At 36.5% G+C, this 57,671-nt stretch carries 58 protein-coding genes, 1 other RNA gene and 1 pseudogene (1 of these 60 running past the window's edge); 36 read left to right on the top strand and 24 right to left on the bottom strand.

The genetic code is table 11. The annotated features are described in order from the left end of the window. On the bottom strand, positions 1-1,497 hold the 5' portion of the coding sequence (locus Q0X66_RS13090) for a tetratricopeptide repeat protein (RefSeq protein ID WP_297707090.1). It extends 183 nt beyond the left edge of the window; 1,497 of the gene's 1,680 nt are visible here — the first part of the coding sequence; its start codon is at positions 1,495-1,497; its stop codon lies beyond the left edge, outside the window. Positions 1,498-1,986: 489 nt separating this feature from the next. Between Q0X66_RS13090 and Q0X66_RS13085 the strand changes: the two genes are divergently transcribed. After that, complete coding sequence (locus Q0X66_RS13085; RefSeq protein ID WP_297707089.1) at positions 1,987-2,595, top strand: trimeric intracellular cation channel family protein; 609 nt, start codon at positions 1,987-1,989, stop codon at positions 2,593-2,595. Here Q0X66_RS13085 and Q0X66_RS13080 read toward each other — a convergent pair whose 3' ends face one another. Further along, positions 2,596-3,315: a peptidylprolyl isomerase gene (locus Q0X66_RS13080; RefSeq protein ID WP_297707087.1), complete on the bottom strand. Its 720-nt coding sequence runs from the start codon at positions 3,313-3,315 to the stop codon at positions 2,596-2,598. On the opposite strand from Q0X66_RS13080, the gene Q0X66_RS13075 reads away from it, so the two are divergent. Then, entirely contained in the window at positions 3,314-3,955 is a 642-nt protein-coding gene (locus Q0X66_RS13075) for a CoA pyrophosphatase (RefSeq protein ID WP_297707086.1), read from the top strand. The genes Q0X66_RS13080 and Q0X66_RS13075 overlap by 2 nt on opposite strands. A 25-nt stretch (positions 3,956-3,980) precedes the next feature. After that, the gene (locus Q0X66_RS13070) at positions 3,981-4,784 is read left to right on the top strand and encodes a 1-acyl-sn-glycerol-3-phosphate acyltransferase (protein ID WP_297707085.1); all 804 of its coding nucleotides are present in this window, start codon (positions 3,981-3,983) and stop codon (positions 4,782-4,784) included. On the opposite strand, the gene Q0X66_RS13065 is transcribed toward Q0X66_RS13070, so the two are convergent. The 3 genes from Q0X66_RS13065 to Q0X66_RS13055 form a co-directional block, all read right to left on the bottom strand. Continuing rightward, entirely contained in the window at positions 4,781-5,425 is a 645-nt protein-coding gene (locus Q0X66_RS13065) for a hypothetical protein (RefSeq protein ID WP_297707084.1), read from the bottom strand. The two genes, Q0X66_RS13070 and Q0X66_RS13065, sit on opposite strands and share 4 nt — an antisense overlap. Before the next feature lie 4 nt (positions 5,426-5,429). Then, positions 5,430-5,924 carry a sigma-70 family RNA polymerase sigma factor gene (locus Q0X66_RS13060; RefSeq protein WP_297707081.1) on the bottom strand — a complete coding sequence of 165 codons (495 nt, stop codon included), beginning with the start codon at positions 5,922-5,924 and terminating at the stop codon, positions 5,430-5,432. 156 nt (positions 5,925-6,080) lie between these two features. Further along, positions 6,081-6,980 (bottom strand): site-specific tyrosine recombinase, encoded by a 900-nt coding sequence (locus Q0X66_RS13055; RefSeq protein ID WP_297707080.1) that lies wholly within the window; start codon positions 6,978-6,980, stop codon positions 6,081-6,083. Positions 6,981-7,186: 206 nt separating this feature from the next. Between Q0X66_RS13055 and aroQ the strand changes: the two genes are divergently transcribed. After that, positions 7,187-7,600: a type II 3-dehydroquinate dehydratase gene (aroQ, locus tag Q0X66_RS13050; RefSeq protein WP_297707079.1), complete on the top strand. Its 414-nt coding sequence runs from the start codon at positions 7,187-7,189 to the stop codon at positions 7,598-7,600. Here the strand turns inward: aroQ and Q0X66_RS13045 are convergent. The 5 genes from Q0X66_RS13045 to Q0X66_RS13025 form a co-directional block, all read right to left on the bottom strand. Continuing rightward, complete coding sequence (locus Q0X66_RS13045; protein ID WP_297707107.1) at positions 7,595-7,882, bottom strand: DUF3817 domain-containing protein; 288 nt, start codon at positions 7,880-7,882, stop codon at positions 7,595-7,597. The genes aroQ and Q0X66_RS13045 overlap by 6 nt on opposite strands. A 23-nt stretch (positions 7,883-7,905) precedes the next feature. Then, positions 7,906-9,297, bottom strand: a complete 1,392-nt coding sequence (gene lpdA / locus Q0X66_RS13040) for a dihydrolipoyl dehydrogenase (RefSeq protein ID WP_297707077.1) — start codon at positions 9,295-9,297, stop codon at positions 7,906-7,908. 150 nt (positions 9,298-9,447) lie between these two features. Continuing rightward, positions 9,448-9,912: a DUF1572 family protein gene (locus Q0X66_RS13035; RefSeq protein ID WP_366938700.1), complete on the bottom strand. Its 465-nt coding sequence runs from the start codon at positions 9,910-9,912 to the stop codon at positions 9,448-9,450. Between the two features lie 54 nt (positions 9,913-9,966). Continuing rightward, entirely contained in the window at positions 9,967-10,467 is a 501-nt protein-coding gene (msrB, locus tag Q0X66_RS13030; RefSeq protein WP_297707075.1) for a peptide-methionine (R)-S-oxide reductase MsrB, read from the bottom strand. A gap of 133 nt (positions 10,468-10,600) precedes the next feature. Beyond that, positions 10,601-11,155 (bottom strand): collagen-like protein, encoded by a 555-nt coding sequence (locus Q0X66_RS13025; protein WP_297707073.1) that lies wholly within the window; start codon positions 11,153-11,155, stop codon positions 10,601-10,603. Positions 11,156-11,379: 224 nt separating this feature from the next. On the opposite strand from Q0X66_RS13025, the gene Q0X66_RS13020 reads away from it, so the two are divergent. The 6 genes from Q0X66_RS13020 to Q0X66_RS12995 all read left to right on the top strand — a co-directional run bounded on the left by Q0X66_RS13020 (position 11,380) and on the right by Q0X66_RS12995 (position 21,509). Then, complete coding sequence (locus tag Q0X66_RS13020; protein WP_366938699.1) at positions 11,380-13,203, top strand: maltotransferase domain-containing protein; 1,824 nt, start codon at positions 11,380-11,382, stop codon at positions 13,201-13,203. A gap of 2 nt (positions 13,204-13,205) precedes the next feature. Further along, positions 13,206-14,840 (top strand): trehalose synthase, encoded by a 1,635-nt coding sequence (locus tag Q0X66_RS13015; protein WP_297707071.1) that lies wholly within the window; start codon positions 13,206-13,208, stop codon positions 14,838-14,840. A gap of 10 nt (positions 14,841-14,850) precedes the next feature. Beyond that, positions 14,851-16,746, top strand: coding sequence for a 1,4-alpha-glucan branching protein GlgB (glgB, locus tag Q0X66_RS13010; protein WP_297707069.1), 1,896 nt, complete (start codon positions 14,851-14,853; stop codon positions 16,744-16,746). A gap of 100 nt (positions 16,747-16,846) precedes the next feature. Next, positions 16,847-19,246 (top strand): glycoside hydrolase family 31 protein, encoded by a 2,400-nt coding sequence (locus tag Q0X66_RS13005; RefSeq protein WP_297707067.1) that lies wholly within the window; start codon positions 16,847-16,849, stop codon positions 19,244-19,246. A gap of 34 nt (positions 19,247-19,280) precedes the next feature. Next, on the top strand, positions 19,281-20,096 hold the full coding sequence (locus tag Q0X66_RS13000; RefSeq protein WP_297707065.1) for a M48 family metallopeptidase: 816 nt from the start codon (positions 19,281-19,283) through the stop codon (positions 20,094-20,096). A 72-nt stretch (positions 20,097-20,168) separates the two neighbouring features. Continuing rightward, on the top strand, positions 20,169-21,509 hold the full coding sequence (locus tag Q0X66_RS12995) for an MFS transporter (RefSeq protein WP_297707063.1): 1,341 nt from the start codon (positions 20,169-20,171) through the stop codon (positions 21,507-21,509). 25 nt (positions 21,510-21,534) lie between these two features. Here Q0X66_RS12995 and Q0X66_RS12990 read toward each other — a convergent pair whose 3' ends face one another. The 4 genes from Q0X66_RS12990 to Q0X66_RS12975 are packed head-to-tail and all read right to left on the bottom strand — an operon-like array spanning position 21,535 to position 24,488. Further along, a complete protein-coding gene (locus Q0X66_RS12990; protein ID WP_297707061.1) occupies positions 21,535-22,257 on the bottom strand; it encodes a head GIN domain-containing protein in 723 nt (240 codons plus the stop codon). Positions 22,258-22,301: 44 nt separating this feature from the next. Continuing rightward, complete coding sequence (locus tag Q0X66_RS12985; RefSeq protein ID WP_297707059.1) at positions 22,302-23,393, bottom strand: hypothetical protein; 1,092 nt, start codon at positions 23,391-23,393, stop codon at positions 22,302-22,304. Further along, on the bottom strand, positions 23,374-23,934 hold the full coding sequence (locus tag Q0X66_RS12980; RefSeq protein ID WP_297707057.1) for a hypothetical protein: 561 nt from the start codon (positions 23,932-23,934) through the stop codon (positions 23,374-23,376). The genes Q0X66_RS12985 and Q0X66_RS12980 overlap by 20 nt, the downstream gene beginning before the upstream one ends. Positions 23,935-23,936: 2 nt before the next feature. Then, complete coding sequence (locus tag Q0X66_RS12975; protein ID WP_297707055.1) at positions 23,937-24,488, bottom strand: RNA polymerase sigma factor; 552 nt, start codon at positions 24,486-24,488, stop codon at positions 23,937-23,939. A gap of 217 nt (positions 24,489-24,705) precedes the next feature. On the opposite strand from Q0X66_RS12975, the gene lon reads away from it, so the two are divergent. Next, the gene (lon, locus tag Q0X66_RS12970; RefSeq protein WP_297707052.1) at positions 24,706-27,156 is read left to right on the top strand and encodes an endopeptidase La; all 2,451 of its coding nucleotides are present in this window, start codon (positions 24,706-24,708) and stop codon (positions 27,154-27,156) included. Positions 27,157-27,254: 98 nt separating this feature from the next. After that, a complete protein-coding gene (cmk, locus tag Q0X66_RS12965) occupies positions 27,255-27,959 on the top strand; it encodes a (d)CMP kinase (protein ID WP_297707050.1) in 705 nt (234 codons plus the stop codon). A gap of 30 nt (positions 27,960-27,989) precedes the next feature. Here the strand turns inward: cmk and Q0X66_RS12960 are convergent, their stop codons facing one another. After that, on the bottom strand, positions 27,990-28,370 hold the full coding sequence (locus tag Q0X66_RS12960) for a LysM peptidoglycan-binding domain-containing protein (RefSeq protein ID WP_297707048.1): 381 nt from the start codon (positions 28,368-28,370) through the stop codon (positions 27,990-27,992). A gap of 261 nt (positions 28,371-28,631) precedes the next feature. On the opposite strand from Q0X66_RS12960, the gene rpsA reads away from it, so the two are divergent. The 10 genes from rpsA (at position 28,632) to Q0X66_RS12910 (ending at position 38,048) form a co-directional block, all read left to right on the top strand. Next, on the top strand, positions 28,632-30,467 hold the full coding sequence (gene rpsA / locus Q0X66_RS12955) for a 30S ribosomal protein S1 (RefSeq protein WP_297707046.1): 1,836 nt from the start codon (positions 28,632-28,634) through the stop codon (positions 30,465-30,467). A gap of 184 nt (positions 30,468-30,651) precedes the next feature. Next, positions 30,652-31,191, top strand: a complete 540-nt coding sequence (gene pyrR / locus Q0X66_RS12950) for a bifunctional pyr operon transcriptional regulator/uracil phosphoribosyltransferase PyrR (RefSeq protein WP_297707044.1) — start codon at positions 30,652-30,654, stop codon at positions 31,189-31,191. Between the two features lie 7 nt (positions 31,192-31,198). Continuing rightward, the gene (locus Q0X66_RS12945) at positions 31,199-32,131 is read left to right on the top strand and encodes an aspartate carbamoyltransferase catalytic subunit (RefSeq protein ID WP_297707042.1); all 933 of its coding nucleotides are present in this window, start codon (positions 31,199-31,201) and stop codon (positions 32,129-32,131) included. Then, the gene (locus tag Q0X66_RS12940) at positions 32,128-32,460 is read left to right on the top strand and encodes a ribonuclease Z (protein ID WP_297707041.1); all 333 of its coding nucleotides are present in this window, start codon (positions 32,128-32,130) and stop codon (positions 32,458-32,460) included. Before Q0X66_RS12945 ends, Q0X66_RS12940 begins: the two co-directional genes overlap by 4 nt. 3 nt (positions 32,461-32,463) lie before the next feature. Beyond that, a complete protein-coding gene (locus Q0X66_RS12935; RefSeq protein WP_297707039.1) occupies positions 32,464-32,943 on the top strand; it encodes a DUF3291 domain-containing protein in 480 nt (159 codons plus the stop codon). Further along, the gene (locus Q0X66_RS12930) at positions 32,940-33,845 is read left to right on the top strand and encodes a ribonuclease Z (RefSeq protein ID WP_297707037.1); all 906 of its coding nucleotides are present in this window, start codon (positions 32,940-32,942) and stop codon (positions 33,843-33,845) included. Before Q0X66_RS12935 ends, Q0X66_RS12930 begins: the two co-directional genes overlap by 4 nt. Before the next feature lie 151 nt (positions 33,846-33,996). Beyond that, the gene (gene pdxH, locus Q0X66_RS12925) at positions 33,997-34,644 is read left to right on the top strand and encodes a pyridoxamine 5'-phosphate oxidase (protein WP_297707035.1); all 648 of its coding nucleotides are present in this window, start codon (positions 33,997-33,999) and stop codon (positions 34,642-34,644) included. A gap of 13 nt (positions 34,645-34,657) precedes the next feature. Continuing rightward, positions 34,658-35,143, top strand: coding sequence for a histidine phosphatase family protein (locus Q0X66_RS12920; protein WP_297707032.1), 486 nt, complete (start codon positions 34,658-34,660; stop codon positions 35,141-35,143). Then, the gene (ppk1, locus tag Q0X66_RS12915) at positions 35,143-37,164 is read left to right on the top strand and encodes a polyphosphate kinase 1 (protein WP_297707030.1); all 2,022 of its coding nucleotides are present in this window, start codon (positions 35,143-35,145) and stop codon (positions 37,162-37,164) included. Before Q0X66_RS12920 ends, ppk1 begins: the two co-directional genes overlap by 1 nt. Then, a complete protein-coding gene (locus Q0X66_RS12910) occupies positions 37,161-38,048 on the top strand; it encodes an exopolyphosphatase (RefSeq protein ID WP_297707028.1) in 888 nt (295 codons plus the stop codon). Before ppk1 ends, Q0X66_RS12910 begins: the two co-directional genes overlap by 4 nt. A gap of 71 nt (positions 38,049-38,119) precedes the next feature. On the opposite strand, the gene Q0X66_RS12905 is transcribed toward Q0X66_RS12910, so the two are convergent. Beyond that, positions 38,120-38,701, bottom strand: coding sequence for a tRNA-(ms[2]io[6]A)-hydroxylase (locus Q0X66_RS12905; protein WP_297707027.1), 582 nt, complete (start codon positions 38,699-38,701; stop codon positions 38,120-38,122). A gap of 165 nt (positions 38,702-38,866) precedes the next feature. Between Q0X66_RS12905 and Q0X66_RS12900 the strand changes: the two genes are divergently transcribed. The 7 genes from Q0X66_RS12900 to Q0X66_RS12870 are packed head-to-tail and all read left to right on the top strand — an operon-like array spanning position 38,867 to position 45,662. Beyond that, entirely contained in the window at positions 38,867-39,730 is an 864-nt protein-coding gene (locus Q0X66_RS12900; RefSeq protein ID WP_297707025.1) for an EboA domain-containing protein, read from the top strand. Continuing rightward, positions 39,727-40,635, top strand: coding sequence for a TatD family hydrolase (locus tag Q0X66_RS12895; RefSeq protein ID WP_297707023.1), 909 nt, complete (start codon positions 39,727-39,729; stop codon positions 40,633-40,635). Before Q0X66_RS12900 ends, Q0X66_RS12895 begins: the two co-directional genes overlap by 4 nt. A 1-nt stretch (position 40,636) precedes the next feature. Continuing rightward, on the top strand, positions 40,637-41,539 hold the full coding sequence (gene eboC, locus Q0X66_RS12890) for a UbiA-like protein EboC (RefSeq protein WP_297707021.1): 903 nt from the start codon (positions 40,637-40,639) through the stop codon (positions 41,537-41,539). 9 nt (positions 41,540-41,548) lie between these two features. After that, a complete protein-coding gene (locus Q0X66_RS12885) occupies positions 41,549-42,715 on the top strand; it encodes a 3-dehydroquinate synthase (protein WP_297707019.1) in 1,167 nt (388 codons plus the stop codon). A 3-nt stretch (positions 42,716-42,718) separates the two neighbouring features. After that, complete coding sequence (gene eboE / locus Q0X66_RS12880; protein ID WP_297707017.1) at positions 42,719-43,912, top strand: metabolite traffic protein EboE; 1,194 nt, start codon at positions 42,719-42,721, stop codon at positions 43,910-43,912. Between the two features lie 5 nt (positions 43,913-43,917). Beyond that, the gene (locus Q0X66_RS12875; protein ID WP_297707015.1) at positions 43,918-45,291 is read left to right on the top strand and encodes an alkaline phosphatase family protein; all 1,374 of its coding nucleotides are present in this window, start codon (positions 43,918-43,920) and stop codon (positions 45,289-45,291) included. A gap of 11 nt (positions 45,292-45,302) precedes the next feature. Next, positions 45,303-45,662: a transmembrane 220 family protein gene (locus Q0X66_RS12870; protein ID WP_297707013.1), complete on the top strand. Its 360-nt coding sequence runs from the start codon at positions 45,303-45,305 to the stop codon at positions 45,660-45,662. On the opposite strand, the gene Q0X66_RS12865 is transcribed toward Q0X66_RS12870, so the two are convergent. Further along, positions 45,651-47,459 (bottom strand): DNA polymerase III subunit gamma/tau, encoded by a 1,809-nt coding sequence (locus tag Q0X66_RS12865; RefSeq protein ID WP_297707011.1) that lies wholly within the window; start codon positions 47,457-47,459, stop codon positions 45,651-45,653. The two genes, Q0X66_RS12870 and Q0X66_RS12865, sit on opposite strands and share 12 nt — an antisense overlap. A 268-nt stretch (positions 47,460-47,727) precedes the next feature. On the opposite strand from Q0X66_RS12865, the gene rnpB reads away from it, so the two are divergent. Next, positions 47,728-48,047, top strand: an RNA gene (rnpB, locus tag Q0X66_RS12860) — RNase P RNA component class A. A gap of 52 nt (positions 48,048-48,099) precedes the next feature. Here rnpB and rsmD read toward each other — a convergent pair. From rsmD to Q0X66_RS12845, 3 genes are read right to left on the bottom strand one after another with little or no spacing between them, the layout of a single operon-like run. Then, complete coding sequence (gene rsmD / locus Q0X66_RS12855) at positions 48,100-48,651, bottom strand: 16S rRNA (guanine(966)-N(2))-methyltransferase RsmD (protein WP_297707009.1); 552 nt, start codon at positions 48,649-48,651, stop codon at positions 48,100-48,102. Further along, a complete protein-coding gene (locus tag Q0X66_RS12850; protein WP_297707008.1) occupies positions 48,651-49,472 on the bottom strand; it encodes a DUF3822 family protein in 822 nt (273 codons plus the stop codon). Before Q0X66_RS12850 ends, rsmD begins: the two co-directional genes overlap by 1 nt. After that, complete coding sequence (locus Q0X66_RS12845; RefSeq protein ID WP_297707007.1) at positions 49,450-50,100, bottom strand: hypothetical protein; 651 nt, start codon at positions 50,098-50,100, stop codon at positions 49,450-49,452. The genes Q0X66_RS12850 and Q0X66_RS12845 overlap by 23 nt, the downstream gene beginning before the upstream one ends. Positions 50,101-50,204: 104 nt before the next feature. Between Q0X66_RS12845 and Q0X66_RS12840 the strand changes: the two genes are divergently transcribed. The 6 genes from Q0X66_RS12840 to Q0X66_RS12815 all read left to right on the top strand — a co-directional run bounded on the left by Q0X66_RS12840 (position 50,205) and on the right by Q0X66_RS12815 (position 55,460). Then, positions 50,205-51,644, top strand: coding sequence for an ATP-binding domain-containing protein (locus Q0X66_RS12840; protein WP_297707006.1), 1,440 nt, complete (start codon positions 50,205-50,207; stop codon positions 51,642-51,644). 27 nt (positions 51,645-51,671) lie between these two features. Next, on the top strand, positions 51,672-52,244 hold the full coding sequence (locus Q0X66_RS12835) for a DUF4126 domain-containing protein (RefSeq protein WP_297707005.1): 573 nt from the start codon (positions 51,672-51,674) through the stop codon (positions 52,242-52,244). A 29-nt stretch (positions 52,245-52,273) separates the two neighbouring features. Continuing rightward, entirely contained in the window at positions 52,274-52,987 is a 714-nt protein-coding gene (gene kdsB, locus Q0X66_RS12830; RefSeq protein WP_297707105.1) for a 3-deoxy-manno-octulosonate cytidylyltransferase, read from the top strand. Then, positions 52,978-53,679, top strand: a complete 702-nt coding sequence (locus tag Q0X66_RS12825; protein ID WP_297707002.1) for an HAD family hydrolase — start codon at positions 52,978-52,980, stop codon at positions 53,677-53,679. Before kdsB ends, Q0X66_RS12825 begins: the two co-directional genes overlap by 10 nt. 4 nt (positions 53,680-53,683) lie before the next feature. Then, positions 53,684-54,811 (top strand): iron-containing alcohol dehydrogenase family protein, encoded by a 1,128-nt coding sequence (locus Q0X66_RS12820; protein ID WP_297707000.1) that lies wholly within the window; start codon positions 53,684-53,686, stop codon positions 54,809-54,811. A gap of 109 nt (positions 54,812-54,920) precedes the next feature. Then, on the top strand, positions 54,921-55,460 hold the full coding sequence (locus tag Q0X66_RS12815) for a 1-acyl-sn-glycerol-3-phosphate acyltransferase (protein ID WP_297706998.1): 540 nt from the start codon (positions 54,921-54,923) through the stop codon (positions 55,458-55,460). On the opposite strand, the gene Q0X66_RS12810 is transcribed toward Q0X66_RS12815, so the two are convergent. The 4 genes and pseudogenes from Q0X66_RS12810 to Q0X66_RS12795 form a co-directional block, all read right to left on the bottom strand. Further along, positions 55,457-55,945 carry a hypothetical protein gene (locus Q0X66_RS12810; protein WP_297706996.1) on the bottom strand — a complete coding sequence of 163 codons (489 nt, stop codon included), beginning with the start codon at positions 55,943-55,945 and terminating at the stop codon, positions 55,457-55,459. The genes Q0X66_RS12815 and Q0X66_RS12810 overlap by 4 nt on opposite strands. A gap of 299 nt (positions 55,946-56,244) precedes the next feature. Next, positions 56,245-56,955, bottom strand: coding sequence for a YebC/PmpR family DNA-binding transcriptional regulator (locus tag Q0X66_RS12805; protein WP_297706994.1), 711 nt, complete (start codon positions 56,953-56,955; stop codon positions 56,245-56,247). A 77-nt stretch (positions 56,956-57,032) separates the two neighbouring features. Next, positions 57,033-57,320: a 4a-hydroxytetrahydrobiopterin dehydratase gene (locus tag Q0X66_RS12800; protein WP_297706992.1), complete on the bottom strand. Its 288-nt coding sequence runs from the start codon at positions 57,318-57,320 to the stop codon at positions 57,033-57,035. 70 nt (positions 57,321-57,390) lie between these two features. Next, positions 57,391-57,671 (bottom strand): annotated as a pseudogene (locus tag Q0X66_RS12795) (dTDP-4-dehydrorhamnose reductase); the annotation flags it as partial.

Raw genomic sequence — 57,671 nt, 5'->3', positions numbered from 1 at the left:
ATTTTTCTCATACACTTCCAAAGCTTCTTGTGGTTTGTTCATGGCCAGTAACATTTCTGCCAAAAATTCTCGGGCCGGTATCAATTTACCAGGTGTAATACCATGCACTCCTATGATATCTTCCATTTCTACAGCCTCTTTTAATAGTGTGATACCCGAATCTTGTTGTTCACTATAAAAATGTAACCAGCCTTGTACTATTTTCATTTGGATTAATACTTGGTTTGCATTAGCCTCATTTCCACTATCCATTATTTGTTGCCTTAATGCGCTAAGGATTTCCAATTCTTCTCTGGCAGCACTGAAGTTTTTTAGATGTAGAGAACCGATAGCTCTTGTAAAATGAAGTAAAGAACTTTGCCATGGAAATTGATCCCATTTCACCTCCGATTCATGAAATTCAAGATTAGCCGCGACATCCCATTGTCCGTTTTCCAGGGCAATTCTTGCAGGTACAGCAGCAAAGGGATACGCAATAGCAGCAATATTTGAAGGGTACACATCGTAAATTGTTTTCATGTATTGGTATTGTTCATTTGCTTTTACATTATCGCCTTTTTGTAAATAAGCATATACCAAATAACCCATGGCATGAAGCTCGTTAGACCAGTGACCATCCATTCCACTTGCCTCGGCATAACATCGCGCAGAAGACGCCGAACTTACATTTGATTGTATAGATTCATCCCATAATCCCAAACGTGTAAAGATATGGGAAGGCATATGCTGAGCGTGTGAAGAGGCCGGTGCGATATCCGCATATCTTCTTGCCGTAGTTAAAGCTAAATGAGCCAATTCCGGGTAATCATAATTATGTATGATATAATGGGCTATTCCGGGATGGTTGGGTTGGTCTATAAATAATTTTTCAAGAATCTTACCTGATTTTTTTTGATTCTTGTAGCTCCTATCCTTACGATCTGCAGATGCTCTTAAAGCTAAAGCATAAAAAACGGCCGCTTCATTGTCGTCGGTGTATTTGTTATAAAGCTTTTCCATTTTCTTTTCATACAATAATGCCCTTGTATTTTGATCAACCGTATCCCAATCTTTATAATATATACTTATAGCATCCAAATAATCCTTTTCTCTTTCCCCTTTTGGAATTTTACTTGCAATATCCAGAAGTTTTGATCCTTTTTCTAAGTAACTATTATCAGACTGATACCATAATGAATGGACAATGCTCATGGCCACTCCCCAATAGGCCATGGCACATTCCGGATCTGCATCCAATACCTGGACAAACGCTTTTTCAGCCTCTTCATATTCAAAGGAATGTAATAAGGATACTGCCAGATCAAAAGTCTCCCGGGTATCATAATTACAGGATAGGGAAAAGCTCACCTCCCCGAATTGTTCTGAACTACATAAAATGAGTTCACCTCTGAGCAGATTAATAGATGCCAATTCAGGATTCGACTTATTTTTACAATTGATGAAGCTAAAAAAACTAAGAATAAATAAGCTTATCCACAGAGTGTATTGAGTTTTCATTGTAATACAAGTTTTATACATAGGGGGCATACGTACATGAAGAAAGTGAATAGATGCACTGTAAAACGCCATGCAACTTCCTTTAAAGATAGCAAATTAATAATATGTGAGAACAGCTCAAAAGTAAAACTGTATAGTTAGTTCCAATCTACACTTAAATGGTACTTGGGAAAGTATGGATGCCAATGAGAAATATTTTCGTAAATCCTCTTTATTCCTTTAGAATTACAGAGAATTTTTACCGTTTATGACTTTCAGTATATTGTTCTTTCAACAAGTCTCGCCCAAAATCATTTGTAAGATCCCTTACTGTGGTATGCACATGATGGGCATTATTTTGCGCTTAAAGCCCAATGATTTAAGCTTAAGTAATCTTACAATATTATTGTCATATTTACAAAATCAATTCTTTTATAGCCAACTGTCTTGGCTAAGTTTATTTTTATAGTTTTAACACTTATAATAGGAGTTTTCTAAAAAGAAGGAATTATGTTTTACTTTCTAATGGATCTTTTGGGCACTGTGGCCTTTGCTATATCTGGTGTACTTGTAGCTATGGATAAGCGCCTTGACCTATTCGGGGTATTTATTATTGCCTTCGTCACCGCTATAGGAGGTGGTACTCTTAGAGATTTACTAATAGGCAATACTCCTGTGGCCTGGATGCTTGAATCTACATACATAATTACGATTATTGGGACTGTTATTCTGGCTATTATTTTTAGAGAAAAACTTAGATTTTTAAGAAAATCATTATTTCTTTTTGATACTTTAGGTATTGGATTGTATACAATGGTTGGAATAGAAAAGGGTCTAAATGCCAACCTGCTTCCTGTTATGTGTATTATTTTGGGTACAATTACAGCTAGTTTTGGAGGTGTTATCAGAGATATATTATGCAATGAAATACCGGTTATTTTTCGCAAAGAGATATATGCTACGGCTTGCGTGTTAGGCGGTCTCAGCTACTTCCTGCTCAGAAAGTTACCTTTAGATGATGAGTACGTCTATTTGGCGTCTATTCTAATTGTTATTGGTATTCGTTTAGTTGCAGTAAAATACAAAATTGCCCTTCCCGGTATATATAAGACTCATTAATCACTCAACAATTTCTGCCTTTAGAATGTTGATATTTTGCATGGGCCAGTCACCACTATCTACTGGTTGCTGGTTTATTTTATCAACCACATCCATACCACTAATAACTTTTCCAAAAGGTGTAAAATCACCATCTAAATGGTAGGAACCCGGTTTTGTCACAACAATAAAAAATTCATAAGGAGAGGCTAGCATATGCGGATTATCTATTTCACTACTGGGCATTGAAATTGTTCCTCTATGATGCTTATAACCTTTTCTTGTATCAGGGGGTAGAAGGTATCTGCCAATTTCTTTGCGCTTTCGGGCGGTTTCCACGTTGTCTGCATTACCTCCCTGAATGATAAAATCTTTTACAACCCTGTGGAACATGGTATTGTCAAAATACCCTTTTCTGGTCAGGTAAATAAAGTTTGCCTTGTGATAAGGTACATTATCATATAATTGTACTGTGAAATTACCCAAACTGGTAGTCAGCTTTACTTTTGTTGTTTTTAGATTTTTTTGGTAATCAAAAAAGAAGTCTATGGCATTTTCTTCGGTGAGTACAAATGTTTCCTTTTCTTTAATATCAGTTATTGAATCGGTTATAACAGAATCTGTTTTAACTGCTTTCGATTTTTCTGCTTTAGAGTTAGAGTCAGGGCTGGGTGATTGCTTGCATGAACCAAAAAAAAATAGTGGTATTATTGCAAGGAAGGTAATTTTTATATGCGACATGAACTATATTGATTTTGCACTACAGGTAGCAAAAATAAAAAATCTACCCCTTCCGGGGGCATCTTCGCACTATAAAATGGCTCCGCAAATTCGTATTGAGGAGTTAAAGGCCTTAGAAAGGAAGAACACAAATCCCAAAAAGGCAGGTGTTGTTGCTTTATTTTATCCTGATGAAAGGCAGTTAACAAATCTATTGCTCATTTTGCGAAATTCTTATCCCGGGGTTCATTCCAATCAGATTGGATTTCCCGGTGGGAAATCGGAAAAAAAGGATAAAGATTTACTTGCCACAGCTTTACGGGAGACTCATGAAGAAGTGGGTGTAAGGCCCGAGGATGTTCGGATAATCAAGTCTTTAAGCGAAATTTACATACCGCCAAGTAATTTTGAGGTACGGCCTTATATTGGTTTATACAATAAAAGACAAGCATTTGTAAAGCAGGATGATGAAGTAGAAGAATTGGTTGAGGTGCCTTTGCTTGATTTTATGGATGATTCTAAAATGATCACTCAGATTTTGACAACTTCCTATGCCGAAAATATTGAGGTACCTGCCTTTAAATTAAAGGGTTATACCGTTTGGGGAGCAACGGCTATGATGCTTAGTGAAATCAAAGAACTTTTCAAACAGGTGTTATAAGGCATATTTTGTAGTTTTGTAAACTATGACGTTATTTAAGGAAAATCCGTTTGGACACATTTTATTTCTAAAGAAGTGGTTAATCCGCAGTTTAGGACTTATTACCCATCAGCGCTACAAAGGTTTTAATACGCTTGAAATAGAAGGTTCTGAAATAATCCGCAATCTTCCCGAAAAAAATGTTTTGTTTGTGAGTAATCACCAGACCTATTTTGCGGACGTGGTTGCTATGTTCCATGTATTTAATGCCAGTTTACACGGAAGGGATGATTCCATAAAAAATATAGGGTACCTGTGGAACCCAAAATTGAATATCTACTATGTTGCCGCTGCAGAGACCATGCGCAAAAGCCTCCTGACAAAAATGTTTGCGTATGTAGGTTCTGTAAGTATAGACCGAACCTGGCGAGCGGAAGGAAAAGATGTGAACCGACAAGTTAAAATGAGTGATATTTCGAATATTGGAATGGCACTGAATGATGGTTGGGTCATCACTTTTCCTCAGGGGACAACTACTCCATGGAAACCTCTTCGAAAAGGGACCGCACATATTATTAAAAGATACAAACCTGTGGTAGTACCTGTGGTTATAGATGGTTTCAGGAGATCGTTTGATAAAAAAGGGTTACTTATTAAGAAAAAGGGGATTCTACAGTCATTGGTTATTAAAGAACCATTAGAGATTGATTATGAAAATGAGTCGGTTGATTCAATCATTGAAAAATTGGAATATGCAATTGAACAACATCCGTCATTTCTCAAGGTAATACCTGAAAAGGAGTTATTGGCATATGAAGAAAAGAATAAAGAACGCAGATGGAGAAGTTAAACTTCCAGCTTCTTTAATTCAGTATAGTTTTTTCGAAGTCTGCTGAGAAGTATTCCATAGAGCAATTTATAAAAAAACCAGATCAACATAAGAACAATGGTAATAGCTACGAGGACCATTCCAGTAAGCATTACCCAAAAAAGCGTTTCATTTCCTGCCTGAGAAGCGGCTTCTGCAATTTTTTCACTATTCAAACCATAGTTAAGATTACCATACAGACTTACAATTAAATAAGCTACAAATATTCCTATGTTAAACCATACATATTGGGTGACTGTTCTTTTAACATTCAGGATGGTTTTCATTAATTTTTTTGAAGATTCCGTTAAGGATATGAGTTTGTAATTGGTATAAAATTTATAAATAAAATAAATTAGTACGATATAATTTATCACTGTCAGGGTGGATGTAATTTCATAGATATGCCATGTCTTTTCGAGCTCCAGTGATTCCTTACTATAGGAAATTAAATTGAGCACCGCCCAAAAGACAAATTCGATTATACTTATGTAAAAAATCCATTTTACAGTGGATGACGACTTCTTTTTAATCATCCTGTAAATTTCGTCATATGACAATTTAGGATGGTGTTCCTCCTTCTTTTGCCAATCCTTCTTTAGTAATTCTAATTCATCCATCATAATCTTAGGGATTAAGTATGGTTCTAAGTTTATTTTTAACGCGGTTCATTTTTACCCTGGCATTCACCTCACTAATTCCCAATGTCTCAGAAATTTCCCGGTAATCTTTGTCTTCCAGGTAAAGAAAAACCAATGCTTTTTCAATATCTCCCAACTGTCGTACTGCTTTATACATTAACTGTAGTTGTTGTTCTTCAGTGGCATCATATTCGTCTGTTTTAATTCTAAACATCACAGAATCAAAATCCTGTGTTTTTATACTTTTTTTGGATTTTCTGTACAGTGTAATAGCTGTATTTAAAGCTACTCTGTACATCCATGTACTGAATTTAGAATCTCCTCTGAATTTCGGGTAAGCTTTCCATAGCTGTATGGTTATTTCCTGAAAAAGATCGTTATGAGCATCCCTGTTTGTTGTGTATAAACTACATACCTTGTGAACAATATTTTGATTGTTCTCAAGTTCTGTAACAAATTTGTGTTCCAGTTCTTTGTTCACGCTTCGGGTTGGTAGTAAATTAACTATTAGTAGGTTTTATTTCCGGATTGTTACATGCTTTCACATAAAATGTAAACATATTTTTTCCGGAACAAATGAAATACTTCATCTAAAGATTTAAAACCATTGATTATAAAGGAAAAGAGAAGATAGTAATTAGTTTTGTCTTGGATGAAATTTGTTAACCACTTCAGCCAGATGTGTTCTGTCTAAATGCATATATACTTCCGTAGTGGTAATACTTTCGTGGCCCAACATTTGCTGGATAGAGCGCAAGTCGGCGCCATTTTCCAATAAATGTGTAGCAAATGAATGTCTGAAGGTATGCGGGCTAATACTTTTTGAAAGACCAATTTTGATAGCCAGTTGTTTGATGATAGTAAAAAGCATAGCACGGGTAAGTTGCTTTCCTCTTCGATTGAGAAATAGAATATCTTCAAATCCCTTTTGAATTAGTTGATGACTGCGAACCTGTTTGTGGTAGATGTTGATATATTTTTTATTTACATCACTTATTGGAACAAAACGCTGTTTATCTCCCTTTCCGGTCACTTTAATAAAATCTTCTTCAAAAAATAGATCGGATATCCTGAGTCCGGTCAATTCTGAGACCCTTAGCCCGCATCCATAGAGTGTTTCCAACATGGCTCTGTTACGCTCACCTTCGGGTTTAGATAAATCAATAGCGTTAATAAGACTGTTTATTTCCTCTGTAGAAAGTGTATCTGGCAGTTTTCGGCCTATTTTGGGAGATTCTATTAAATCTAAAGGAGTATCCCTTCGGTAATCTTCAAAAACTAAATAATTAAAAAAACTTTTTAATCCGGAAATTATGCGGGCCTGAGATCTTGGCCCCACCTCTTTGGCCACTTCATAGATAAAGAGTTGCAAGGTTTCACGATCCAGGGATATAGGAGTTTTATCTATTCCATTATTTTTCAGGAATAATTTTAATTTTTCAACATCCCTTATATAATTGCTAATGGAATTAGTCGCTAAACCTCTTTCTATCTTTAAATAGTATTCAAAATCTGTTATGGCCTTATTCCAATTCATAGTATAAAGATATTGCTTGTTTCTTTTAATTTTATGATTAGAGTTTTTTTATCCTGCTGATTAAGAATTACAGCTTGCTAAAGAAACGGGTTTAACCAGTTTTGATATACGAGTAAATCAACGGAATAACTAGCTAGAACAACATTAAAAACGAAGTGTATTTCATGTGCTTTTTTTGCACTATACATTTTATTACTTTTAGCCTTATGAAAATTATTATTATAAACGGCCCAAACCTTAACCTTCTGGGAAAAAGAGAACCTGAAGTCTATGGCAGTACAACCTTTGATTCCTACTTTGCAGAACTTCAGTCAAAATTTAGTGAACTACAGCTGGAATATTATCAATCCAATATAGAAGGAGAACTCATAGATAAAATACAGGAAGTTGGTTTTTCCTATGACGGGATCATACTTAACGCAGCTGCTTATACCCATACTTCTGTGGGTTTGGGTGATGTTGTAAAAGCAATTAATACTCCTGTGGTTGAAGTTCATATTTCTAATACTCACAAACGTGAGGACTTCAGACATGTCTCCTATATCTCTTCCGGTGCCAAAGGGGTTATTTTGGGTTTTGGATTGAAAAGTTATGAACTTGCAATCCGAAGTTTTTTATAGTGATGAAAGAGGTTTGAGATATTTCTCGTCCATGTAGAAAGTACCAAAAGGCAGAAGAGAAGCCAACACAAGCATGACAATTTTTTTAGGAGCTATTTTCCTTTCCATAGCAAAGGTTAAACCAAAAATCATATAAGCTATAAACAAAAAGCCATGTATATAACCAATATAAACATTAGGTTCAGTGATGTTTGCCCAATATTTCAAGGGCATACTAAAACTAAATAAAAGCAAATAGGAAATACCTTCCAGAATCGCGCTAACTCGAAATGTTTTAAGCATCAAAATCTAATGAATTTTCTTTGTTAGAGGTGTATAACTTCACCATAGGCCTCTGCGACAGCTTCCATTACTGCTTCACTCATCGTAGGGTGTGGGTGAACTGCCTTCAGGATTTCATGACCAGTTGTTTCTAATTTCCGTGCAACCACGGCCTCCGCAATCATATCTGTTACACCGGCACCTATCATATGGCAACCTAACCATTCGCCATATTTTGCATCAAAAATCACTTTTACAAAACCATCGGCATTCCCCGAAGCTTGTGCTTTACCACTTGCAGAAAAAGGGAATTTACCAACTTTGAGTTCATAGCCTTTTTCTATAGCTTGTTTCTCTGTGAGGCCAACAGACGCAATTTCCGGCATGCAGTAGGTACAACCGGGAATATTCCCATAATCTAGCGGTTCTACGTGCATTCCGGCTATTTTTTCCACACAAAGTATACCCTCGGCAGAAGCAACATGTGCAAGTGCCTGACCGGCGGTAACATCGCCAATGGCATAATAACCCGGGATGTTGGTTAAGTAGAAATCATTTACAAGAATTTTATCTCTATCGGTAGCTATACCTACTTCTTCCAGGCCAATATTTTCAATATTTGATTTAATGCCCACTGCAGAAAGCACTATATCGGCTTCAAGAATTTCTTCTCCTTTGAGGGTTTTTACGGTAGCTTTAACTCCTTCTCCGGAGGTGTCAACATGAGTAACTTCAGATGAGGTTTTAATTTTGACTCCAGCTTTCTTGAAACTGCGTTCCAATTGTTTCGAAACCTCTTCGTCTTCTACGGGAACAATATTTGGTAAAAATTCAACAACCGTTACGTCGGTCCCCATAGCATTATAGAAATAGGCAAATTCAATTCCTATGGCGCCACTTCCCACAACTATCATTTTCTTGGGTTGTTTCTCCAAAGTCATAGCCTTGCGGTAACCAATAATTTTTTTCCCATCCTGAGGTAAAGCCGGCAGTTCCCTGCTTCTGGCTCCTGTGGCAATAATTATATGTTCTGCACTATACTCTGTATCCTTACCTTCTGTATCTGTAACAACTACCTTCTTTCCGGGGGCCAATTTTCCAAAACCATTAATAACTTCAATTTTATTTTTCTTCATAAGAAATTGAACCCCTTTGCTCATTCCATCAGCCACATTTCTGCTTCGTTTTACAACTGCATCAAAGTCTTTATCTACTCCATCTACCTTTAGCCCGTAATCTGCGGCATGTTGTAAATATTCAAATACCTGGGCCGATTTTAATAAGGCCTTGGTAGGGATACATCCCCAATTTAAACATACACCACCCAGATTCTCTTTTTCTATAATAGCAGTTTTAAATCCAAGTTGTGATGCTCTTATTGCGGTTACATAACCTCCAGGTCCACTCCCTAAAACAATAATATCGAATTTGCCCATTCCAGTATTTTTTGTGATTCAGATTTATGAGGTCGCAAAGTTACAAAACCAAATTGAAAGCTTAGAAACTTCGTTAAGAATCTTAAATTAATCTTTGAATTTTACTTTGTTAAATGCTTTTGATTCGCCTTTAGGAATGGAAAGTGACACTCAGTTTTCACCCTTAATAGTCTTAACAAGTAGTACTATTTGACCAATGTGATAGGAATAATGGGCTAATTGCCTGTTTAAGGCCTGTGTAAGCGTGTGAGGTTCGTTTCTTATTTTAATTTTATTTTCAAAATTCTCCGGATTTAGTTGTTTAAGGGCATCAAAAAAGCAGTTCCAACCTCTTTCCCAGGCAACAAGCATTTCCTTTTTTGTCTTGTATGACGCTTCAAATTCCGAGTCCCTGTGTCTCCATTTTTTTTCACCATCCTCCATAAGAAAGTTAGTCCACCTGCTAAGCATATTCCCTGATAAATGCTTTACCAGTATCGCAATGCTGTTACCGGAACTATCATATTTCCAATGAATTTCTGAAGCCTCCAGTTGCATAAAAGTATTGTCAACAAGGGATTTATAGCGCTTGCATTCAAATAATAAACTATTGATGTAATCTGTCTGTAGTTTCATATTTTACTTTGCCTGGATGAAAACCTATAATAGTTGTATTTAACAGATTGTGGTCTATTGCGCTTCAGGCACAAACTGTAAGGCTGCTCCGTTAATACAATGTCTCAGTCCGGTGGTTTCCCGGGGGCCGTCCTCAAATACATGGCCAAGGTGGCCACCACAAACTGCACAATGCTCTTCGGTTCTTTTATACCCAATTTTGTAGTCTACATCAAACGCTACGTTCCCCTCAATTTCTCTGTCGAAACTTGGCCAGCCCGTACCCGAATCAAATTTATGTTCGCTGTTAAATAAAGCTGTTCCACATCCTGCGCAGACATATGTCCCTGCCATTTTATTTTTTAAGAACTCACTGGATCCGGCATTTTCAGTACCGGCTTTTCTGAGAATATAAAATTGCATTTCTGTAAGTTCTTTACGCCATTCCTGTTCAGATTTCACTACTTTAAATGCTTCTGTTTGTTCTTCCCCTTCCACAGTAACTACTTCTTTTTCCTGTGAAACCCCTTTGCATCCCATGGAAATCAAAAGGATAATGCATACATACTTTTTCATACTAATTTAATTTTTCTTTTTCTATTTATTTGACTGTTTTTAACTCAAAACCTTTCAAAGTTAAGGATAACTTCATAAAAAAATCCCCGCATTAATATTGCGGGGATAATTTTTCTTTAATTTATAGATGCTACTACAATTGTATTCTGCTAATATCTATTTCCCTTATGTTTAAGCTGCTCATAACTTCCCCAATATTCGAAGTATCCATTTTAGCGGATTGGGCAAATTCAGCCGGCACAATGGCTATTCTAAACACTTGATTATCTGTATATTCGGGGGTAAGGGTTCCAAGGTCAAAATCTGATTCTAAAAAGACACTTACATCCAGAAATGTAAAGTCATAATTGTATTGAAGCAATCCTTGGGCTAAAATACGAGTTTGAGGCAATAACCGCCAGATATCGAGGGGTTCTCCATTACCATCTTCCGCAACATCCCATAAAATGTAAACTAATACAACATCAGATTCGAAAACTTCTATTGTCTGTGGAAATTCATAAAATAGAGAATATTCATTTCCGGCATCAAAAGTGCCTTCAATCTCAAGGACCTGTCCTAAAATATTAACCCCGTCCGCGCCGTTTAAACCATCAAAACCAGGAGGTCCAGGAGGTCCTATCGGCCCTTCACAGGACAGAATAATTAAAGCTAAAAATGCGCCAAAAAGTAGTTTGATATTTTTCATAATTGTAAATGTTTAATGATTAATATTTCAAGTCTGTATTTTTAATTCTTTAAAATTTTACATATTGTCTTAACCCAGGAAACAAAAAGCGTTCCAAAAATAGATTATACTAAAGGATTATCTTGTAATTCGGCAAAAATTGAGGCTATTGGGTAATGTATTTCAGATAATTTCCTATTTTTAACAAAAACCCAACTAACTAATTATTATGTTAAGACAACAACGTGGATGGACATGATATAATCCAGGCAGAACTACAATACAAACACTCATCCGAGAAATCATTTAAAACTGCACGTATGGAACACCTTGGCAACGATGTCCATAGGGTTTCCTTTAAAGTACTCAAGCAGGGCTTTTATATTTACAGAATTTCAGCATGGGTAGATCATGCTCAAAACTGGCAACATGGTATTGAGGCCAAGTTAAAAGATAATCAGCAGGTTAACAGTGAACTTCTAGACGGTGTTCAACATTTGCAAACCTTGTCAAATAAGATAAATTCTGCTGATAAGAAGTATATAGATGATTTAATTGAATCTTTTCAAAATGAAGATTTATATGAAAATGTTGTTAAACAGGCTATTTCAGATAAACTACATAAGTTATTTGTTAAATATCCAAATCGTGTTTTGGCTAATACCAGTGAGGACCTTCAGGTTTATGTGGACAGGCTTAAAGCAAATTTCAGTACCTGGTACGAATTTTTTCCAAGGTCATCTTCCCCTGTGAATGGAAAACATGGCTCTTTTAATGATTGCCAGCGATTACTGCCTAAAATAGCTGATATGGGCTTCGATGTACTTTATTTACCCCCGATACACCCAATTGGTGAAGTTAACAGAAAAGGAAAAAACAATACTACAAATGCCCAGGAAGGAGATTCTGGGGTGCCATGGGCAATAGGTTCTAAGCTTGGAGGACATAAGGAAATACATCCGGAACTGGGTACCGAGGAAGACTTTAAAAGTCTTATGAAAAAAGCTAAAGAACTGGATTTGGAAATTGCATTGGATTTGGCTTTTCAGGCAGCACCTGATCACCCGTACATATCCAGTAATCCGGAATGGTTCAGAAAAAGACCGGACGGTACTATCCAGTATGCCGAGAATCCACCTAAAAAATATCAGGATATAGTAAACTTCCATTTTGAATCTCCGGCATTTAAAGAACTTTGGTCAGAACTGTTGTCGGTGACGCTAAAATGGGTTGGACTGGGAGTACAAATATTTCGGGTAGACAATCCTCATACCAAACCATATTATTTTTGGAATTGGTTAATTGCTGAGGTTAAAAAGAAACATCCCGATGTACTTTTTTTAGCGGAAGCCTTTTCCAGACCTAAGGTGATGCAGCAGTTGGCCAAGCAGGGATTTTCGCAGTCATACACTTATTTTACATGGAGGGTTCACAAGCACGAAATCATAGAATATATACAGGAGTTGACCCAAACAGAGATGAAGGAATATTACCGTCCAAATTTTTGGCCTAATACTCCGGATATTAACCCATATCATCTGCAAGGGGCTAATGAGGCCATGCATATTGCCCGTTATGCTCTGGCGGCGACTTTATGTGGTAATATTGGAATATACGGGCCAGTTTTTGAGTATATGATTTCTGATGCCATGCCAGGAAAAGAAGAGTATCTGAATTCAGAAAAATATGAGGTGAAATTTTGGGATTGGTCTATTAAAAATAAATTAATCCTAATCATTACTCGTTTAAACCAGGCCAGGAAAAATCATGAAGCATTACAACAAACCAACAATATCAGGTTTTGCAATATTGAGAATCACCATCTATTGGCATTCTATAAATGGAACGAAGATAAATCGGATGAAGTTTTGGTTGTAATTAATCTTGACTCGCATTATTCGCAACGAGGAATGCTGCAACTTCCCATTGGCGACTTATCCCTTAATATTGAACAAGGGGTTACCGTGCATGATCTTGTCACGGACAATAGTTATCTTTGGTATGATGAGTGGAATTTTGTAGAATTACACCCAGCATTGCCATTTCATTTGTTTCATATTAAAAATTAAGAATGTCCAAGAAAAAGCAGGATTCTATTCTACAGCCTCCCTACTCATTTAAGGTAGCCTGGGAAAATTTGTTGGATGATAAGAAATTTATTAAAGTATTTCTTTCCGATGTCCTTGAGGCCTATGTGGTAAATCAACGATGGTATGGGGGTAAAGCGAGTAAACTAAAGTATATTGAGCTTCGGGAATATTTTAGGATACAGCAGAAGGGTGAAGTATATTATGGATTATTGCTCGAAGTGAACTTTGAAGAAGCATTTTACCAGCACTATTTTTTACCCATTGCGTTTGTTACAGACGAGAATTTTGCTGAAAAAGAAAGAATTCTGCCATTAAGTATTAACGGACAAGAGGGTTTTATTATAGATGCGATAAATCTTGAAGCTTTCAGGAAGTTAGTTTTTGAGCGTATTGTCAACGCAGAACCAAATGATACTACCCGTGTGAGGTACCATAAAAGCCTGGAATTTCATGATACTGTTTATGAATCATCGCGTTTTATGGGTCTTGAACAGAGTAATACTTCTGTAATAATCAATGATAAATCTGTTATTAAGTTCTTCAGAAGGATATATGCAGATAAAAATCCCGATTTTGAAATGAGTCAGTTCCTTTCGGAGCGCAAAGGGTACAAAAATACGCCGGCATATCAGGGTAGCATAAGTATCCTGGACGCAGATAATGTGAACGTTACCATAGCCCTAATGCAGGAAATGGTTCCCAATCAGGGGGACGCATGGGATTTTATGTTGAAAGAATTACATAATATTTTTAGTAACCTTGAAAATAAGGGGATAAACGTTCATCAGTTACCTCAAACGGAATTGTTTGAAAGATTAAATATAAGAGACGTTCCACCTGAAATTATTGATTGGGCGGGATTGAATATTTTCCTGAAACTTCAGGTACTTGCACGGAGAACTGCTGAGATGCATATTGCATTAGGGTCAGAGTTTGAAGACACTGCATTCACACCCACTCATTTTAATGGAGATTACGAGGTATGGTTAAAGAATAGATTGCTCTACCAATTTCAAAATAGATTAAATACTGTTGAAAATAACCTTCACCGTTTGGAAGGTTTATCACTCGACCTGGCCAAGGAGTTTTTGGAGCGGAAAAATGAGATTAGAAAACGCTTCGTAACCTTTGACTGGACCAAACTCAAAGGAGAAAGGATTCGCGTTCACGGAGATTATCACCTGGGACAAGTCTTGGTTCAGGATGATGATTTTTATTTGCTTGATTTTGAAGGAGAGCCAGAGAGCACAATTAGAGACAGGAAGGTAAAGCAGCCTCCTTTAAAAGATATAGCAGGTCTTTTCCGGTCATTTCATTACGCGGTTTATGCAACAATTTTCAACCATATGGAGGAATATGCATATTCACAGGAAGATCTTTTTCTGGCGGGTGAGATTTTGTATCGTTATTTTATTGGAGTCTTTCTGGAGACCTATGCCAGCCTTATACAGGAACATAATATAAATATCGGTTATCGCCAGGAGCGAATATTTCTTTTAGAGTATTGCATGCTTGAAAAGGCAGTTTACGAATTGGGATATGAAATGAATTCAAGACCCAGATGGGCCGTGATACCATTGCAGGGTATTATGAGTATTATTAACGAACCTAACTAACAACATAATTATGGGCAGTGTAATTCCCTATAGCTTATTATCAGACTTTGATATCAATCTTTTTAAAGCGGGTAAGCATTACCGGCTTTACAATCATTTGGGTTCACATCCTGTGAAACATAAGGGTAAGAAGGGGACATATTTTGCCGTTTGGGCCCCTACGGCCAAATCGGTTTCCGTAATTGGTGATTTTAATTACTGGGTAGAAGGAGAGCATCAGCTTAATGTGAGATGGGATGAAAGTGGTATTTGGGAAGGGTTTATTCCGGGAGTAGAACAAGGTGCTTTGTATAAGTATAAAATACATTCAAATAATAACGATATAAAAACTGAGAAAGCAGACCCTTTTGCAAGATTTTGCCAACATCCACCTAATACAGCCTCTGTAGTATGGGATAATACTTATAAATGGAAAGATAAGAACTGGATGGATACGCGTGAGACCAAAAATGCTTTAGATAAACCGTATTCTGTATATGAAGTTCATCTTGGATCCTGGAAACGTACTAAAGAGAATGAATTTATGTCTTATGTAGATCTGGCAGAAGATCTGGTCAAATACTTAAAGGAAATGAATTTTACGCATGTAGAATTCATGCCGATTATGGAATATCCGTATGATCCTTCATGGGGCTATCAGCTTACGGGCTATTTTGCACCTACATCCAGATTTGGTAAACCAGAAGATTTTAAATTCCTGGTTGATAAACTTCATCAAAATGATATTGGAGTCATCCTGGATTGGGTACCTTCCCATTTTCCTGAAGATGCCCATGGGTTAGGATTTTTTGACGGTTCCAGCCTGTATGAGAATCCCGACAGAAGAAGAGGATATCATCCGGATTGGAAAAGTTTGATATTTAATTATGGCAGAAACGAAGTACGTGCATTTCTTATAAGTAATGCCAACTTTTGGCTGGATCAGTATCACGCAGATGGTCTTCGTGTAGACGCGGTCGCATCAATGTTATATTTAGATTATTCTCGTGAAGAAGGCGAGTGGGAGCCAAATATTTATGGGAACAATGAGAATCTTGAAGCTATATCGTTTATCCGCGAACTCAATCAGGAGGTGTATAGCAGTTTTAAAGGGATTCAAACCATCGCCGAGGAATCTACTTCCTTTTCCATGGTCTCAAAGCCAGTAAGTATAGGAGGACTGGGATTTGGAATGAAGTGGATGATGGGTTGGATGCATGATACCCTGGAATACTTTAAAAAAGAGCCTATTTACAGAATGCACCACCAAAATGACCTTACATTTAGCATGACCTATGCCTTTACTGAAAACTTTATGCTGCCTTTTTCCCATGATGAGGTAGTATATGGAAAGCAGTCTTTATTATATAAAATGCCGGGAGATGAATGGCAAAGATTCGCTAATTTAAGATTGCTTTTTGGATATATGTTTACCCATCCCGGAACTAACCTCATATTTATGGGGGCAGAGTTTGGGCAGTCTTCCGAATGGAATTTTCAGCAAAGCCTCGATTGGCATTTGTTAAAATATGATTTTCACTCTGGTATTCAGGAGTTGGTAAAGGACCTAAATAAGCTTTATCGTTCATCACCTGCTCTTTATGAAAAACAATTCAGCCCTGAAGGATTTCAGTGGATTGATTACGGAGATTATGACAATTCTGTACTTACATATATCCGCCGCGGTCACGATCCTAAAAATGACCTAATTATAGCCTGTAATTTCACTCCGGTCACAAGAGAAGGATACCGAATAGGAATTCCAAAAAAGAGAACTTTAAAGGAGGTTTTTAATAGTGATGCCAAAAAATATGGTGGAAGCGGAAGTAAAAATACCGGCATAAAAGTTTCCAAAACCCCATGGCATGGTCATAAAACTTCTGTTGAAATTACAATTCCACCACTTGGGATGGTTGTTTTCCAATAAATATAGCCAACTATAACGTTATAGTTCATAATTGGTTGTAATATCGTTTTTCTATTAAAAGTTAAAGTCTTTTTTTTGTGGGTCTCTAAAATTTCCCTTTATGATTACCAATACAGAATTAGAATACAAAGGCAATTTATACCCGAACAGTATTGTAGAATTTAAGCGCGATTCAGATAAATTTTATTTTACTTCAGAGAATGGTGTTGTGCTCGAGATAACGGTACTGCGCAATAGCGCTATACGATTCAGATATGCTACAGAGGAAGTTTTTCAACCAGATTTTTCATATGCAATAAGTCCCGATGCCAGCAGGGGTTATAACAAGCTTGAATACAAAGAAACCAAAACAGAATATTTAATTTTTACTTCTAAGATTATCGTTCTGGTTGATAAGAAAACCATGCGAACCCAGATTTCAGATTTAGAAGGGAAAATTATAAATGAGGATGAACTTGGTTTTCACTGGGAGGAGAATTACGAATTTGGGGGTAATTCGGTAAAGATGAGCAAAATCACTCAAACTGCCGAAAGCTTTTACGGAATGGGCGATAAGGCCACACACTCCAATCTAAAAGGGAAAAGGGTAAGCAATTGGGTTACAGATTCATATGCATATACTAAAGATCAGGATCCGTTGTATAAGGCAATTCCTTTTTTTGTTGGACTTCACAATAATATTGCCTACGGGATATTTTTTGACAATACATTTGAAACTCATTTCGATTTTGCTCATGAAAGAAGAAATATAACCAGTTTCTGGGCAGACGGTGGAGAAATGAATTACTACTTTTTTTATGGCCCTGAAATGTCCAAAGTAGTAAAAGCATATACAGATTTAACCGGAACACCGGAAATCCCACCACTATGGGCATTGGGCTTTCATCAATCTAAATGGAGTTATTTTCCGGAGAGCAATGTTAAGAAAATTGCCAGGAAATTCAGATCCCTTAAAATTCCCTGTGATGCTATCTATCTCGATATAGACTATATGGATGGATTTCGTTGTTTTACCTGGGACAAGAAAAAATTTCCTGATCCTAAAGCCATGATTCAGGATCTATATAAAGACGGCTTTAAAACTGTGGTCATGATAGATCCGGGAATAAAGGTAGATAAAGACTATTGGGTTTATCAGGAAGCTTTGGAGAATGATTATTTCTGTAAAAGGGGAGATGGCCCTATAATGCGCGGTAAAGTTTGGCCGGGAGCATGTAGTTTTCCTGATTTTACGAATCCAAAGGTTAGAAAATGGTGGGCAGGACTCTATAAAGAACTAATAGCGGAAACGGGGGTCCATGCCGTATGGAATGATATGAATGAACCTGCGATAATGGAAGTTCCATCAAAAACAGCCCCTTTAGATACCAGACACGATTTTGATGGTCATCGTTGTAGTCATAGAAAGGCTCATAATATTTATGGCACTCAAATGGTAAGGGCGACCTATGAAGGTGTTAAAAAATATGTTTACCCCAAACGACCTTTTGTTATAACGAGGGCTGCATATGCAGGCGCCCAGCGTTTTAGCTCAACCTGGACAGGTGATAATGTTGCTACCTGGGAACATTTGTGGATTGCCAATGTACAGGTACAAAGAATGTGTATGAGTGGTATGTCCTTTACTGGTTCAGACATAGGAGGATTTGCAGAACAACCCAACGGGGAACTTTTTGCCAGATGGATACAATTGGGTGTCTTTCATCCCTTTTTCCGAGTGCATTCAAGTGGAGACCACGGGGATCAGGAACCCTGGTCATTTGATAAGGAAGTGACTAATATAGTAAGGAAGTTTATTGAATTAAGATACCAACTTCTTCCTTATCTGTATACCATGTTTTGGAAATATTCCAAGGAAAACATACCCATGCTTAAACCCTTGGTGTATTATGATCAGGAAGATTTGCAAACTCATTTTAGAACTGATGAGTTTATATTTGGGGATCAAATATTAGTCTGTCCAATACAGGAACCAAACGCAATGGGAAGAAGAATGTACATTCCTAAAGGAAAATGGCATAACTTTTGGACTGGTGAGGTTGTAGAAGGAGGAATGGAGAAATGGGTTGCCGCGGATATTGATAAGATTCCAATTTTTATAAAAGAAGGAGCAATAATTCCCAAATACCCTGTCCAGCAGTATGTTGGTGAAAAAGTTATAGAAGAATTGATCCTGGATGTATACTTTAAGTATGGTATTGAAAATTCGTCAGTTTATGAGGATGAACAGGATGGCTATGAGTACACCAAAGGAAATTATAGCTTAAGGAATTTTAAATTGAATGGTAAGAAAAATGAATTGATAATCCAGCAGTTTAAAAATGGGGCTTTTATTACTTCATACAACTCATTTAAAATTAATCTGATTGATTTACCATTTAATATTAAAGAGATAGAGATAGATAATGAAATAGTTCCGATTAAAAAATTAAAGCCAAATGGTACTAATACAATACATGTAACAAAAGAATTTACAGTATTGCACATAATAGGGAAATAAATATTTTGTATTTTAATACTTGATAATCAATAAAATGAGCACTAAAAAGTTTTTACTGGTATCCATATTATTACTGGGAATTGCCTCCTGTAAAGTAAACCCCTTTACAGGACAAAAAGTATTGAACTTTTATCCCAACAGTCAGATTTTTCCAATGGCCTTCTCACAATACGATGATTTTATTGGACAAAATAATGTCCTGGAGAATACATCTGAGGCAAAAATGATAACCAGGGTAGGACAGAAAATTTCTTCTGCCGCTGAAAGATGGTTATCGGCAAATGGATATCCCGGTTATCTAAAGGATTACCGTTGGGAGTATAATTTAGTAAAAGACACACTTATAAATGCCTGGTGCATGCCTGGCGGAAAAATTGTGTTTTATACCGGTATTCTGCCTATTTGCCAGGGAGAAACAGGAGTTGCAGTTGTAATGGGCCATGAGGTGGCTCATGCCTTGGCAGATCATGGCGCACAGAGAATGAGTGCAGGCACCTTGCAGCAACTCGGAGCAGTAGCCGGAAATATTGCGATCCAGGACGATAAAACAAGAAATGTATTTAACCAGGCATATGGAATTGGTTCTTCTGTTGGTCTTATGCTACCTTTTAGCCGTAGTCATGAAACAGAAGCAGATAGAATAGGGCTTCAGATTATGGCCATCGCAGGCTATAATCCGGATGAGGCCGCTGAACTGTGGAAACGAATGAAGGCAAATGCAGGAGGTAATGCACCACCGGAATTTTTAAGTACCCACCCTTCTAATGAGACCAGGATTGCCAATTTAACGCAATGGGCTCCTTTGGCAAAACAGGAAGCTCAGAAGTTTGGCGTGACTTCATTTCAATAGGCTATTTAAAATAGTGATTCCTCTAATAGTTGTATATTCGAAGCTGCTCATATAGAGCAGTTTTTTTATTTTATGGCCAGAACTTTTGCAATAAAAGGGAGTAAGAAACTATTAAATGCCTGGGCATTTTATGATTGGGCTAATTCTGTATATAGCCTGGTAATTGCTTCCGCCATTTTTCCAATTTTTTATGGAGCCTTGTTTAGAGTTGCAGATATTGAGAAAGTATCGGTTTTTGGCGGTGAAATTGCCAGAGCTCCATTAATAAGTTATCTTACATCAGCAGCTTTTTTATTCATTGCTTTAATCACACCACTAATATCAGGTATTGCAGATTATTTAGGTAATAAGAAAATCTTTATGAAATTTTTTTGTTATCTCGGTGGAATTTCCTGTATAGGGCTATACTGGTTTTCATTAGAAAATATTTATTTAGGCCTGGTCTGCTACTTTTTTGGTCTTGTAGGCTTCTGGGTAAGTTTTGCAATTAATAATTCCTACCTCCCGGATATTGCCTTCCCGGAACAACAGGATAGAATAAGTGCCAAAGGATTCTCCATGGGTTATATTGGAAGCGTTATTTTACTTCTATTAAACCTGGCCATGGTAATGAAACCAGATATTTTTGGGATAGAGAGCGATGCATCTGAAGTAGCAGAGATTAAAGCCATGAAATATTCATTCGTCACAGTGGGTATTTGGTGGATTTTATTCAGTCAATATAGCTTCTATTACCTGCCTCAAGGGGTTAAGCGGACCGGGGTTCGTAAAAATATTATTTTCAATGGATTTAAGGAATTAAAAGGAGTATGGCATCAATTAGGGGATGAGATAAAACTAAAACGATATCTGGTAGCATTTTTTGTATATAGTATGGCTGTTCAGACAGTTATGTTGATTGCCACTTATTTTGGAGAACAGGAGATTAACTGGGGTTCAGATAGTGAACGTACCACAGGATTAATTGTCAGCATTCTGGTGATTCAGTTGGTAGCTATATTTGGAGCAACTATGACTGCAAGAGCGTCAAAAAGATTTGGAAATATAAAAACGCTTATGGTCATTAATGTATTATGGGTATTTATCTGTATATATGCGTATTTCTTAATTACTCCAACAGATTTCTATATTGCTGCAGGTTGTGTGGGAATTGTCATGGGCGGTATACAGGCATTGTCGAGATCTACCTATTCTAAGTTTATCCCTGAAACAACCGATACAGCTTCTTTTTTTAGTTTTTACGATGTTGCGGAAAAACTAGGGATTGTAATTGGCACTTTTTTGTACGGGTTTATTGCTCAGTTTACCGGAAGCATGCGAAATGCAACCATATTCCTGGGACTTTTTTTTCTAAGCGGATTGTTTTTACTGTCCAGGGTAAATAAAAACCCTGACGTTTCCGCCAGGGTATGATTGTTGTTCGTTTTTTGATGTAATTCTATCCCTTGGTAATATCCCCGGAGCCCGAAACTTTACTATCTATTTTTGTTGCATCTCCGCGATAATGAATATCTCCGGAGCCAGATACCCTTGCTTTCAGCATTTTATTAGCCGTTACTTTAATATCGGCAGATCCTGAAATACTTGCATCTACTGTATCGGCTATAAGGTCATAAGCCTTTATGTCACCGGAGCCCGAAATTTGAATATCAAATACTTCAGTGGTACCACTTAAATTGATATCTCCGGAACCAGACATTGACGCGCTAACCGTATTAGACTCTACATCCAGTGTTATATCCCCGGAGCCCGACATTCTTGTGCTAAATTCTGAAGCGGAAATGGTTTTTTTACCAAATATATCACCTGAGCCTGATAGGGAAACTTCGCTAACACTCTCTACCGGAACAGTTACATAAATACCACCATCCTTTTTCCAGGAAGAAGGTTGAAGGTTATAACCTTTTTTTACTTTGATTACCAATTTACCCTCCTTCACCTCAGTTTTAATATGTTCAAGCAAATTCTCCTCTCCTTCAAGACTTAATTTTCCTTCTTGTCCATCAACGAGAATTACATCAAACCATCCAGACACGGCAATCGCATCGTATTCGTCAGTAGATCGTTCAATGGTTACTACATTGCCGTTTCCTTTTATTTTCTGGGCATTTGTGACGGCAAACGTGCATATAGCTATTCCTAGAGTTATTATTTTCTTCATGATAAAATATTTAAGTTGTTAGTGTTTAATATTGATTGTTTTGATTAATTTTTAGAGAAAGTAATACTTCCATAATCACTCGTTATGGAGATCATATTTTCGCTACCTGCACTACCGTAAAATCCTTTGTAATAACGCTCGGTGGATTTCTCTTTACTTATACTGATATCAAAATCATCTTTCCCGCTAACACCGGCATATTCGGTGGAAATTTCAAAATTAAAATTATACATAGGATCATAACCTATTTTAATGCCCGTATAATCTGTTCGGATTGAAACATTTCCAGCATCCTGAGCCATATTAGCTATGCCCACAGAACCGTAATCTGCATTAATGTCCACATTCCCGTGAATGGTACCCAACTTAACGTTTATGTAGTCGCCATTTCCCTGTACATTGTTTGCTTCATCTACTTCCAATTTGCCATAATCACTGGTGTATTCTAAATTTTCCATTTGTCCGATTGCAGCATTGGTATAATCGGCACTGACGTATAAATTTCCTGCTTTTTGTATTGTAAACCCGGAATAATCGGCAGAAATCTTAGCACTGTTTACATATTCAATAGTTGATTTGGATGTGTAATCGAATTTTAATTCATTATTCCTTCCGTGTAGTTCACCTATTTCTAACCTTCCGTAATCACAACTAATTTTCGCATGGCCATCAATCCGGTCCAGCATTATATTCCCATAGTCATTATTTAGATGGACACTATTTTTTACAGGAAGTTTAATAGTATAGTTTATTTGCATGTTCACATTGTTGCTCTTCCCCCAATTCCAATCCCAGCTTCCTTTATTTTTATTAAAAATAGTTTTTGCGGAAACCATATCACTGCTGGCTTCAAAATCTACTGTAATTTCATCAAGCTTTTCCTGTACTTTAGACTCGTTATTACCGCTGGTTTTAATATGAACTTCTATTACTACTCTATTCTCGTTCCAGGAACTCAAAGTAATATTTCCGTAACTATTTCTAATTTTTAGCAAGGCATCTGAATTAACATCATATTCCTTCTTAATGGTTTTCTCCTTGGTATATTTGCCTTTTAAATCCCCATTATTGGCAAGAGCCATAACCGGAAGAGCCAGAAGTGCAATTAATGTATATTTAAATAGTAATGTTTTCATCATCGTAATTTTTAAAAGTTTTAATATTTTCTATTTTGTCCATAACCTCTTGAAGTAAATCTATACGGGTTGAGTAATTTGTAATCATAGCACTCAGTATTTGTTTACTATTTCCACCATTAAGAAGATCTTGTTCAAGTTTCTTATAGTTTATTTCCAGTTTATTTAATTGCAACATAGCGTCATCCACTAATTTCTTAGTTTCAGGTGTGCTTTCATTCTCCAGTTCTTTTATTTGGTCTTCAATAAGGCTGGCAAAGTAAAACTGAGTTTGCGAAACTTCCGGAGAAATTTCAGCCAGCTGTTCATCAATGGATGGTTGATTAGTATAAAGCGAAGCCCCAACTGCGAAAAGCAACATTATGGAAGCTGCTATTGATAATGGTCTCCACCAACTATTCTTTTTAGGGATTAGTTTTACTACACCACTTTCATTGCTCAACTTCTTCAGGAATCTTTGCTCATGACCTGTATCTGGTTCTTTTGTATCAAAAGAGCCTTGCAGGCTTTTAAACATTTCCTCTATTCGATCTTCTTTCATAATTAAGCATTTATCATTTTTTTTCTTAAACTTTCTTTCGCTCTTGATATGGTAGTCCTGCAATTCGCATAACTTATATCCATAATTGAACTAACCTCTTCGTAATCATAACCTTCAATTAGATGTAAGGTCAAAGAAATTCTGTAATTATCTTTCAATTGTTTCATGGTTTCGAGTACTTTTTGAGCCATTCGTTCTGTACTCCCATGATCCTCAGAAATTCCATCATTATCTTCGACCTTGTACAATATTTCATCTAATCCTACCTCTTTCTTTTTCTGCTGTTTTCTGTAATGGTAGATGCTTTTGTTTATAACTATGCGCTTTAACCAGGCACCGAAAGTAACATCCCCTTTAAACGTATACAGTTTCGTAAAAGCATTTAAAAACGATTCCTGCATAACATCTTCAGCTTCCGCACTGTCTTTTACTATCCTATATGCCGTGTTAAACATGGCTTTGTAATAGCGATTATAAATTTCCATTTGTGCACTTTGTCTACCTTCCAGACACAATTGTAACAAGGCTTCAGTATGTACTTTATTTTGGCTCAAAAAGTAAATGCTTTATATAAAAGATTTGATAATTTAAGGAATGTTACACTTTTTTTGGAAAAATATCTATTTGTTGGCACAAGAATTGTCCTAAAGAAGTAGAAAAGAGTGTATACACGGTATTTTCAGACTAAAGGCGTGTCGTTTTATAAAGTATACGTGGAGCATAATAATAGAAAACCTGTCCTAAAATGACAGAATGACCGAATAAAATGCTATGGGATATTCCAATTATTCAAAATTTGACAATATGACGTTACAAGGAATTGATGAAGATTCTGAATTAATACCATTATTAACTCCTGAGGATGAAGAGGAAATGAATAATGAAAGCTTACCAGAGGTTTTGCCTATTTTACCTCTTCGAAATACCGTATTATTTCCCGGTGTAGTAATACCAATTACGGCCGGCAGAGATACCTCAATAAATTTGATTAAGGATGCTAATAAAGGATCGAAGGTCATAGGTGTTGTTTCTCAAAAAGATGAGGAGACTGAAAACCCCGGGATTAAAGATATTAATGTTTTAGGTACTGTAGCCAGAATTTTACGGGTATTAAAAATGCCTGATGGTAATACAACAGTAATTATACAGGGTAAAAAACGATTTGAAATAGCGGAGGTACTTACGGAGAATCCTTATATGACAGCTACAATTCGAGAAGCAGATGAAGCAAGACCCTCACCTGGTAATCAGGAATTTCTGGCTATCATTGACTCAATAAAGGAACTGGCATTAAAAATCATCAAAAATAATCCTAACATCCCAAGTGAAGCTTCCTTTGCGATAAAGAACATAGAAAGTAATTCTTTCCTGATAAACTTTGTTTCTTCCAATCTTAATCTCGATGTAAAAGATAAGCAAGACTTATTAGAGATTCCTAATCTGCAAGACAGGGCACTCGCCACATTGAAATATATGAATGTGGAACTGCAGAAATTGAAACTTCAGAAAGATATTCAATCCAGGGTACGAAGTGATATGGACCAGCAGCAGCGTGAGTATTTTTTACATCAGCAAATGAAAACTATTCAGGAAGAACTTGGTGGTGTTTCTTATGATGAGGAAGTTGATGAAATGCAAGCCAAATCCAAGAATAAAAAATGGGATAAGAAAGTGGCTGAACATTTTGAAAAGGAATTGGCCAAAATGAAACGTATGAACCCACAAGTGGCTGAGTATTCCATACAAAGGAATTATTTGGATTTATTTCTGGATTTGCCATGGAATGAGTATTCCAAGGATAAATTTGATCTTAAGAGGGCTCAGAAAATTTTAGACAGGGACCATTATGGTCTTGAAGATGTAAAGCAAAGAATAATTGAATATTTAGCGGTTCTTAAACTGAGAAATGATATGAAATCTCCAATTCTCTGTCTTTATGGACCTCCTGGGGTTGGAAAGACTTCCCTGGGTAAATCGGTGGCCGAAGCATTAGGCAGGGAATATGTACGGATGTCTTTAGGTGGTTTGCGAGACGAAGCAGAAATCAGAGGTCATCGTAAAACCTATATAGGGGCCATGCCCGGCAGGATATTACAAAGTGTTAAAAAAGCAGGGACTTCAAACCCGGTCTTCATTTTAGATGAAATAGATAAATTAGGGGCTAGTCATCAGGGAGACCCATCTTCTGCTATGTTAGAGGTTTTAGATCCTGAGCAAAACAATGATTTCCATGATAATTTTCTTGAACTTGGATATGATCTTTCTAAAGTCATGTTTATTGCAACAGCTAATAATCTATCTACGATTCAGCCTGCCTTGCGCGATAGAATGGAGATAATAAATGTAACCGGGTATACCATTGAAGAAAAAGTGGAAATTGCCAAACGACATTTGCTGCCAAAACAACTTAAAGAACATGGACTATCATCGAAAGATTTAAAAATTGGGAAACGTCAGCTGGAAAAAATTGTTGAGGGATATACCCGCGAATCCGGTGTTCGTGGTCTGGAAAAACGAATAGCAAAAATGGTCCGATATGCAGCTAAATCTATTGCTATTGAGGAGTCATATAATGTGAAGATTAGCAATGATGATGTTGAAAAGGTATTGGGTCCGGCCAGGATGGAACGCGATAAATACGAAAATAATGACGTAGCCGGAGTTGTTACCGGATTGGCCTGGACCAGTGTTGGTGGTGATATTCTTTTTATTGAATCTATTTTGTCTAAAGGAAAAGGCACACTCAATATAACAGGGAACTTAGGTAAAGTCATGAAGGAATCTGCTACCATTGCAATGGAGTATATAAAATCCAATGCCGATAGTTTTGGTATAGATCCAGAAGTTTTTGAAAAGTATAATGTTCATATTCACGTGCCGGAAGGAGCAACACCCAAAGATGGTCCAAGTGCGGGCATTACTATGCTTACCTCACTAGTTTCTTTATTTGCTCAGAAAAAGGTCAAAAAAAGCCTGGCTATGACAGGCGAAATAACCTTAAGAGGTAAAGTTTTACCCGTAGGTGGTATAAAAGAAAAAATACTTGCAGCTAAAAGAGCCAGGATAAAGGAGATAATACTATCGGAGGAGAACAGAAAAGATATCCTTGAAATAAAAGAGGAATACTTAAAAGGTCTAACTTTTCATTATGTAACGGATATGAGCGAGGTAATAGATGAGGCCATTACTGACCAAAAAGTAAAAAACGCCAAGAAGTTATAGCCAATATTCATAATACTAAATTGTCCTTTCATGTTTGGAATTAAGCTAAGAGGTCTTTTTTAGTTTGACTTTTATTCATTTCTCTCTACTTTTAACATATGGGAAAGATTACTATTGCAATTGACGGTTATTCGTCAACAGGAAAAAGTACTATTGCCAAAGAATTGGCCAGCGCTTTAAATTATAATTATGTAGATACAGGTGCTATGTACAGGGCGATTACGCTATTTGCTTGTGAAAATAATTGTATTGTCAACGAAAATATTGACCATGCTAAGCTTATCGACCTCCTTCCAAAAGCGAATCTAAAATTTCAATTAAACAGGGAATTAGACCTTTCAGAAATGTTTCTCAACGGGAAAAATGTGGAGCAGGAAATAAGAAGTATGCGTGTTTCTAAACAGGTTAGCAAAATTTCGATAATCCCCGAGGTAAGAGAAAAATTGGTAAGCATGCAAAGAAAAATGGGTATTGACAAAGGGATAGTTATGGATGGCAGGGATATAGGAACCGTCGTTTTTCCCAATGCAGAATTTAAAATATTTATGACGGCTTCTCCTGATATAAGAGCGTCTAGGCGATATAAGGAATTGATTTCAAAAGGAGAAGAGGTAACTTTCGAGGAGGTGCTTAAAAATGTTCGAGAGCGTGATTATATAGATTCAAACAGGGCAAATTCACCTTTGTTGAAGGCTGAGGATGCTATTGAATTTGACAATAGCGATATGGGCTTAAAGGAACAGTTTGAACGAATCCATTATCATGCGCTGCAGGTTATTGAAAAACAAAAAAAGAACGCTTAAAAAGCGTTCTTTTTTTTATAAATTAGATAACTAATTGTTAGGGATTATCAATACCTGATCTGGATGAATTATATCCGGGTTTTTCAGAATATTTGTATTCGCACTAAAAATCTGTTTGTATTTCATTGGGTCACCATAATAGTGCTTTGCTATTTTGCTTAGAGACTCCCCGCTTTTCACAACATGACGATGATATACAGAGCCATCACCTACAGAAATATTGGCCTTTATATCTGAGGCGTGTTCACCGCCAATTTCTTTTATTTTATCCCAAATTAGATCTTTTTCATATTGGGTATGCGCTTCTCCTTTAATCTTTAAAACGCCTTCTGCTTCAACTACATCACCATCTTTTATACCTAATTGTTCACCTAAATTAAGGACTGCCTGATATTTTGCTTTAACACTCATTTTGTTTATTTTAATTATTACTATTTGTGACGTACAAGTTACAAAATACCTGTTGATTTTACCAGGAAATATGTAAATCTCGACCCTTATTTTAATCCTTCCCCTACACTACTTTGTAAAACAACATTTTAATTGTACTTTTGCACTCCTTTTTTACAAATAATCAGGAGAAAAGAAAGGACTAAAAAAAAATCAAATAACAGCTTCTGTAGGAATTGTTTAACTCCTGAAAGTACTACGGAATACAAATTTAATCAGCACATGGCTGAAGAAAAAGCAATAACAGAGGTAGTAGAGACTACTGAAGTAAAAGAAGAACAAAAAGCAGAGACACCAAAACAGGATCCTCAGGAGTTTTTGGAGAATTTCAATTGGGAGAAATATGAAGAAGGAATAGAGCGTGTTGAAGATTCCAAGCTTGAAGAATTTGAAAAGTTAGTTACAGAAAATTTTGTAGATACAGCCGATGAAGAGGTTGTACAGGGCACGGTTACTCATTTAACCGACCGTGAGGCCATTATCGACATTAATGCTAAGTCTGAGGGTGTTATCTCGCTCAATGAGTTCCGATACAATCCAGATCTTAAGATTGGTGATAAAGTTGAGGTTCTTATTGATGTCCGTGAAGATAAAAGCGGACAACTAGTTTTATCACACAGAAAGGCCAGAACTATCATGGCCTGGGATAGGGTTAATGCTGCGCATGATAAAGAAGAAGTGGTAACCGGTTTTGTAAAATGCAGAACAAAGGGAGGAATGATAGTGGATGTTTTTGGAATTGAAGCATTCTTACCGGGTTCACAGATTGATGTTAAACCTATTCGGGATTACGATCAGTATGTTGGTAAGACGATGGAATTCAAAGTAGTTAAGATCAACCATGAGTTCAAGAACGTGGTTGTTTCACATAAAGCATTGATTGAGGCAGATATTGAAGAACAGAAGAAAGAGATTATCAGTCAGCTCGAAAAAGGCCAGGTTCTCGAAGGTATAGTCAAGAACATTACGTCCTATGGTGTATTTATTGACCTTGGTGGCGTTGATGGCTTAGTTCATATCACCGATCTTTCATGGAGTAGAATAAATCATCCAAACGAAATTGTAGAATTAGATCAGAAACTCAATGTTGTTATTCTTGATTTCGATGATAACAAATCCAGAATCCAACTAGGTCTTAAACAATTGGAAAAACATCCTTGGGATGCTCTGGGAGATGAAATAAAAATTGGTGATAAAGTAAAAGGCAAAGTAGTTGTAATTGCGGATTATGGTGCCTTTTTAGAAGTTGCCGAAGGAGTGGAAGGATTGATTCATGTTTCCGAAATGTCCTGGTCAACTCATTTGAGATCAGCACAGGATTTTGTTAAGGTTGGCGATGAACTAGAAGCAGTCGTTTTAACCCTTGACAGAGAAGATCGTAAAATGTCATTGGGGATTAAGCAATTAACACCAGATCCATGGACTGACATTACAACAAAATATCCTGTTGGTTCCAGACATAAAGGAATTGTCAGAAACTTTACCAATTTTGGCGTTTTCGTTGAATTGGAAGAAGGTATAGATGGATTAATATATATATCAGATCTTTCCTGGACCAAGAAAATAAAGCACCCTTCAGAATTTGTAACAGTTGGAGATACTTTAGAAGTTGAAGTATTGGAGCTTGACGTAGAAGGGCGTAAATTGAGTTTGGGCCATAAACAAACTACAGAAAATCCATGGGATAAATATGAAAAGGAATTTGCCCTGGGCACTGTTCATAAATCTTCAATTTCTGAAATAGTAGATAAAGGTGCCGTTATAGATTTTAATGAAGATATAACTGCATTTGTTCCTCAACGCCATATGGAAAAAGAGGATGGCAAGAAATTGACTAAAGGCGAAGATGCTGAATTCAAGATTATTGAATTCAACAAAGAATTCAAACGTGTAGTCGCAAGTCACACCGCTATTTTTAGAGAAGAGGAACAACGCAATGTAAAAGTGGCTAAGAAAAAAGCAGCTGCTTCAGCAGAAGAGGCTAAGCCAACTTTGGGTGATGCCAATGTGCAATTACAAGCGTTGAAAGACAAGATGGAAGCCGATAAGAAAAAATAGGTTTCTAAGAAGTCTGCTTCAATAGTAGTAAAGAAAAAGTCCTGATATATTTGTCAGGACTTTTTTATTTATCGGGTATTTCTATAGTATTGAAGGAGAAAGACCTGTACAATATTTGAATCCATCATTTATATTAAGGAGAAATCCCTACTTTTGTAGTCGAAAAGAGTATGTTATCTAGCGCATGAGTCAAAAAGTATTGCTTTCTTCCAAAGAAATTAACATTATACTACACCGCCTGGCTTGTCAACTTTTAGAACATCATTTAGATTTTACAGAGACCGCATTAATAGGAATACAACCACGTGGAATTTTTCTTGCACAACGGCTTTCCAAAATTCTTAAAGAGGATTACGGAGTTAAACAAATAAATCTGGGACTCCTTGATATTACTTTTTATCGGGATGATTTTAGAAGAGGTGAAAAAACCCTGGAAGCCAGTAGCACTAAAATTGATTTTTTGGTGGAAGGTAAAAAGGTTGTCCTGATAGATGATGTACTTTATACGGGTCGAAGTATTCGTGCTGCATTAACGGCCATTCAATCTTTCGGAAGACCTAAGGAAATAGAATTATTAACCCTTATTGACCGTCGTTTTAGCAGGCATTTACCAATTCAACCTAACTATCGGGGAAGACAGGTAGACGCAATAAATGAAGAGAAGGTAAAGGTCATGTGGAAGGAAAATGATGGGAAGGATATTATTTATTTGGTAAGTAAATAGGGAACATATGAGCGAATTGAGTGTTAGACACTTATTGGGCATTAAATATCTTAAAGAAGAGGATATTCAACTCATTTTTGAAACCGCTGATCACTTCAAAGAGGTTATTAACAGATCAATTAAAAAAGTTCCTTCACTTCGTGATATTACCATAGCAAATATTTTCTTCGAAAGCAGTACAAGAACCAAGCTGTCTTTTGAACTGGCGGAAAAACGTTTATCCGCCGATGTAATTAATTTTTCCGCATCGCAGTCTTCGGTAAGGAAAGGCGAAACACTTATTGATACCGTTAACAATATCCTTTCCATGAAAGTAGATATGGTGGTAATGCGCCATCCCAGTCCCGGGGCTGGTATTTTTCTTTCGCAACATGTGGATGCCGCTATTGTCAATGCAGGAGACGGAGCACATGAACATCCTACCCAAGCCCTTTTGGATTCTTATTCTATTCGTGAAAAATTGGGCGATGTTGCGGGAAAAAATGTAGTAATAGTAGGCGATATTCTTCATTCGAGAGTAGCATTATCAAATATTTTTGCTCTAAAGTTACAAGGTGCAAATGTGAAAGTTTGTGGTCCCCGTACCTTGCTTCCAAAACATATAGAATCTTTAGGGATCGAGGTAGAAACCAATCTTATAAAGGCATTAAATTGGTGTGATGTGGCCAATATGTTGCGGATTCAAAACGAGCGTTTAGATATAAGTTATTTTCCAACAACCAGGGAATATACACAACAGTACGGAGTAAATAAAGCAATTCTGGATGGCCTGGATAAGGAAATTGTAATTATGCATCCGGGGCCAATAAACCGCGGTGTTGAGATAACCAGTGATGTGGCTGATTCCAAACAATCCATAATTCTAAACCAGGTGGAGAATGGAGTTGCTATTCGTATGGCAGTGATTTATTTGTTAGCTTCAAAAATAAAAACAAGATGATTTTTGATAAAGCCGGCAATACAACTATCGTATACCAGGAAAATATTTCCTTAAAACAATTTATAGAGAACCTTAACAAATCTTATCAGAATATAAAAAACGATCACCTAATTATTAACTTGTTTTCGTTCTCTAAAATAACTTCAAATGATATTTTGGAGTTTCTTCAGTTATCAAATACACACCGGGCTGCAAATAAATCTTTTGTATTGGTCACGAATAAAGTGGAATATGATCAGGTACCGCATGAAATTTGTCTGGTCCCTACAATCCAGGAGGCAAAAGATATTATTGAAATGGAAGAAATTGAACGAGACCTTGACCTGTAAATAATGAATTATAAGCTTGCACAAATTAATATTGCACGCATGTTGGCACCTCTGGACAGTGTTGTTATGACGGATTTTGTGAATAACCTGGATCGAATTAACGAATTAGCAGAAAAAAGTGAGGGCTTCATCTGGCGATTTATAGAGGACAATAACGAAACGGCTGTTAAGGTATTTAAAGATAATTTTATTGTTGTTAATATGTCGGTATGGCAATCCATAAATGCGCTTTTCAATTTTACCTATAGGTCTGAACACAAGGATATTTTCAAAAGGAGAAAGGAATGGTTCTCTGCTATGAAAGAAATGCATATGGCCTGCTGGTATGTGCCTGATGGTGAATATCCGACTCCTCAAGAAGCTAAAGTTAGGCTGGAATATCTCAACAAATATGGGGAAAGTCCGTATGCGTTTACTTTAAAGAGCAATTTTACCCCAATGGAAGCCAAAGAATATAAATTGGAAACCCGGAAACAAAAATGAAGCTGCATATCCTGGGTTGCTACTCTGCTACTCCTAGAGCATTGACTAACCCAACGTCTCAGGTATTGGAAATAAGGAACCACCTTTTTCTAATAGACTGTGGTGAAGGAACACAGGTACAGTTGCGAAAGAATAAAATAAAATTCTCAAGGATTGAGCATATTTTTATTTCACATTTACACGGAGATCATTTTTTTGGTTTACCCGGACTAATTTCCACGTTTAAACTTTTGGGTAGAGAAAAGGACCTCCACATATATGGTCCCGAAGGAATTCAACAGGCCATTACCTTACTTCTAAAGCTTGGCAATTCCTGGACCAATTATAAGCTTGTTTTTCACGAACTAACTTCCAAAAAATCTGAAATTATTTTTGAAAATACCAAGCTAAGGGTGAAGACAATTCCTTTGGATCATAGAATATATACCAACGGTTTTTTATTTAGCGAGCTACCGGGTGAGCGTAAATTAAATGTATTGGCAACCGCAAAATATAAAATAGACAAAGCGTATTATCAGAGTATAAAACAAGGCAAGGATATAAAAATGGATGATGGTTCAGTTATGGCAAATTCAGAACTCAGCCTGGATCCCCCTAAGACAAAACAATATGCCTATTGTAGTGATACCGCATTCAATATGGAGTTGGCACCCCTTCTTAAGGGTGTTGACTTGCTGTATCATGAAGCCACTTTTTTAGAGACCGAAGTACATTTGGCGAAAAAAACAAAGCATTCTACGGCCAGGCAGGCGGCAACAGTTGCCAAAGAAGCCAAGGTAAATAGATTAATTCTGGGACATTTTTCTACAAGGTATAAATCTATAGTACCATTCAGAGAGGAGGCTATAGAAGTTTTTAAAAATGTTGAATTGGCTGACGACGGTAAGAGTTTCGAAATTTAAGCACAACTACTTTCAGAAATTCTGAATTTCACTCCTGCTTATAGTAAAAGACGATTATTTCTTTCTCACTTTTTTATAAAAATTCAATAACACTTCACTTTTATACATCTTTTCCCCAACTTTGTAGTACTAATGTTTGTCTTTTAAAAAAATGCATAGAGATTTAGGAAATCATCGGAAATCTTACAAAAAAAGTGCCTTAACTGAGGAAGCTGTCTCGGACAATCCCATGGAACTTTTTCAGAAATGGTATTATGAAGTTGAAGCTGCTGACGGCATAGATGAAACAAACGCGATGTCAGTTTCGACATTGGGACTGGATGGATATCCAAAGAGCAGAATGGTCCTCCTAAAAAAATATACATTTGAGGGTTTCATTTTTTATTCTAATTATCAAAGCGAAAAAGGAAAAGCTATTGAGGCAGATCCAAGAGTTTGTTTGTCATTTTTTTGGCCCAATCTGGAACGGCAGATAATTATTAAAGGAAAGGCGGAGAAAATAGCCCAAAATCTTTCCGATGGTTATTTTGAGTCCAGACCGGAAGGCAGTAAATTAGGATCCATTGTATCTGATCAAAGCAGTGTAATTGAGTCGAGAGAAGTATTGGAAAATGAATTAAAGAAATTGGAAGAAAAATATAAAGGCAAAGAAATTGAACGTCCGGATTATTGGGGTGGTTATCTTGTCAGGCCTGTTTCTATGGAATTTTGGCAAGGCAGGGATAACAGGTTACACGATAGAATCCGGTACTCACTTCAAGCAGATTTTGATTGGAAAATAGAGCGACTGGCTCCATAAAACTAAATTAATTATGAAAACAGTAATTTTTGTCAGGCACGGGAAATCATCCTGGGAGTACGGAGTAAGTGACCAGGACAGGCCCTTACAAGAGAGGGGAATTAATGACGCCCATCTGGTAAGTGCTGAATTCAAAAGTCTGGCTAAGGACATAGATTCGGCATATTCAAGCTCTGCAAACAGGGCTCTTCATACCTGTATAGTATTCTTAAGGACTTTTAATTATCCTTTGGAAAAATTAAAAATTTCTGATCAGCTATATGATTTTTCCGGGGAGGCGGTAATGTCTTTTATAAAACAACTGGATGATAACTTCAATAAAGTCATGATTTTTGGCCATAACTACGCACTTACCAATGTTGTAAATCAATGGGGGAACAAGGCTATAGAAAATGTACCTACTTCGGCTTTGGTGCAAATCAGCTTTGATGTCTCCAATTGGCAAGCAATTAAAAATGGCACTACCGAACATGTCCTTATTCCAAAACACCTTAGATAATGATTAAATCTAAAAATCAATACATCAACAGGGAAATAAGCTGGTTGATGTTTAATGATCGTGTATTACAGGAAAGTGCAGATAAAAATGTTCCATTGATAGAACGACTTCGGTTTTTAGGTATTTTTTCAAATAATTTGGATGAATTTTTTAAAGTGAGGTACGCTACTATTAAAAGAATTGTCCTGGCAGGCAAGAAAGGTAAAAGTGCCTTAGGAGGTGAAAAAGCAAAGGATTTGTTGGCAGAAATCACCAAAATTGTAATCGATCAGCAAAGTAAAAGCCTGGAAATTCACGATGATATAGAAAGTGAATTAGAATCAGAAGGTATTTTTTTTATTAACGAAACGGAGGTGTCTGATAGTCAGGCCGAATTCGTTAAAAATTATTTCATAGAAAAGGTTAGCCCCCAATTAATGACTATAGTTCTTAATGATCTTAATCAATTTCCACTTTTAAAGGATACCGAAGCTTACCTGGCTGTAAAAATGATTCTTAAAGAAACCGAAAAAGACCAAAAAGACAAAGGAATAGTAGAGAATCGGTATGCACTTATAGAAATTCCAAAAGGCGTAGACCGATTTGTTGTACTTCCAAGGGAAGGAGATAAAAATTACATCATTATACTGGATGACCTTATCCGGTATTGTCTGGCTCGGATATTTCCTATGTTTGACTATGTAGCTATTTCTGCACATATGATTAAAATTACAAGAGATGCCGAATTGGACATAGACAATGACTTAAGTAAAACATTTATAGAAAAAATATCATCAAGCGTTCAAGGAAGAAAAATTAGTGATCCGGTTCGTTTTGTTTATGATAAGAGTTTAGCCATTGATACCTTAGAATTTTTAAAAGGGAAAATGGGTATTGAGGATACAGATAGTGTGATAATTACACCACTACCAGTTAAAGGGCTAAGTCTGGAAGGAAGCTTATTGGAACGTATTGCCGAAAGGGATTACCTGATGTATGCACCATACCATACCTTTTCATACATTATAAAATTCCTTAGGGAAGCTGCACTGGATCCAAAAGTAAAAAGCATTAAGATTACCGTATATCGCTTGGCAAAGAATTCACAAGTAGCGGCATCTTTAATAAATGCCGTGAAAAATGGCAAAAAAGTTACCATGCAGATAGAGTTAAGGGCTCGTTTTGATGAGCAGGCCAATATCAATTATGCGGAAGAATTACAGGCAGAAGGCGTAAAACTGGTCTTTGGAGTCCCGGGTCTGAAAGTACATAGTAAAATTTGCGTAATTGAAAGGGAAGAGGGCGATTCAATTAAGCGATATGGATTTATTAGTACCGGAAATTTTAATGAATCAACTGCCAAAATATATACAGATTATACCTTATTTACAGCTAATGAGGCTATCTTAAAAGAAGTCAAAATTGTCTTCGATTTTTTTGAAACCACATACAAAATATATAAATACAAACATCTGGTCGTTTCTCCTCATTATACTAAAAGTTTGTTTAAAAAATTAATTGACAATGAAATACAATCTGCAATACTAGGCAGAGATGCCTACATCAAAATAAAGATGAACAGTTTTACCTCCTATGAAATGGTAGATAAATTATATGAGGCTAGTAGGGCTGGTGTTAAAATACAGCTAATTATACGAGGTGTTTGTTGTCTTATTCCAGGGGTTGAGGGTATGAGTGAAAATATTGAAGCCATAAGTATTGTTGATAAATTTTTAGAGCATCCGCGGGTATTTATTTTTGGTAATGATGGAGATCCTAAAATCTTTATCTCATCTGCGGATTGGATGACAAGAAATTTAGACAATAGGGTGGAGGTTGGCTGTCCAATATATGACGATGACATTAAGCAGGAATTAATAGATACCTTTGAAATCTCCTGGAATGACAATGTTAAAGCCCGAATTTTTAATGGGGAACAGGACAATGTTTATAAGAAGAACGAGCAACCCAAATTGCGCTCTCAATTCGCTATTTATGAATACTACCTTAATAAAATAAATTCTAAAAAACTAGAAGTTTGAATATCCGAAAATTTGCCGCAATAGACGTTGGTTCCAATGCTATTAGGTTATTGGTTCATAATGTTATTGAGGAAAGGGATAAGGAAACAAAATTTAGGAAAAATGTACTTATCAGGGTCCCTGTCCGTCTAGGAGAAGATTCTTTCACCAAAGGTGCAATATCTGAATTCAATACTGAAAGAATTATAAAAACCATGAAATCTTTTAACCTTTTAATGGAGGTTATTGGAGTAGAAAAGTATAAGGCATGTGCAACATCGGCTATGAGGGAGGCACGCAATGGAAATAAAGTTATTGCCAAGATCTTTAAAGAATCGGGTATTACCATTCAATTAATTAATGGTAAAGAAGAGGCCGCAATAATTGCATCTACTGATCTAAAAAAACTTATTCAAACGGATCAGTCCTATCTCTATATAGATGTAGGTGGAGGCAGTACAGAATTCACTTTATTTACTAAAGGGAGTATTAAAGTATCAAGGTCTTTTAAGATAGGAACAGTACGCCTTCTTAATAATATAGTGAAAGACGATATATGGAATGATATTGAGTCATGGATAAGAAAAATTACAAAAGGGACGTCTAAAATTTCAATAATTGGTTCCGGAGGCAACATCAATAAATTACATAAATTGTCAGGGCGAAAGGAAGGGGAACCTATTTCCAATATCTGGTTGAATGCTCAATATAACTTTTTGAACAGTATGTCCTATGAAGACCGTATCTCCGAGTTAGGTTTGAATCCGGATAGGGCAGATGTAATCATTCCCGCCACACGGATATTTTTGTCTTCAGCTAAATGGAGTGGGGCAAGAAAAATTCACGTACCCAAAATTGGTCTTTCAGATGGGATTATAAAGACCTTATATTATGATGAATTTTGATTTCGAATTTTAATATATTTAAAAATATTGACAGGAAGCCTCTGGACTCCTGACTCTGAAGTAATTTTATGCTAACCGTGTATAGTTTCTTTTCTACCTAAATCCTTCATTATCTCTGCTTCATAATCCAAAAGTTCCAGCCATTTTTTATCTACCTCCTCCTTCTGTCCATATTTCCTGGCAAATTTCAAAAACATTGTATAATGCCCAGCCTCACTAACCATAAGTTTATGATAAAAATCTGACAGTTCCTTGTCATTTAGTTCTTCTGAAAGCAACCTAAACCGTTCACAACTTCGTGCTTCAATTAACGCAGCGTATAAGAGTCGGTGCACAAGCTGAGTTGTTCGGTTTCCTCCTTTCGGAAAAAATTTCAAAAGTTGAATAGCATATTCATCCTTTCGATACCTTCCCAGTGTTTTACCGCGTTTAAGGATCTTATCGTGTACCATTTTAAAATGACCCATTTCCTCCCTTGAAAGCGCTATCATTTCCTGTACCAACTCCGGATATTCGGGAAAAGTAACAATCAGTGAAATTGCAGTACTGGCCGCCTTTTGTTCACAATAGGCATGATCTGTCAGAATTTCGTCTATATTTTTTTCCACTATGTTTACCCAGCGGGGATCAGTTGCTAATTTTAGTCCTAACATGATTCAAATTTTTGCTAAATTAAAAAGAACCTGTGAAACACCTATAGTGTTTTATTAAACTATATATGTTTATTAAAAGAGGAGGTTTGCTGTTATCTTAATATATTTGTGCAGTCAAAGATATTTCTTTTGTTTAACTCCTTGTTTATTTTGTAATTGGAATATATGCAGCATTTGGATACTCGCGTACAGTTATCTGAAATTCTTGGCGATAGTGTATCGGAAGAAACACTTACCTGGATAGAGAATAAGTCAGATTTAATTATTAAGTCAAAATCTGCAAAGGAATTGTATCTGATCTATAGTTTAATTGCCGGAAAAATTGATCTTGCAAAAAAACCAATAATCCGGGGGATAAATCAGGGATTGAAAGATTATCTAATCGCACAGAATGCAGACTTGCTTCAAATTGCCAGGATTTATTTACTTATTAGAGTACTTGAATCAGATAAAGCATATTTTTCAACCAAGGTGGCAAATCTTATTCAGGTCGCGGATACCGGGGAGCTGGAGACATTTTTGAAGTTTTTAATACTTTTACCTAATGCCGGTGACTATAATCAGGTAGGAGTTGAGGCATTGCGTACTAATATTGATATAATTTTTGACGCTATAGCATTAAACAATCCATATCCCTCCATATATTTTAATGATCAGCAATGGAATCAAATGTATTTGAAAGCGGCATTTATGCAGCGAAATTTGAGAGATATTGTTGATGTTGAAAAGCGGGCCAACGGCGATTTAGCGAGAATTATTTCAGATTATGCCCATGAGCGTTGGGCGGCTTCAAGGGATATAGATCCAATGTTCTGGCGACCTGTAGCAGGATTTTTGAAAGGTGATTTATTACAGGATATGGATCATTTGTTTAAGAGTAAAGATAAAATTGAAAATCTGGCGGCTGCCCTTTGTTGTTATTACTCCCACGATCAGGAAGCAACCAAATTATTGGATAAATATCCGGATTTGATTCAAAAAATAGCGAGTAAAGCTGTCACCTGGGAAAATTTAAAAAATAAACTATGAAAGAAAAAATGATGATAATTGACCCTCATATTCATATGACCTCAAGGACAACCGATGACTATGAAGCCATGGCGGAAGCAGGAATTGTAGCAATTATTGAACCCTCTTTTTGGTTAGGTCAGCCGCGAACCCAAGTTGGATCATTCCAAGATTATTATAGTAGCCTTGTTGGATGGGAACCATTTAGAGCGAGTCAGTTTGGCATAAAACATTATTGTACCATTGGATTGAATTCCAAAGAAGCCAACAATGAAGCCCTGGCCGAGCAGGTTATGGAACTTTTACCCTTATATCTTCACAAGGAAAATGTTGTGGCTATAGGAGAAATAGGTTATGATGATCAAACTCCGGCTGAGGATAAGTATTTTCGGGAACAATTAGAACTGGCTAAAGAACTAAATATGACGGTTCAGGTTCATACCCCTCATCGGGATAAAAAGGCCGGAACAATTAAGAGTATGGAAGTGTGCATGGAGCATAAACTGGATCCTGGAAATGTTATAATTGACCACAACAATGAGGAAACAGTAAAAGAAGTTTTAGATAAAGGTTTTATAGCCGCTTTTACAATTTATCCCAAAACAAAAATGGGCAATGAACGCATGGTAGAAGTAGTGCGTAAATATGGCAGCTCAAATATCATAGTAGATAGTTCAGCAGACTGGGGAGTTAGTGACCCATTAGCTGTACCAAAAACTGCAGCCCTTATGTTAAAACGAGGAATTGATCGTAAAGACGTCATAAAAACCTGTTATAAAAATGCATTGGATGCATTCGGTAAAAATGGTAAAATGAAAGAATCAGACTGGCTAAATCCGCAGGGAATTAATCAATCAATTCTTTTTAAGGATAATAGTGTTTTACGAGGTCAGGAACCTCGTGTGGACACAGATCAAATTAAATAGAATGAACTTGGTACTCCTGGGTTACGCAAAGCTTTCCAGGCCTGCAAACTTGCCTACTGCCGTGGCTGATATAATGGCCGGTGCCAGTATATCTGGTTTTACTTTGCTAATTATATCAGACACATTTTTAAACGGACCGGTATATCTGAATTTAATCTTACTTATGTTTTCCTCAACATTCCTTTACGCTGGAGGGGTTGTACTAAATGACGTATTTGATTTTAAAATTGACCAGATAGAACGACCCGAAAGACCTATTCCAAAAGGAGATGTATCGCTTAAAGGAGCTTCATTATATGGTACCGGCCTATTGATGTCAGGAATTTTCATATCCTTTTTTGTGAATTACCTTAGTGGTATAATAGCTTTAATTCTTGCCGCGGGAATCATACTTTATGATACATTCTCCAAAAAATATAATTTTCTGGGTCCATTAAATATGGGGCTTTGCAGAGCTTTAAATTTAATTTTAGGAATGTCTGTATTTGGTGAAATATCCCACTGGATGTATGCCGTAATTCCTCTTATATATATTTTTGCCATTACGTTAATAAGCAGGGGGGAGGTTTTTGGGCAAAACAAAAAGCATATAATTTGGGCAGGACTATTATACGCAATGGTTGTTTTTATCGTTTTGATGATTACACCTGATATACAGAGGCGGTGGATTAGTTTATTTCCTTTCCTGGGTTTATTTATATTTCTGATTTATAGTTCATTGATTAGAGCATATAGAATAAATTCACCGGAAAACATTAAAAGAGCTGTGGTCAGTGGTGTGCTTTCAATAATTGTTTTGGATGCCTCACTCGCTGTTGCCTTTGATAGTTGGCAGTTTGGTTTGGTTGTTTTACTATTGCTGCCACTGTCATACATACTCGCTAAGATATTTGCGGTAACTTAAATTAAAAGCATGCAATTAAAACCCATAGAGCAGTCTTTTGCTGTAAACTTTAAATACAGTCTGCACTTTACAAACGATGTGTTTGAAAGCAACAATAGCCTGTTCGCTGAGGTCATAAAGTCTTATACACCAAATGAAAAGGTTAAACTCCTTTTTGTTGTAGACGATGGCGTTCTTAAAAAGCACCCGGAGTTAATCGGGAGTATTAAAAATTATTGTCTTTTGCATAGCTCTCAACTACTATTTACAGAGTGCCTTGTAATACCGGGTGGAGAAATAGCTAAAAACAATTATGATAATGTAGATAGAATAATAAGTGCTATCAATAATAACGCCATATGCAGGCACTCTTTTGTAATTGTTATAGGGGGTGGTGCAGTAATAGATGTGGCCGGTTATGCTGCGTCAGTTGCACACAGGGGTGTAAAACTCATCCGTATTCCAACAACGGTGCTTTCCCAGAATGATGCTGCAATAGGGGTAAAGAATGGTATAAATGCTTATAGCAAAAAGAACTTTATAGGAACTTTTGCACCACCATATGCTATTTTAAACGATAGAAATTTTTTGACAAGCCTTGGACAACGCGATTGGATTGCAGGTGTGGCTGAGGCCATTAAGGTTGCACTTATTAAAGATGAATTTTTCTTTAATACAATTAAAGAAAATGCGATTAAATTGAAAGAACGTGATATGGATGCCATGCTTAAAACTATTTACAGGTGCGCCGAAATGCATATGGAACACATTGCTAAAGGAGGCGACCCTTTTGAAAGTGGGTCTTCCAGACCATTAGATTTTGGTCATTGGTCCGCTCATAAGTTAGAACAGATGAGTAATTATTCTTTGAGGCACGGTGAAGCTGTAGCAAAGGGGATTGCACTGGATTTAACATATTCGCAGCTTGTAGGTTTTATTTCAGTGGAAATTTTGGATGAAATTTTAGAAGTCATGGCAGACATTGGCTTTGATTTGTCTATTCCGGTTTCAGGGGGCACGGAAATGCAGGAGTTATTAAAAGGGATTCAGGAGTTTCGCGAGCATCTTGGAGGAGAATTAACAATAACATTGATAAACGGTATTGGGCAGAAGATAGATGTGCACGAAATAGACATGGAATTAATGAAGAATGCAGTAAATTCCCTAAATAATAAATATAAAATTAATGTGGCATAAACTATGCTGATCGATGATAAATACCATCTGACTTATTGTACAAATATTCATCCGGGACAGGATTGGGCAGGCACTTTTGAGAGTTTAGCGCAATACTTGCCTATTATAAAAAACAAAATATCAAAAGAACAACCGTTTGGTATAGGATTGAGACTATCCAATAAGGCAAGCGAAGAACTTGCTATGAATAATAATCTTCCACAATTTAGAAGTTGGTTAATAAAAAACGGTCTTTATGTATTTACCATGAATGGTTTTCCATATGGAAATTTTCATGATGAAGTTGTTAAGGATAAAGTACATGAACCCGATTGGACAACAAGGGATAGGGTCAATTATACTATAAGATTATTTGAACAGTTAGCTTACCTCTTACCTGAAGGAATTTCCGGTGGCATTTCCACTTCACCTATTAGCTACAAACACTGGCATAAGGGCACTGATAGCAAAAAGATAGTCCTGGAAAAGGGGGCTGGTCATTTGACGGAGCTTATATTAAAACTCTATGAACTTGAAGAAAGAACATCCAAGTATCTTCATCTTGATATAGAACCGGAACCTGATGGGATGCTTGAGAATACTGAAGATGTTTTAATGTTCTACCGTAACTTTCTTTTACCAATTGCGAAAAAGGAGCTAATAAAAACTCTCGATGTGAGTGAAGAAAAGGCAAAAGATTTGGTTTTGCGCTATTGTACCCTTTGTTATGATATTTGTCATTTTTCACTTGCCTATGAAGAGCCCGCTTTTACTTTCGAAAAATTAAAGGAAGCCGGAATTAAGATAGGAAAAATACAGGTAAGTGCAGCTTTGAAAGTTAGATTTGACACATCTGATAAAGATAAAATATGGGAATCATTGGCGCAATTTGATGAACCTACTTACCTGCACCAGGTTACTGAAAATACAAACGAGGGAGTTAAGACTTATAATGACTTACCCATTATTCTTAAAAATAAAACTGATGTTTCAGAATTAAGAGCCCATTTTCATGTTCCTATTTTTCTTGAATCTTTTGAGGAATTATATTCCACACAGGATCATATATTAAAGGTGATAACCATTCTCAGGGAAAATGTGATTTCAGAACACCTGGAAGTTGAGACATATACCTGGGATGTACTTCCAGATTCTCTTAAAAAAGAACTTTCAGAATCGATAATCAGAGAAATGAGCTGGTTAATAGATAAACTATAAAAGGTATGAATAAAACGGTTGTTCTTAATGTTGTTGGTCTTACCAGCAGGCTCATAGGTAAACATACACCTTTTATTAAATCCTTTTTGGAGAAGGGCGAGTTAGCCTCAATTGAACCTGTTTTACCAGCGGTAACCTGCACTTCTCAAACAACCTATCTTACCGGTAAATGGCCATCAGAACACGGTATTGTTGGAAATGGATGGTATTTTAAGGATGAATGCGAAGTAAAATTCTGGAGGCAATCCAATAAATTGACTCAAAGTGACAAGTTGTGGGATGAGATGAAGGAATTGGACCGTAATTTTACCTGTGCTAATCTTTTCTGGTGGTATAATATGTATTCTACCGTGGATTACAGTGTTACACCCCGTCCTAACTATCTTGCTGATGGCAGAAAAATTCCCGACATCTATTCACATCCTCCTGAATTAAGAGACCAATTGCAACAGGAACTGGGCACTTTCCCTTTATTTAATTTTTGGGGCCCCAAAACATCCGTAAAATCCAGTCAATGGATAGCCGATGCCGCCATCAATACGGACCAATTGCATGATCCTACCCTTACTCTGGTTTATCTGCCTCATTTGGATTATAATTTGCAGAGATATGGTATTGATTTTTCCAAAATCAGTAAAGATCTGAATGAAATTGATGAGGTAGTGAAAAAACTGGTAAGTTATTATGACAACGGAAATACAAATATTGTTCTACTCTCGGAATATGGCATTACCAATGTGAATAACCCAATTCACATTAACCGTATTCTTAGATCTGAGGGATTAATAAGTGTCAGGGAGGAACGAGGCCTGGAACTTTTAGATACAGGCGCCAGTAAAGCTTTTGCGGTAGCTGATCATCAGATAGCGCACATTTATCTTAATGATCAAACAATTAAAAGCGAAGTAAAGGAGTTATTAAAAGGAATTAATGGTGTTGAAAGAGTGTTATCGCAAAATGAATTGGAAGAAGCCCATTTAAATCACGAAAGGTGTGGCGATTTGCTGCTGATTGCGGATAAAAATTCATGGTTTACCTATTATTTTTGGGTGGATGATGCGAAAGCACCGGACTATGCAAGAATGGTGGACATCCACAAAAAGCCCGGTTATGACCCGGTAGAAATGTTCACAGATCCTGAAGACAAATTTGTGATGCCCAAAGTGATATTAAAACTTTTGAAAAAGAAATTCGGATTTAGAACTGTAATGAATATAATACCCCTAAAAGCAAATCTGGTCAAAGGTTCTCATGGCAGAATTCCTGAAAATCAATCAGATTACCCGGTTTTTATAACAAATAATAAAGGATCATTAAAGCAGGAACTTTTTAAATCCACAGAGATTTACCAGCTTATAACTAAACTCTTAACCGATTAAAATCTTACGATATGAAAAATCTGTTTAAACTTCTTTCTTTGGTATTTACATTGTTATTTATATGGGCCGCTTATGTTCAATACAATGATCCTGACGCCCTGTTGTGGTATGCTATCTATGGCGTTGCTGCTGCGGCATCTTTGTTTTTCTATTTGGGTAAATTGAACTCTACCGTAGCAATTATTCTAAGCGGAATATATTTTATTGGCACTGTTGTTTTATGGCCGGAGAAGTTCGAAGGAATAACTATTGGTAATGGAGATATTGTGAATATTGAAAGAGGAAGAGAGTCTTTGGGGCTGCTTGTTGTAGCCATAGTAATGCTGATATATGCCCTTAGGTTGCGATTGGCAAATAAATCAAAGGTCTAAATCGAACTCCTTTCTTAGGAGATCAATGGCAGGATTAATTTCCCTTAGTTTTTGATACTTCTCTTCAGGAGTATAGGCAAATTTTTTGGCAATTTCGTCATTGACGGTTATTTTCAACTCAATGCTATAATTGTTGAGTTGCTTTCTTAGAAACTTCAAAAGGAGATATTGTTCCCTTTCAATTTCTTTTTTCATTGTTCCATTCGGAAGCTCAATCCATATTTCCGTTTCATCAACTATTTTAGGTTGATCGGAACTTAGATTTGAAGCCATTATCTTTTTACCTGCTTTGTCTAATTTTTGAATATAACTTTCCCAATGTTTTAATAATTCCTCTATTGCAAAATTTTCTTTAGGTAGCTCATCTTCATCAATTACTACTTCTATCCTTTTGAGCTGATGTTCCTTTTTCGCCTTTAAACTGGATAATGATAAACCTGAAATTCTTTTCGATCGCTCCTTAATCCTAATATTTTTATTAGGTTCTGATATCAGCACATCTTCAGAAATACTTTCCGTTAAAGGCTGAGGATCAAACTCTTCTGTTTCAGTAGATTCTCCCTGCTCGCCAATTTCGACTTCCTTGTCTTTGGGTATGACTGTTTGGGTTTTGTCCAAAAATTTTGCCGATTCCAGAGATTCCGGAGACTGGTTGGCGGGTAGCGTATCAATAAAAAACGAAGTGGGTATTAATTTAATTTCACCGTTCCAGGCGCTGAGGTCAAGATTTTTTTTTTCACCATTAAAATCTATTGAGGCTAATTTCATTAAAGTTAGTTCAACCAATAATCTATGGTTTTTACTGACTTTGTAGTTAAGGTCACACTCATTTGCTATAGCTATCCCTTTTAGCAAAAAGGATTCAGAAGTTTTTTTAGATTGTTCCAGATACTGTTTTTTTGCTTTTTCACCGACCTCCAAAAGTGCAATGGTGTCTTCAAATCTGCAAACCAAAAGGTCTCTGAAATGTGAAGCCAAACCGTTAATAAAATGATGCCCTTCAAATCCTCTGGCCAGAGTTTGATTGTACAAGACTAATAATTGAGGAATATTGTGCTCCAGAATTAAATCTGTAGTGGCAAAATATGTATCGTAATCCAGAACATTTAAATTCTCAGTTACAGCCGCTCTGGTAAGTTTCTTTCCCGAGAAACTAACTACCCGGTCAAAAATAGACAAAGCATCTCTCATTGCGCCATCTGCCTTCTGAGCAATAATATGAAGCGCGTCATCTTCTGCCTCAATACCTTGTTGCCCGGCAATATATTTGAGGTACTCTGCCGCGTCCTTAACGGTTATTCGTTTAAAGTCAAATATCTGGCAACGCGATAATATGGTTGGTATAATCTTGTGTTTTTCTGTAGTAGCTAAAATAAAAATAGCATGTTTAGGTGGTTCTTCAAGTGTTTTTAAAAATGCATTGAAGGCAGATTGAGATAGCATATGTACCTCATCTATGATATAAACCTTGTATTTTCCAACCTGAGGAGGTATTCGTACCTGATCTATTAAGTTCCTGATATCATCAACAGAATTATTGGATGCCGCATCCAGTTCAAAAATATTGAATGCAAAATCTTCATCTTCCTTCTCTGTGCCGTCCTGGTTGATCTGTTTGGCCAAAATCCGCGCACAAGTAGTCTTACCTACTCCTCTGGGGCCACAGAATAAAAGTGCCTGAGCCAGATGGTTATTATCTATTGCATTCAGCAGCGTATTTGTAATGGCTTCCTGACCCACAACATCCTTGAAGGTATTGGGTCTGTACTTGCGAGCTGATACAATAAATGGTTCCAATTAAATAAGGTTTAGCAGACAAAATTTAAATGCCTGCTGTGTTATATACAAATATATAAATAGCCGCTAATTCTGGCGTTTATTTTAAACATATATCCCAATTTTTATCAACAATTGTTTGGTAACAGAACTATTGACTTAGCTTGAAAATATAAAGATATTCATTATTATTTTCCAGTAGGAATTTGCAATAGGATATGAATTAAGTTCCAAGTATGAATAAAACTGTATTTTTTTTAGCCTAAAACAGGATATTGTACCTTTGTATTAAACAGGTCCCCTTATCGCGCTGACAGTATATGTTAGTGAGGAAAGTCCGGACACCTTAGTGCAGCATAGCGGGTAACGCCCGTCTCTTCCGCTTTATGTGGAAGAAGGACAAGTGCAACAGAAAGCAAGTACAGGTAATGCTGTAGTGAAATCAGGTAAACTCTATGCGGTGAAACGTCATGTATATCAACGTTTGAGGACTGCACGTTCAAGTTGAAGGGTAGGCGGTTAGAACTTATGGGTAACCTTAAGTCAAGATAAATGATAAGGAGGTCTCTTTGAGGCCATACAGAATCCGGCTTATGACCTGCTTTTTAAAAACTTCCTCGCTCTATAGGGTCTGTTTTAGATCTAAGAGTGAGGAATTTTTTTATTCCATAGCCTTATTTGGTTCTAAAAAACTAAAAACACTCCCTCCGTATTTCTTCATATATTTAAAATTTTCAAGAGCAGATAAATCTGTGTGTTTGGAATGCTCAATTATTAACACACCATTTTCATTTAATAACTGTCTTTGGAAAACAATTGAAGCAATTCTGGAACAATCGTCGATGGTGAAACTATAAGGCGGATCAACAAATATGATATCAAAATTCAGATTTATTTTTTCAATAAACTTAAATACATCACTTTTAATAGCAGAAATACTAAAGCCGAGTTCTTCAGCCATTTTTGATATAAACTTAATACATCTGTAGTCCTTATCAACAGCCACAATCTCACTACTGCCTCTGGATGCAAATTCAAAACTTATATTCCCTGTTCCGGAAAATAAGTCCAGTACTACCAGATCCTCAAAATAATAGTTGTTATTTAAGATATTGAATAAAGCTTCTTTAGCCATATCGGTAGTAGGACGTACTGGTAATCCCCTGGGAGCGTTGATACGACGGCCTTTATGTTTACCGGAGATAATACGCATTAAAGAGCGTTTAGTACAGTAAAATCTATTACTTCTTTCTCCAACTCTTCTGTAGAATAAATATCGCTGGGAGGGATAAATAATGAAATATGCTGTATATATTCATAGGCAATATTGTAAAGCTCATCTCCCATATCTACTGAACCAAAAAGCCTCAGTTTTATGGTTTCCGTGTTCAACTTCAATTGTTCTAATGTAAAAAGCAGGTAATAAATAAAATCTTCCTTGGTTATAAATTGAAAGCTATTAAAGAATAATAATTGTTTTTGATTAAGTACCGTAATATCCATTTGCTTATCCGCAACATGCACATAACAAATGGGCTCATTTCCATTGCTTTGTGAATTTAATAAAGATTGTACCATTACTGTCCCATGGTGCATGAATACAAATTCCCCAAAAAGATCATAAATATAATTGTTGATATTTACAAAAGGTAAATAAACATTTACCATATCACAGCTATCTATCTCATCATATTCAACCAAATCATTGGCGAGTATTTTGATATTAAACTTAAGATAGTTGGCAAGTTCTGCTTTATCAAATAATGGTTTAGGAACGAGACTAAAGAGGTTATTTCTATGGATGACTACGACCTCAGTAAAGGAATAATCTGTAAGCTGTGATTCTCTAAACAGCTGCTTTAATTCCTTTTGCGCCTCATAAGGGCTTAGCTCCTTACCAAAGTTAAGCCGTTTGAAATGTTTGATCGTGTTAGATATGGTGTCCACGATGCAAAAAGAAAGTCCATTCAAGCTAACCTGAATGGACAATTTATGATAATTTTCAATGTTGTTATTGATCTCCTTTTTTGTCATATATAGGTGGCCAGTTACCATTGGTACTTACATCAGTAAGCGAACCTACTCTAATTTCCGATCCGTTTACTTCTTCAACACTTATTTGAGCGTTTTCCTTAGACATAAGATCTTTAGGTTGGTCGTATAAAATAACATCTTTTTTAACTTTGGCTTCAAAAACCGGTGCTTTATAACCTCCCTTATCAACAATATCAGCTTTCATTTCAAATTTTTCGCCTCCTTGTGCGTAAGGAACATTCATCATGCTTTTATAGCGATCATCTGCTTTAAACAAAGAATCCTTTACGGAAACAAACCCCAGGGTGTCAATAATGGTAACCTCTCTTAATAGATCGATGCCATATGTTTTGTCGAACTCCATATATGAAGAGTCTCTTTGCTGAGTAATGGTATATTGACCCCCGTCTACAAATGCGATAAGACTATTAAAGTCGTTGGCAAATTTTCCATTAACCGCCCTGTAGGCTTCCTGAGAATTTCTAATATCCTTTAAATTGGAAATTACTTTAGAATAACGTTCTTCCTTTACCTTTTGGAACTCAATAGGTCCTGTAACAGATCTATAAATTAGGTATCCAAGGCCTACGCAAATTATCCAAAGTACTATCTGAAGTATGGTTTTCATTTTTAACTGGTATTAATTATCTTTTAGTGGTCTTCACAAATCTACAATTTTTTTTTAATCGTAAAAGGTTTTGTCGCAAAAATCCTCTTTATATTTGAAGGCTTATGAAATTGCTCACCGCGACTTCTTTCTATAAACTTCTTAAGGATAACTTTCCTCATGTACCCACACCAAAACAAGAAGTGGCATTGCAACAGCTTGCACATTTTGTGTTATCTCAAAAAAAAGAGGAAGTCTATTTGTTGAAAGGCTTTGCCGGAACTGGTAAAACAACCATAGTAGGGGTTATAGTATCTAGTTTATGGAAGACAGCTATGAAAGCGGTTCTGCTGGCACCTACCGGAAGGGCTGCCAAGGTGATGAGTAATTATTCAAAAAGTCAGGCCTTCACAATTCACCGGAAAATCTACTTTCCAAAAAAAGAAAGTGGGGGAGGCATAAAGTTTATACTTGCACCTAACAAGCACAGGGATACAATTTTTATTGTGGATGAAGCTTCTATGATCCCGGACAAACCATCAGATTCTAAGTTATTTGGGAATGGCTCACTATTAGACGACTTGTTGATGTTTGTATACTCCGGCCATAACTGTAAATTGATTTTAATTGGTGATACCGCTCAGTTACCGCCGGTTCATTTACAAATCAGTCCTGCTTTGGACAGCGAAAAACTGGCTTATAATTATAATAAAGAAGTTACAACCTTAGAGTTAGATGAAGTAGTAAGACAGGCAGAGGACTCAGGGATATTACTGAATGCCACCAATTTGCGCGAGCAACTACAATCTGGCTACTTAGATGATTTTAAATTTGATGTTAACCCCTATAAAGACATAATAAGACTAATTGATGGCCATGACATTCAGGAAGCTATTGATAATTCATACAGGGAAAATGGCAAGGAAGAAACAGTGCTGATTGTTCGCTCGAATAAAAGAGCAAATTTGTATAACGAAAATATAAGAAACAGGATATTATATCTGGAAAATGAGCTGGCCCCCGGAGATTATATGATGGTTGTCAAGAACAATTATTTTTGGTTAAAGCCCAATTCTGAGGCCGGTTTTATTGCAAATGGGGATATTATTGAAATACTCGAGATTTTTTCAATTAAGGAGCTATATGGGTTCAAATTTGCCGAGGTAAAGGTGAAAATGGTGGATTATCCCAACCAAAGACCATTTGAGACTGTATTATTATTAGATACAATAAGAGCTGATACACCTTCCTTGTCTTATGAAGAAGGAAATAGGTTATATCAGGAAGTACAAAACGACTATGCTCATGAAAAATCGAAATACAAACGGTTTTTGGGAGTGAAGAATAACAAATACTTTAATGCCTTGCAGGTGAAGTTTTCATATGCCATTACGTGCCATAAATCGCAAGGAGGACAATGGAATACGGTATTTGTAGAACAACCTTATCTTCCGAATGGAATAGATCGTGAATATTTGCGATGGCTCTATACTGCGGTTACCAGAGCTAAAGATAAATTATACCTGATAGGGTTCAAGAGTGATTTTTTTGTTGGTCAGGAATGACTTAAATTAGTACAACGGATTTTTATAATGACATCTGAAACAATTATTAGCATATTTCTTGGAATTGGACTTGCCGCATCAGTTGGGTTTAGGGTGTTTTTACCTTTGTTTGCGCTGAGCCTTGCAGCTTATTTTGGCGTTTGGGAATTAAACCAGCACTGGGTATGGATTGGCAGTCTTGCGGCATTAATTGTGCTCGGGGTTGCTACAATAGTAGAATTAATGGCCTATTTTATTCCCTGGGTAGATAATTTACTTGATAGTTTAGCAATTCCCCTTGCGGCAATTGCAGGCACTGCTGTAATGGTTTCTACAGTGGCCAATTTGGACCCGGTTGTTACCTGGTCCCTTGCCATTATAGCCGGGGGAGGAACTGCAACGGCCATCAAAGGTGCTTCTGCGGCTGGAAGGGTTGTTTCTACAACAACTACAGGCGGTTTGGCGAATCCATTGGTAGCTGCTGTGGAATCCGGAACAGCTATAGTGGTTTCAACAGCATCGATATTTGCTCCAATACTTGCGATGGTTCTGGTTATAATTATATTAATTTTTATTTTTTACATATATCGAAAACTAAGGCCAAGAATTAAAAATGATTAAAAACTATTTCAATGACTAAAATAATTGCCATGATACCTGCCCGTTACGCAGCTACCAGATTCCCCGGAAAATTGATGCAGGATCTGGCGGGTAAACCTGTCATAGTCAGAACCAATGAGGCTGCCTTAAAGACAAAATTATTTGATGAAGTTTATGTAGTAACAGACAGCCCAATCATTTTTGATGCTATCGTAAGAGAAGGCGGTAATGCTATTATGAGTAATGAAGAGCATGAATGTGGCAGCGATAGAATAGCGGAAGCCGTGATCGGCATGGATGTAGATATTATTGTTAATATACAAGGCGATGAACCTTTTACAGACAAGGAGAGTTTGGATAGTATGTTAGAAGTATTTAAAAATGATCTGAACGAAGAAATTGATTTAACATCCCTAATGACAAAAATTACCGATTCGGATGAAATTAGTAATCCAAATATTGTTAAGGTAATTGTTGATAACAGGAATTTCGCACTTTATTTTTCGAGATCGACCATCCCTTATCTGAGGACGACAGATATGGAAATTGATTATTTTAAACATAAAGGTGTTTATGCTTTCAGAAAAAGGGCACTTATGGATTTTAGAAGTTTGCCTATGTTAACTCTTGAAGCTGCAGAGAAAATTGAGGCCATACGATATTTAGAGTATGGAAAGAAAATTAAGATGGTGGAAACCGAAGTAAATGGAATAGAAATTGACACTCCTGAAGATTTAGAGAAAGCTAAAGAGGTATGGAATTAGATTTTGGTAACATAAAAGTGGTTGGCTTCGATGCCGATGACACACTCTGGGTAAATGAAACCTATTTCAGGGAAGCAGAAGAAAAGTTTGCCGACCTTCTTGAAAATTATGAAACTAAGAATAAGGTAGACCAGGAGCTTTTTAAAATGGAAATGAACAACCTTGAGTTGTATGGTTATGGGATAAAAGGGTTTATGCTTTCCATGATAGAATCTGCAATGGAATTATCGAATAATCATATTCCTCCACAGACAATAACTGAAATATTGAATCTTGGAAAGTCAATGATAGCCAAGCCTGTAGAACTTTTACAGGGTGTTGAGGAAGTATTGCAAAAACTGGCCAATAAATATCGGTTGATTGTTCTTACAAAGGGTGATCTATTAGATCAGGAGAGAAAATTAGAAAGATCCGGACTTACAAAATATTTTCATCATGTTGAGGTATTAAGTGACAAGAAAGAGGAGAATTATAAAAATTTACTGGACCATCTGGAGATTAATGTTAATGAATTTTTAATGATAGGAAATTCGCTGAAATCAGACGTAATACCTATTTTGAATATAGGTGCCAGGGCAGTGCATGTACCATTTCATACAACCTGGGTTCATGAACAGGTTAATCCGGAGGAAATGACGAATAATCACCTCACATTAAATACGATATCCGATATTCTTAAATACATTAGTTAAAATTATGAAACAAGACAAAGAAATGACATTAAAGAATACTACTAAAATCACAAAAGGGCCTTACAGAAATTTTCCAATGGTACCACGCGTTGTATTCGGGCCCGGTTGCTTTGACCAATTAGGGGAGATAATAGAACCTCACAGAAACGGTCCTCAAGCCCCTGTAATTTACCTTGTAGATGATGTTTTCACTAACTCAGACTTAATGGAAAGAATTCCTGTTCAGTTCAATGACAGGACTATTCTTATTTCTGCGGACAAAGAACCAAAAACTGGACAGGTAGATGATTTGGTTAGTCAGATAAAAGAAGATTTTACAGAGTTACCTTCAGGAATAGTTGGCATTGGCGGAGGCACTTTGTTGGACTTAGCAAAAGCTGTCGCAATCATGTTAAATAATGAAGGTTCTTCGGCAAAATATCAGGGTTGGGATTTGGTACATAATCCTGCGGTCTATCATGTGGGGATACCTACTATAAGCGGCACAGGGGCTGAGGTTTCCAGAACAACAGTTTTACTTGGCCCCGAGAAGAAACTGGGGATTAATTCGGATTTCACCCCCTTTGACCAGGTTATTCTGGACCCTGATCTTCTTCATGGAGTACCCAAAGAACAATGGTTCTATACCGGGATGGATTGTTTTATTCATTGCGTAGAATCTCTTAACGGGACCTACCTAAATGCATTTAGTCAAAGTTATGGTGAAAAAGCGCTGGAGTTGTGCGAAGAAGTTTTCTTAGGTGATATTTCAGATTCAGATTCCAGAGATAAGTTAATGATGGCTTCATGGCACGGCGGTATGAGTATTGCCTATTCTCAGGTAGGTGTTGCCCACGCAATGAGTTATGGACTATCTTACTTACTGGGCACCAGGCATGGCATTGGAAATTGTCTTGTTTTTCAGCATTTAGGAGAATTTTATCCTGAAGGAGTAACTAAATTCAATGAAATGATGGAAAAGCATGATATTCAACTTCCTAAGGGAATTTGTGCAAATTTAACTGATGATGAATTCAATACTATGATAAAAGTATCATTGGGTATGGTGCCACTGTGGGAAAATGCCTTAGGTAAAGACTGGGCTAAATATATAACTCCTGAAAAATTGAGATCTATTTATCAGAAAATATAAACTCAGAAAACATTTAATTAGTAGATTATAGTTGTTTTATGATTATTTGATACTAATAAATGGAGAAGGTACTGAACTCTTTCTTCCATAAAAATCCCACGCACTTTTAATGCAAAGACTGTCGAAGTTTATTTTTTTTAAAATATTAAAATGGAGTCTTGTAGGCTCTTTTCCTGATGTGGATAAATGTGTAGTAATTGTTGTTCCCCATACCAGTTGGGTAGATTTTTTTCTGGGTTTATTGGTCAGAAGGGTATTTAATGAAGAAGTTAATTTTATTGGAAAGGAAAGTCTGTTCAGGCCTCCGTTCGGTTGGTATTTCAGATGGATGGGAGGTGCACCAATAGACCGGAGTAAAAGTCAAAATAAAGTAGCAGCTATTACCAAAATATTTGATGAACGCAAAAAATTTAGGTTGGCACTCGCACCAGAGGGCACCCGAAAAAAGGTAGCTGACTGGAAAACAGGATTTTATTATATTGCTAAGACGGCCAAAGTTCCCATTGTAATGGTGGCATTCGATTTTGGCAAAAAACAAGTCAAGGTATCAGAACCTCAATACCCCACAGATAATATGGAAGCCGACCTTATAAAATACAAAGAATTCTATAAGGGCGTGGTTGGGAAAATTCCTGAATACAGTTTTTAAACTCTTACGAACGTAAACCCTATACTTGCGGTTTCAAAAGTACCGTCGTTGTCAAAATCATATTCTCCTGAATCAAAACCTCCATTTATAGTAAATGTGGTTGCATTAAGTGTTGCCCCATAGGTATCCCAGTCACCCGGATAATCGGCCCATTCGATAGCGAAATAATATTGTCCTTCGAATTCTTCCCAGAACATTTCTCCACTTGTTGTATACGCAGGCCTGTCTGCCGGATCAATAGTTAAGGTAAACCTGCCACTGCTCTGGACAGTCAGGGATACAGTTCCTCCTTCGTTAATGAGCTCAATACTCTGTGTATTGCCATCACTAAAACTGGCCGATGTAGCATCCCAACTGCCTGCTAATTCGCTAATTTCAAAAGGGCCTCCCACTTTGACCAATTCGTCTGTATCGTCTGATGAACAGGAAAGCAGTAAAAAGATGAATAATGGTACGCATAAAAATATCTTGCTTAGTTTTTTCATAATATTAGATTTAAAGGGTTATCAATAAATTAAATTCCACTTAAGGTAAAATGAGGTCAAAGAATCATAGGTTCAATTTCAATTTTAACCTCAACCGATTGTAAAATTATTAAGAGGACTAATGAATTGAAATGATATGCATCATCTCTTCAAAATTATTTGACAAGCAATTAATCCAATGCAGTTTTTATAAGCATTTTACACTTGCTCTTAAAAGCATAAAAATATAAGTTGGGTAAGTGTAAGAAGCTCTTAAGAGCTATATCTGGAATAATATACTTACATAAGTATTTGGAAATTTACTCCTGCATAGTATGATATACATTTTGAACATCATCATCTTCCTCAATTTTCTCCAATAGTTTTTCAACATCTTCCACTTCTTCTTGGGAAAGTTCTTTGGTAATCTGTGGGATTCTCTCAAATCCTGATGATAGGATTTCAATTCCCCTGTTTTCCAATTCTTTTTGAATGGAACCAAAACTTTCAAAAGGGGCATAGATTAGAATGCCATCGTCATCGACAAAGACTTCCTCGGCACCAAAGTCTATCATCTCTAATTCCAGTTCTTCGGGGTCTATTCCTTCTCCGGAAATACGGAAATTACAAGTATGGTCAAACATAAATTCTACAGATCCCGAAGTACCTAAGCTGCCGTTACATTTATTGAAATAACTGCGAACATTGGCAACAGTCCTGGTATTATTATCCGTGGCTGTTTCAACCAGTATAGCAATGCCATGGGGTGCATATCCTTCAAACAATACTTCTTTGTAATCACCAAGACTTTTATCACTCGCTCTTTTAATGGCTCTCTCAACATTGTCCTTAGGCATGTTTACCGCCTTGGCATTCTGAATTACCGCTCTTAACCGTGAATTGGAATCCGGATCAGGGCCACCTTCCTTTACGGCCATAACTATATCCTTCCCAATGCGTGTAAAAGCCTTGGACATAGCTGACCATCGCTTCATTTTACGCGCTTTCCTAAATTCAAATGCTCTTCCCATAAATTAATGTACTATTTACTGAAAGCAAATTTAACAAATTTAAATGTTGAGACAAGAGATGATATAACTGCTGAAAATTATTTATTATTTACTATATTTTCAATGCTTTTTGCAAGTTCAAAATCATTGTTGGTTATACCACCAACGTCATGCGTATTCAATCTTATATTAAGAGAGCTATAGACATTTGACCAATCCGGATGGTGATTTTGTGCCTCGCATTCAAAGGCAATTCGTGTCATTATTGAAAAAGCGTCTTTAAAATTTTTAAACTTATAAGAACGTTCAATAGCGGCATCTTTATATTCCCACCCTGGCAATTCTTTTAAGCTGTTTTTTATTTCTTCTTCGCTTAATTTTTCCATAAGATTCTATTTTTCTTAAAGTTAGAAAAATATGATCTAGGTATTTAAAAATAGGCAGATTTCTTGCTAATTAACCAATAACATGGTGATCAATTATCTCCTGGCAACTAATTCGCAGGTTTTTTGGAAGTATATTGTCTTTGGGTAAGACTGCCAGATAACGCTCTTCATTTGTAGTGAATACCCTTTTAAAAATGGGATTAAAGCTCCCAATCCTTTCAAGAATATCCTTAATAAAGTCTTCATGATGAACAAGATCATGACTGCCCAAATGAAAAATTCCGCTCTTATTTCGATTAATGAGATAATGGATTTGCTGAGTAAGCTTGTAATCGCTTATTACATTAATAA

Source organism: uncultured Eudoraea sp., from assembly GCF_947260015.1.
Classification (GTDB): Bacteria; Bacteroidota; Bacteroidia; order Flavobacteriales; family Flavobacteriaceae; genus Eudoraea.
This window is presented reverse-complemented; position numbering and strand designations above follow the sequence as displayed.

Bases quoted from the DNA above. Each gene is read 5' to 3' on its own strand.
- Q0X66_RS13085 (WP_297707089.1), top strand. From the start codon at position 1,987: ATGTTTTACTTTCTAATGGATCTTTTGGGCACTGTGGCCTTTGCTATA.
- Q0X66_RS13075 (WP_297707086.1), top strand. From the start codon at position 3,314: ATGAACTATATTGATTTTGCACTACAGGTAGCAAAAATAAAAAATCTA.
- Q0X66_RS13080 (WP_297707087.1), bottom strand. From the start codon at position 3,315: ATGTCGCATATAAAAATTACCTTCCTTGCAATAATACCACTATTTTTT.
- Q0X66_RS13070 (WP_297707085.1), top strand. From the start codon at position 3,981: ATGACGTTATTTAAGGAAAATCCGTTTGGACACATTTTATTTCTAAAG.
- Q0X66_RS13065 (WP_297707084.1), bottom strand. From the start codon at position 5,425: ATGATGGATGAATTAGAATTACTAAAGAAGGATTGGCAAAAGAAGGAG.
- Q0X66_RS13055 (WP_297707080.1), bottom strand. From the start codon at position 6,980: ATGAATTGGAATAAGGCCATAACAGATTTTGAATACTATTTAAAGATA.
- aroQ (WP_297707079.1), top strand. From the start codon at position 7,187: ATGAAAATTATTATTATAAACGGCCCAAACCTTAACCTTCTGGGAAAA.
- Q0X66_RS13045 (WP_297707107.1), bottom strand. From the start codon at position 7,882: ATGCTTAAAACATTTCGAGTTAGCGCGATTCTGGAAGGTATTTCCTAT.
- lpdA (WP_297707077.1), bottom strand. From the start codon at position 9,297: ATGGGCAAATTCGATATTATTGTTTTAGGGAGTGGACCTGGAGGTTAT.
- Q0X66_RS13035 (WP_366938700.1), bottom strand. From the start codon at position 9,912: ATGAAACTACAGACAGATTACATCAATAGTTTATTATTTGAATGCAAG.
- msrB (WP_297707075.1), bottom strand. From the start codon at position 10,467: ATGAAAAAGTATGTATGCATTATCCTTTTGATTTCCATGGGATGCAAA.
- Q0X66_RS13025 (WP_297707073.1), bottom strand. From the start codon at position 11,155: ATGAAAAATATCAAACTACTTTTTGGCGCATTTTTAGCTTTAATTATT.
- Q0X66_RS13015 (WP_297707071.1), top strand. From the start codon at position 13,206: ATGTCCAAGAAAAAGCAGGATTCTATTCTACAGCCTCCCTACTCATTT.
- glgB (WP_297707069.1), top strand. From the start codon at position 14,851: ATGGGCAGTGTAATTCCCTATAGCTTATTATCAGACTTTGATATCAAT.
- Q0X66_RS13005 (WP_297707067.1), top strand. From the start codon at position 16,847: ATGATTACCAATACAGAATTAGAATACAAAGGCAATTTATACCCGAAC.
- Q0X66_RS13000 (WP_297707065.1), top strand. From the start codon at position 19,281: ATGAGCACTAAAAAGTTTTTACTGGTATCCATATTATTACTGGGAATT.
- Q0X66_RS12995 (WP_297707063.1), top strand. From the start codon at position 20,169: ATGGCCAGAACTTTTGCAATAAAAGGGAGTAAGAAACTATTAAATGCC.
- Q0X66_RS12990 (WP_297707061.1), bottom strand. From the start codon at position 22,257: ATGAAGAAAATAATAACTCTAGGAATAGCTATATGCACGTTTGCCGTC.
- Q0X66_RS12985 (WP_297707059.1), bottom strand. From the start codon at position 23,393: ATGAAAACATTACTATTTAAATATACATTAATTGCACTTCTGGCTCTT.
- Q0X66_RS12980 (WP_297707057.1), bottom strand. From the start codon at position 23,934: ATGAAAGAAGATCGAATAGAGGAAATGTTTAAAAGCCTGCAAGGCTCT.
- lon (WP_297707052.1), top strand. From the start codon at position 24,706: ATGGGATATTCCAATTATTCAAAATTTGACAATATGACGTTACAAGGA.
- cmk (WP_297707050.1), top strand. From the start codon at position 27,255: ATGGGAAAGATTACTATTGCAATTGACGGTTATTCGTCAACAGGAAAA.
- Q0X66_RS12960 (WP_297707048.1), bottom strand. From the start codon at position 28,370: ATGAGTGTTAAAGCAAAATATCAGGCAGTCCTTAATTTAGGTGAACAA.
- rpsA (WP_297707046.1), top strand. From the start codon at position 28,632: ATGGCTGAAGAAAAAGCAATAACAGAGGTAGTAGAGACTACTGAAGTA.
- pyrR (WP_297707044.1), top strand. From the start codon at position 30,652: ATGAGTCAAAAAGTATTGCTTTCTTCCAAAGAAATTAACATTATACTA.
- Q0X66_RS12945 (WP_297707042.1), top strand. From the start codon at position 31,199: ATGAGCGAATTGAGTGTTAGACACTTATTGGGCATTAAATATCTTAAA.
- Q0X66_RS12940 (WP_297707041.1), top strand. From the start codon at position 32,128: ATGATTTTTGATAAAGCCGGCAATACAACTATCGTATACCAGGAAAAT.
- Q0X66_RS12935 (WP_297707039.1), top strand. From the start codon at position 32,464: ATGAATTATAAGCTTGCACAAATTAATATTGCACGCATGTTGGCACCT.
- Q0X66_RS12930 (WP_297707037.1), top strand. From the start codon at position 32,940: ATGAAGCTGCATATCCTGGGTTGCTACTCTGCTACTCCTAGAGCATTG.
- pdxH (WP_297707035.1), top strand. From the start codon at position 33,997: ATGCATAGAGATTTAGGAAATCATCGGAAATCTTACAAAAAAAGTGCC.
- Q0X66_RS12920 (WP_297707032.1), top strand. From the start codon at position 34,658: ATGAAAACAGTAATTTTTGTCAGGCACGGGAAATCATCCTGGGAGTAC.
- ppk1 (WP_297707030.1), top strand. From the start codon at position 35,143: ATGATTAAATCTAAAAATCAATACATCAACAGGGAAATAAGCTGGTTG.
- Q0X66_RS12905 (WP_297707027.1), bottom strand. From the start codon at position 38,701: ATGTTAGGACTAAAATTAGCAACTGATCCCCGCTGGGTAAACATAGTG.
- Q0X66_RS12900 (WP_297707025.1), top strand. From the start codon at position 38,867: ATGCAGCATTTGGATACTCGCGTACAGTTATCTGAAATTCTTGGCGAT.
- Q0X66_RS12895 (WP_297707023.1), top strand. From the start codon at position 39,727: ATGAAAGAAAAAATGATGATAATTGACCCTCATATTCATATGACCTCA.
- eboC (WP_297707021.1), top strand. From the start codon at position 40,637: ATGAACTTGGTACTCCTGGGTTACGCAAAGCTTTCCAGGCCTGCAAAC.
- Q0X66_RS12885 (WP_297707019.1), top strand. From the start codon at position 41,549: ATGCAATTAAAACCCATAGAGCAGTCTTTTGCTGTAAACTTTAAATAC.
- eboE (WP_297707017.1), top strand. From the start codon at position 42,719: ATGCTGATCGATGATAAATACCATCTGACTTATTGTACAAATATTCAT.
- Q0X66_RS12875 (WP_297707015.1), top strand. From the start codon at position 43,918: ATGAATAAAACGGTTGTTCTTAATGTTGTTGGTCTTACCAGCAGGCTC.
- Q0X66_RS12870 (WP_297707013.1), top strand. From the start codon at position 45,303: ATGAAAAATCTGTTTAAACTTCTTTCTTTGGTATTTACATTGTTATTT.
- rsmD (WP_297707009.1), bottom strand. From the start codon at position 48,651: ATGCGTATTATCTCCGGTAAACATAAAGGCCGTCGTATCAACGCTCCC.
- Q0X66_RS12850 (WP_297707008.1), bottom strand. From the start codon at position 49,472: ATGACAAAAAAGGAGATCAATAACAACATTGAAAATTATCATAAATTG.
- Q0X66_RS12845 (WP_297707007.1), bottom strand. From the start codon at position 50,100: ATGAAAACCATACTTCAGATAGTACTTTGGATAATTTGCGTAGGCCTT.
- Q0X66_RS12840 (WP_297707006.1), top strand. From the start codon at position 50,205: ATGAAATTGCTCACCGCGACTTCTTTCTATAAACTTCTTAAGGATAAC.
- Q0X66_RS12835 (WP_297707005.1), top strand. From the start codon at position 51,672: ATGACATCTGAAACAATTATTAGCATATTTCTTGGAATTGGACTTGCC.
- kdsB (WP_297707105.1), top strand. From the start codon at position 52,274: ATGATACCTGCCCGTTACGCAGCTACCAGATTCCCCGGAAAATTGATG.
- Q0X66_RS12825 (WP_297707002.1), top strand. From the start codon at position 52,978: ATGGAATTAGATTTTGGTAACATAAAAGTGGTTGGCTTCGATGCCGAT.
- Q0X66_RS12820 (WP_297707000.1), top strand. From the start codon at position 53,684: ATGAAACAAGACAAAGAAATGACATTAAAGAATACTACTAAAATCACA.
- Q0X66_RS12815 (WP_297706998.1), top strand. From the start codon at position 54,921: ATGCAAAGACTGTCGAAGTTTATTTTTTTTAAAATATTAAAATGGAGT.
- Q0X66_RS12810 (WP_297706996.1), bottom strand. From the start codon at position 55,945: ATGAAAAAACTAAGCAAGATATTTTTATGCGTACCATTATTCATCTTT.
- Q0X66_RS12805 (WP_297706994.1), bottom strand. From the start codon at position 56,955: ATGGGAAGAGCATTTGAATTTAGGAAAGCGCGTAAAATGAAGCGATGG.
- Q0X66_RS12800 (WP_297706992.1), bottom strand. From the start codon at position 57,320: ATGGAAAAATTAAGCGAAGAAGAAATAAAAAACAGCTTAAAAGAATTG.